Raw genomic sequence first — 48,791 nt, forward strand, 5'->3', positions numbered from 1 at the left:
ATATCAGGTGTCTACCAAACAGGGGTCAGGTCCCTCATCCCGGGCAACACGGTCCTCCCGTTCGGCGACCTGGCCACCATCGGCTTCTTCGTCGCCATGGCAGTCGGCGTCCACAAGGGCAACATGTTCCGCACCCTCATCTCCGGCACGTTCATCATGGTCATCACGATCTGGATTTCCAACCAGATGGTTGGGCTGCAGACCCAGCTCGCATCCGACACGGGCCTGCTGGGCGGCGCAAGCCAGGTCGGTTCCCTGGACCAGGGCGGCTCTCCGCTCACGTACCTGCTGGCCAAGGGCCTGTCCGGCGAGTTCGGCATCGGCCTGCTGGTCATCCTCGTGCTGTACGTCGGCGCCTTCGCCTACACCTACGTCAAGTACCGCAAGGGCACCATCTACCGCACCGACGAAGAGATCGCCGCGGCGGACGAGTCCGCCCAGCCGGCCGAAGGCACCAACGCTGCCTAGCCGGCAGCTACCCCTATCCGCCCCTCATCTCAACGCGGGTGCCGCCTCTGAGCGCGCCTGCGCACCACACCGAAACACCACGTTTCAACCTTTGGGAGTTCAATCATGTCCACCTCCACCACCATGTCCACCATCGCCGTCACCGGTGTCAAGGAATTCACCGAAATCACTAAGGCCGTCCCCACCCCCGGCACCGGCGAGGTCCTCATCCGCGTCGGCTACTGCGGCATCTGCGGCTCCGACATTCCGCGCTACTTCGACGGCGGCGTCCACTCCTTCCCGCAGGTCCTGGGGCACGAATTCTCCGGCACCGTCGCGGCCATCGGCCCGAACACCGAGCTCGACGTGGCCGAGAGCGACAAGGTCATCGTCGCCCCGCTCGTCCCGTGCCACGAGTGCGAATACTGCCAGGCCGGCAACTATTCGCTGTGTCCCAACTACTCCTTCATCGGCTCGCGCCAGCAGGGCGCCTTCGCGGACTACGTCCTGGTCCCCGCCGTCAACGTCCAGTCCGCGGGCGACCTGCCGCTCGACATCGCTGCCCTCGTGGAGCCGCTCACCGTTGCTCTCCACGCGCTGGACCAGGCCGGCCCGGAGGCCATGGCTGACACGAACAAGCCGACCCTCATCCTTGGCAGCGGCGTCATCGGCCTCATGGCGCTCATCGCCCTGCGCTCCCGCGGCTTCGAGGACGTCACCGTCGTGGACATCAACGACTGGGTCCTGGGCAAGGCCACCGAGTTCGGGGCGAAGGCCACCGTCAACTCGCTGCAGCAGGATCCGCAGGAGTTCTTAGCGGACCGCGCCCAGCCGGCTCTGGTTATCGAGACCGCCTGCGCCCCCATCACGCGCACCCAGGCCCTGGCCTGCGCGGGCAAGAAGGCCAAGGTCGTCTTCGTTGGCACCCCCACCAAGGACTGGACTCTTCCGCCCAAAGAGTTCGAGTACATCCTGCGCAAGGAACTCGCACTCTTCGGCTCCTGGATGTCCTACTCCGCCCCTTACCCGGGCCACGAGTGGTCCGAGGCCGTGGAGATCCTCTCCGGCCTAGGCGAGTCCGCCCGCGGCTTCATCTCCCACGTCTTCGACTTCACCAACGCCGCCGAGGGCTTCGAGGTCATCCGCGACCCGCAGCAGGACCGCCTCAAGATCATGTTCCGCGTGAGCGACAAGTCCGGCTCCGCCTCCTCTGCCACGGCCTAGGGGATCGCCATGACTATCCACTGCATCACCCCGAATCCGGCCATTGACGTGACCTACACCGTGGACACGGTGGTCCTGCAGAAGGTCAACCGCGTCCGCGAGGTCGCCCACCGCCCCGGCGGCAAGGGTGTCAACGTTGCCCGGCTTGCCGATGCCCACGGCTCCGCGCCCGTTGCCACTTACGGCTTCCTCGGCGGCACGGAAGGCGTCCTCTTCAAGGAGCTGCTCGACCAGCTCGCGCCCGGAATCGACCAGCGCTGGACCGAGGCCGAGGCGCAGACACGCCGGACCATCGCGGTGGTCGACAGCGCGGACACGACGATGCTCAACGAGTCGGGCGCCCCGGTCCCCCAGTCGCTCTGGGAGCAGCTCATCGCTAATCTCACCGCACACCTGGCATCCAAAGACTGGGTCACCATCTCTGGCTCCCTGCCACCGCAGACGGATCCCACGATCTTCGCCGATATCGTCGCCGCGATCCACGACGCGGGCGCCCGCGTCCTCATCGACACGTCCGGCCCGGCCCTGTTGGCCGCAGCCCGCGCCGGCGCCGACATCCTCAAGCCGAACCGCGACGAGCTGCTGGAGGCCACCGGCGCGGCCGACGTCCACGCCGGGATGGCAGCCCTCCAGCAGCTGGGTGTCCCCGTCATCATCACCTCCATGGGCGAGGACGGCGCGCTGCTCTCTGGCCCCGACGGCGAGGTCACCGCGCGCCTCGACTCAATTCTGGAGGGCAACCCCACCGGTGCCGGCGATGCTCTCGTCGCGGGCGTCGTCTCCGCCCTTGCCGCGGGCGAGGAGCTCTCCACCGCGCTGCGCGACGGCATCGCCTGGTCCGCGTCCGCCGTGCTTGCCCCCGTCGCCGGCGAGATCGATGCCGCCGACGTCGCCCGCCTGCGCGAACACATCACCGCCTAAACCCACCCCATCCACCACACACCTCGAACTTTCCAACGAAGGAGTTCACATGCTAGCCAACCTGCACAGCCTCGCCGCCGACGCACGCGCCGCCGGAGTCGGCCTCGGCGCCTTCAACGTCATCCACCTGGAGAACGCTGCCAGCCTGGTGCGCGCCGCCGAGCTCGCCGATGTCCCCGTCGTTCTCCAGATTTCCCAGAACGCCGTGAAGTACCACGGCGGTCAGCTGGCCCCCATCGCGCTGGCCACGCTGGCCATTGCCAAGGCGTCCTCCGCCCGCGTCTGCGTCCACCTGGATCACGCCGATGATCTGGAACTAATCCGGGAGGCCCTCGACCTGGGCTTTACCTCCATCATGTACGACGGCTCCCGCCTGCCCGATGACGACAACCGCGCCACCACCTGCAAGGTGGCCCAGTGGTGCCACGACCGCGGCGTGAGCATCGAGGCGGAGCTCGGCGAGGTGGGCGGCAAGGACGGCGTCCACGCCCCCGGCGTGCGCACCGACCCGGAGGACGCCCGCCAGTTCGTGGCCGACACCGGCGTCGATCTCCTGGCCGTGGCTGTGGGCTCCTCGCACGCGATGATCACCCGCGATGCCGCCCTAGATCTGGACCGCATCCGCGAGCTGCGCACCACCGTCCCCGTGCCGCTGGTGCTCCACGGGTCCTCCGGCGTCTCCGACGAAAACATGGTCGCGGCCATCGCCGCTGGAATGACCAAGATCAACGTGTCCACCCACCTCAACAAGGTGTTCACCTCCACGGTGCGCCGCCTTCTCGCGGAGAACAAAACCCTCGTGGACTCCCGCAAGTGGCAGGGCCCGGCGCATCAGGCCATGCAGGATGAGACTCGGCGCCTCCTGGAGCTCTACGCCGAGGGCCCTGCGGCGCTGCGGGAGCTGGCGTCATCGGCAAGCTAGCTGCGCCCGAACCCACCCCTTAGCCCCCTCACCTGCTACGGTGAGGGGATCTAATCCCCTACTTCAAGGAGTTCCCTCGATGCGCCCCGCGTCCTCGCCGGCCTCACCGCCTTCGCCCTTGCTCTGACCGTCGCCCCCGCCGCACAGGCCGGCCCGCACAAGACCTGCAGAAGCTGTCCTCCGCCGCCCAGCAGGGCGCACAGCTTGGTGGCACCATGGCCTCCTCCCTGGCCGGCGGCACCACCAACGGCCCTGACGGCCAGCCGCAGGTCAAGCCGGCCGGCGCCATGACCCTCATGTCCTCCGCACCGACCTGGGCACTGCTCACCGTCCCCTTCTCCGTACTGTCCTCCGTGGGCGGCGCGGCGGGTGAGCTGCTCAAGCGTTAAACAGTACTGACGACTTGGCGGGCGTATTCACCTACATGGAGATCGATTGCTCCAAGGGTGAGCAGGCCTACGACGGTGGAGTTAATAGCGTCAGCAGGCAGGGCTTCATGTGCTCCTTGGGCTTCGAGGTGGCTTCGGACGGTTGCGGCGTCGCAGGGGCGGGATTGGGAAAGCAGGTCGGCCATTGCGGTGAAGATGTGGGCGAAGATTGGGCTTTCGAAGTCGTCGGCGTCCAGTGTAGTGGCAATTGCTTGAAGGCGTTCGGTGTCGCGGTTGTGCATCATCGCGCCTAAAAGGCAGGCTTCTGAGCTGGAGATCGTTACCTCGATGTTGAGGTTGATATCGGTAACCAGGACGCTTCAGGGTTTAGGCCCGGCTAAACGATCTACAGCCCGCTTTTGCGCCACGAGGGCATCGTAGCCAGGCTCAGTCATCCCACGGGCGATTTCTCTACTAATCGTCGACTGATTCCGGCCAAGCTGGGCTGCAATCTCACGGTGAGTATGGCCCTGCTTCAGCAGATAGGCTATCGCTATTCGGCCATGGCGGATAAGACGCTTTCCGCGTCCTACCTTCGATTCGGATTCAGTGGGATGATCATTGAGTACCAAACGCCCAGACATGCGATTATGGTGCCACGTTCTCACCGTGTCAGCGCAGCGATCAACTACCTGGCCGACTTCCTTATAGCTTTTTGCCAGCATCAACAAGTTTTAAAGCTTTAGCAATGCGATCCCGCTCAATTTGTATGGCTCCACCGCGACTGTTGTTGGCGAGTTCAATACCGTCTTGCGCAAGGTATCGGTAAGCCGTCTGTGGGAAACCTGTCTCTTTCAGTGCGCTATGCGCAGACTGGCCGCTTTCTACAAGAGCAACGACCTTTTGGTATTGATTTTTGTATTTATCCTCATTCAGGCTCCGATGGCGCTTGCCGCGGCTAAGTCCCTCAGCCTGACGCCACACCCTCGCCTGAGCCATCGAGACCCCCAACTCCTTGAGGGTCACCGACATCGGACACGCATCATGCAGATACGCCTGCACATACCGCTCACGTAGCTTCTCATCACCTGACATCTACACAACCTCCCAGCTGTATAGATGCATTCACCACCTGAACTCGCCTGAATCTCGGCGGGGATCTTTGGAAACTCGGGCAGTTTTGTTAGAGCAGGTGCGCTATCTCCCGCAGTAACTCAACGATGGAAGCGCTAGTTCTTCTTCACCGCGTAATACACCGGCAGGGACTTCCAGTTGAACGTCACGTCCTGGACGTTCTCGGACCAGCCGCCAACAACGTTCGGGTAGAACAGCGGGATTGAAGGAAGGTCACGCAGCAGCAGCTCTTGCGCCTGGTTGTAGAGCTTCGCGGCTTCCTCCTCATTCGCGGCGCCGTTGGCCTTCACAATCAGCTCATCGAATTCCGGGTTGGAGTACTTAGAGTCATTAGAGGCCACACCCGTGGTGAAGTTCGGCCCAAGGAAGTTACCCATCGAGGGATAGTCGGCGAACCAGGCGGTGCGGTATGCGCCGTCCATACGCTCGGTGCGGTAGGCATCGCGGAAGGACTTGAAGTCCGGGTAAGGGTTGCCCACGGCCTGGATTCCCAGCGTGTTACTGATGCTATTAGCCACCGCATCGGCCCAGTCCTTGTTGTCACCATCGGTGTTGTAGTTGATCGGGAACGCGCCTTCAAAGGCGCCGTACTTCTTATCGGCCTCCGCCCACAGCTTCTTCGCCTCCTCCGGGTTATAGTTCAGGTTCTCCGAACCCGGCAGGCTGTCGTTGTATCCGTTCAGCACCGGTGAGGTGAACTCCCGGGCTGGGGTGCGGGTGCCGTGGAAGATAGTTTCCGCGATTTCCTCGCGGTTGATAGCCATCGAGATTGCCTTGCGGCGCAGCGTGCCCTCTTCCCCACTGAAATGTGGCGTCTCCATGTGGATGGACATTTCCAGGTAGGTAGCAGCCGGCTTGGTTTCCTGGCGGCCGGCTAGGTCCTGCTCATAACTGCCGAAGGCGGACGACGGGATCGCTTCGAGGACATCGAGGTTATTCGCCAACAGGTCCATGTAGGCTGCGCTGGAATCGGCGTAGAAGGCGAACTCGATGCCCTCGTTCTGTGCTGCACGGTCCCCCTTGTACTCCGGGTTCGGCTCGATGATCAGGTTCTGGTTGTGGTTCCATTCCTTGATCTTGTAAGGGCCGTTCGACACCGGGGATTCGCCAAAGCCCTGCGGGTCCTCCAGCGCGGCCGCCGGAACCGGGAAGTAAGCGTTGTAGCCTAAACGGCTCGGAAAGTCGCTTTCTGGCTGGGTGAGCTCGATGGTGAAGGTGCGTTCATCGATAACCTTGAGGCCCTCCATTTCCTTGACGCCTTCCCCGTAGCCCTTGATGGAGGAGAAGAAGCTCTCATTGAGCTGTTCGTTGGCCACCGCGTAATTCCACGTATCGACGAAGGAATCGGCCGTCACGGCTGAGCCATCAGAGAACTTCAGGTCAGGCTTGAGCGTGACCTTGTAGGTCTTGTCCCCTTCCTTGTCGATGGACTCCGCCATCTCGTTGTGCACGTTGCCGTCGGCGTCGTAGTACACCAATCCGGAAAACAGCATATCGACGATACGTCCGCCACCGTTCTCATTCGTCATCGCGGGAATGAGCCCCTGCTGCGGTTCGGTGCCCAGAACGCGAACATAGTTGGCACCGCCGGCGCTATCGGAGCTATCGCTTCCGCAGGCAGCAAGGGTAAAAGCAAGAGAGGCGGCGCCGACGACGCCGAGGAGCTTGCGCATGAGAGTCCTCCTGAAAGAGCAAAAACAAATTGTGCGTGATAACACTAGAAAGAATTTAGCATGAGGTACCTCACACCGCGGTGTAGTTCAAACACAAAAAGGCCCTCAGGAGAGGACTCAACTGAGCCATCCTGAGGGTCCAGCCCGCGACAGTCCGGGAAGGTCGCTCTCGGGCCCGGCACAACTTGGGCCCTTTTACTACGCCGTCTTTAGTACAACGCGCTGGCCAGCTTCGTGCGCGCGGCCAGCACGCGCGGGTCGCCGGAATCAAAGAGCCCGAAGAGCTCCAAGAGGCGGGTCTTGAGCTGCTCCTTGTCACCCCCGGCGGTACGCTTCATCGCCTCAATGAGGCGCTCGAAGGCGCGGTCGGGAGCACCGGCGACGACCTCCGCGTCGGCAGCGTCGAGCTGCTTTGCCACGTCTTCTGGGGCAGCATCCGCAGCGACGATGGGATCCTCGCTGCGGTTCGCTGGGTCCAAGCGCTTAAGCAGCAGCGTGGTATCACGAGCCTGCTTGATTTCCACGTTGTCTGGCTCAGCAGCCAGGATCTCCTCGTAGGTGGCGATGGCAGCGTCGAAATCGCCGCGGTTGAGCGCGTCCTCAGCAAGGCTCAGGCGCGGATCCGCGGCTTCTTCCTCGGGGTTCTCCCCCGCCACATCTTGGTCAGGCAAGCCCTTGAGCTGGGGGCCGAGCTTATCGACGATCGCCGCTACCCACTGCTCCAGGTTCTCGCGCGGCTGCCCGCCCTCAAAGTTGGTGACGGGCTGGCCGGCGGCGATGGCAACGGTGGTCGGCAGATTCTGTACGCCAAAGACCTGCGCCACCTGGGGCACGACATCGGCGTTGATATAGCCGACGATGAACTTCAGCCCACCTGCGGCCGCCATCTCCTCGAAGTCCTTCTTGAGCTGCTCGGAGGCCGGGGAGCGCGGCGAGCCAATCAAGGCGATGACGGGTACTTCCGCAGAGCGGCGCACCAAGTCATTCTCGAAGTTCTGCTCGGTGACCTCGAAGAAAGGGGCAATTCCTCCGCCGGAGCCGGCGGCTCCGGCATGTGCGGGTTGGGATTGTGCTTGCGCCCGCGCCTCCGCCTGCTGCTTGATGGCGCCTAGGTCGAGGGCTCCTCCTACGTACGGTCCGGTCACTTATTCTCCTCCAGGTAACGGTTAACGGAATCTACTTTTTGGGTTATCTGCTCGGTCACGCCTTCGCGGATATCGGCCTTAATCACCAGGCTCGTGCGCGGCGAGACAGCACGCACGGCATCGGTGGCCTCCTTGATGACTGCGAAGACTTCATCCCACTCACCCTCGATGATGGTGAACATGGCATTGGTCTCGTTTGGCAGGCCGGAGGCCCGGACGACGCGCACTGCTTCAGCAACGGCATCGGACATCTCAGCGCGTTCATCACCCACGACACTGGGGGCTACGGAAAAGGCAACAATCATGCCCGCTATCCTACCGCCGCTCCCAGCAGTGCCGGTGCCAGTGTCGGCGATCATCTGCGCGCCCACCGGTGTCCCGCGGCCACGCCACGATGTGCGCCACCCCGGGAGGGATGTTCTGATTGCACCCCGGGCACACGTAATACTTCTGCGCGGCGGCACTGCCAACGTGCCTCATGACGAAGAGCTCCCCATTAGTCCAGCGCGGCCCAGGTACAGTCTGTGATCCGAGGAAAGCACTTCCATCGCGGGGCAATGAACGCGGCTCTTCGCGGATTCTACGATTGCGGCGTGGCACTAGAACAACCGCAGCTCGTTGGATTCGATGCCGCGCAGCTCCTGGTAATCCAGGACGACGCAACGGATGCCGCGGTCCTCCGCCAAGGTCCGTGCTTGGGGCTTGATTTCCTGCGCGGCGAAGACGCCATGCACGGGTGCTAGCAGGTCATCGCGATTCAGCAACTCGAGGTAGCGCGAAAGCTGCTCGACTCCATCAATGCCCCCGCGGCGCTTGACCTCAACGGCGACAAACTCGTTCTTGGCATTCTTGGCCATGATGTCCACCGGCCCGATAGCCGTGGGGTACTCGCGACGCACTAGCGAGTACTTCTCTCCCAACGTTTCAATATGCTCGGCCAAGAGCTCCTGCAGGTGCGCTTCCACGCCATCCTTGACTAGGCCGGGATCTTCCCCCAGCTCCATAGTGATGTCCTGGTGGATCTCAGCAATGGTGATGCGTAGCTGCTCACCCTTCGGGTTCTCCACCAGCCACAGCTTTTCTCCTGTGTCTTCGCCATCGATATCCTCAATCGCCGACTCTTCAAAGGTGCATGGTGGTGTCATCCAGTTCAAAGGCTTGTAGGCGCGGTCATCCGCATGGATGGACACCGAACCATCGGCCTTGATAAGGATGAGCCGATCCGCCATCGGAAGGTGGGCGTCGAGGCGGCCGACGTAGTCTACGGAGCATTGGGCGATGACAAGACGCATGTCCTCTACCCTATCGTTGAGCGCTACTTCTTAGGTAAACGGGTAGCTCGCTGGCGCATCTGGTGATAGTCCAACTTTTCTTGGCGCTTCGAAGGGGCTGATTCGACCCACGCATTCAGGGCCATGATGCCCTGCGCATCCGAGGCAATCTCATAGTCCCTACCATCGATGCGAAGCTGGATGATTTGGTGATCCGAGGGCATAAAAGAAGCCTCGTCACCATCCATCGGGCGAGTCTTGCCCAATTCGATGTCGAGGCGATTGAAGCGCTTGTTGGCGCGCGGCATGACGGAGCGGAGCTTGAAGTAGTCCATATACTCGCCGTCATAGCGCACGAGACCATGACGCCAAGAATGAGAGTCCTTCGACGGTAGTTGGCGCAAAAGGATGCTCGTGCCGCGGGAGCGCACGGTGAAAAAGCGCACCGCCGCTAGGATGAGGAAAACCAGAACGACCAGTGCACACAGACCTAAAAGAATTGTTAGCCCCTGAAGCACCTGAGAATTCATGGAATGATGTCCTTCACAGCGAGTACGAAACGATGGATTGATTGTACCGCCGTTGACGGAAGCAACGCTAGTCCTTACCCAAGAACACGAAAGAACCCCACCCCCTCTTATCGAGGTTGTGGGGTTCCTAAGTGAGAGTGGGAAGGGCGGTCATTGCTGCCCGTCGTTTCCCTCTCCGCTCATCCGTTAGCTGTTGAGGCGGCGGGCGGCGCGCAACGCGGCGTCGCCACGAGACCTCGTCAGCTCGCGCTCAGACTTCAGGTCTTCCTGTGCCTGTGCTTCATCGACCTCAGAGGCCCAGATGGACCAATCAGCGAGGACGGTGATCTTGTTCTCGGACACGGAGAGGAAGCCACCCTGGACGGCAGCGACGAGACGATCGCCGTCCACCGGGTGGATGGTCACAACACCATTGTCGATCAACTGACCAACCATGGGCTCATGTCCAGGAAGCACGCCGATCTCACCCTCGGTGGTCTCAGCCGTCACCATGGTGGCCTTTCCGGTCCACAGCAGGCGCTCAACCGAAACCAATTCGGCGGTGATGTCAGCCATGTGCCTCTCCCTACTTCTTCTCGGTCAGCTTCTTGTACGCAGCCTCGACGTCGTCCAAGCCACCCAGGCCGTTGAAAGCCTGCTCCGGGTAGTGGTCGAATTCGCCGTTGCAGATGCGCTCGAAAGCGTCGATGGTATCGGCCAGCGGCACGTAGGAACCCGGCAGGCCGGTGAACTTCTCTGCGACGAAGAAGTTCTGGCCCAGGAAGCGCTCGATACGACGAGCACGCTGAACGGTGATCTTGTCTTCCTCAGACAGCTCGTCCATACCAAGGATGGCGATGATGTCCTGGAGCTCCTTGTTCTTCTGCAGAATACCGATGACACGCTGTGCCACCTCGTAGTGGCGCTCTCCCACGATGGACGGCTCCAGAATACGAGAGGTAGAGGTCAGCGGGTTCACTGCCGGGTAAATACCCTTCGAAGCAATACCACGGTCCAACTCGGTAGTGGCATCGAGGTGGGCGAAGGTGGTCGCCGGAGCCGGGTCGGTGTAGTCATCGGCCGGCACGTACACGGCCTGCAGGGAGGTAATGGACTTACCCTTGGTAGAGGTAATACGCTCCTGCAGCACACCCATCTCATCAGCCAGAGTCGGCTGGTAACCCACGGCGGAAGGCATGCGGCCCAGCAGGGTCGAGACCTCAGAACCGGCCTGGGTGAAACGGAAGATGTTGTCGATGAACAGCAGCACGTCCTGGTTCTGCACATCGCGGAAGTACTCCGCCATGGTCAGGCCGGACAGAGCCACGCGCATACGGACTCCTGGCGGCTCGTCCATCTGGCCGAAGACAAGCGCGGTGTCCTGGAGAACGCCCATCTCTTCCATCTCGAGGAAGAGGTCGGTGCCCTCACGGGTGCGCTCGCCGACGCCGGCGAAGACGGAGGTACCGGAGAACTCGCGTGCGATACGAGTAATCATCTCCTGGATAAGAACGGTCTTACCCACACCTGCACCACCGAACAGGCCGATCTTGCCGCCCTTGACGTACGGGGTCAGCAGGTCGATGACCTTAATGCCGGTCTCCAGGATCTCGGTCTTACCTTCCAGCTGGTCGAATGCCGGCGGCTCGCGGTGGATACCCCACTGCTCGCCGTCGCGGCCCAGACCCGGCTGGTCAAGGCAGTCACCGAGGGCGTTGAAGACGTGGCCCTTGACCACATCGCCCACCGGGACGGAAATCGGCTTGCCGGTGTCGGTCACTGCGGCACCGCGGACAAGGCCGTCGGTCGGAGCCATGGACACGGCACGGACGAGGTTGTCACCGAGGTGCTGAGCGACCTCAAGGGTGACGGTCTTTGCAACAGCCTCGAGGGTCACCTCGACGGTCAGTGCGTTGTACAGTGCCGGCAGCCCGCCACGCGGAAACTCCACGTCGACGACCGGACCGATGACACGCACCACACGGCCGGCGGTAGCCGACGACTGTGTGTTCTGCTCTTGCAGAGCTGTAGTCATAATCTAGTCACTTTCTGCGCTTTCGGCGAGCGCCCCAGCGCCACCGACGATCTCTGTGATTTCTTGGGTAATCTGCGCCTGACGGGCCTGGTTGGCCACGCGCGAGAGGTCCTTGACCAGCTCGGTAGCGTTGTCGGTTGCAGACTTCATTGCGGTACGGCGTGCGGCGGACTCGGAGGCCGAGGACTCCAAGAACATCGCAAACAGGAGGCGAGAAACGTACTGCGGAAGCAACGCTTCCATCAGGGTGTCCGCATCCGGCTCGAAGTCGTAATCAGGAGTGATCTGATTATTCGGCTCGGCGTCGGAAAGCGCGGACTCACCCAGATTGTAGTCCTCTTCCTCGATAACCGGTACCACCGGCAGCAGCTGCTGCACACGCGCGGTCTGGGTCAGCATGGACTCGAACTCGGTGTACACAACGTGTACTTGGTCGAAACCGCGAACGGTCTCGCCCTCCACGTGAATACCCTCGCGGGTCTTGGCCTGGCCATTCGAACCGGCAACGAAGCCGTCGATAATGTGGCGGCGCACATCGTGCGTCTTTTCCCAGGTCGGATCCTGCGAGAATCCAGTCCAGCTGCCAGCGACCTCGGCCTCACGGAACTTGTAGAAGCCAACGCCCTTATTACCGGTGACGTAGCGGACGGTCTCGAAACCCTCGCTCTTCAGCAGGGCTTCCAGCTCGGCCGCCTTCTTGAAGATGTTGTTGTTGTAGCCACCGCACATACCGCGGTCAGAAGAGACCACGAGAATGGCGGCTACCTTGGCATCTTCGCGTTCCCGGAGCATCGGGTGATCCAGGGACGTGTGCGCCGCCAGCTTGTTGAGCACGCTGGACAGTTCACGTGCATAAGGCTGTGCCGCTTCTACCCTGGCCTGAGCCTTGGTAATGCGCGAGGTAGCAATGAGCTCCTGTGCCTTGGTGATCTTCTTGGTGGAATTGACGGACCGGATACGGTCACGCAGTTCACGAAGATTAGCCATGGTGTTCGCTCCTCCCTTCTTTTTCTAGACGGTTAATTCTTAGAGCGTGCGAAACTCTATTTGGCCGTCTTGCGGGAGACGTTGAGCTCGGTCTTGTTCACGTCATCCGCGGCGAGCGGGTCAACCGGCGCCTCGGTGCCGAGGTTGTGGCCCTCGGTGGTGCGGAAGGACGGAGTGAAGTCCTTAGCTGCTGCAACAAGTGCATCCTTGGACTCGTCGGTCAGAGCGGTGCCGCCCTGGATCTGCTCGAACACCTGTGGGGTTGCAGAGTTGAGGTGATCGTGCAGCTCCTTCTCGAAGCGGCGTACGTCCTCGACGGGAACGACGTCGAAGATGCCCTGGTCTGCGAGGAAGATGGATACCATCTGGTACTCGACAGGCTGCGGGGAGGACTCGGCCTGCTTGAGCAGCTCGACGAGGCGCTCACCGCGCTCCAGCTGAGCCTTGGAGGCCGGATCCAGGTCGGATGCGAAGGCCGCGAAGGCCTGCAGGTCACGGTAGGCAGCCAGCTCAAGACGCAGGTTACCGGCAACCTTCTTCATACCCTTGGTCTGTGCAGCACCACCAACACGGGAGACGGACACACCGACGTTAATTGCCGGACGGACGCCCTGGTTGAACAGGTCGGACTCCAGGAAGACCTGGCCGTCGGTAATAGAAATAACGTTGGTCGGAATGAAGGCGGAGACGTCGTTCGCCTTGGTCTCAATGATCGGCAGTGCGGTCATGGAACCTGCACCCATATCGTCGGAGAGCTTTGCAGCACGCTCCAGCAGACGGGAGTGGAGGTAGAAGACGTCGCCCGGGTAAGCCTCGCGGCCCGGCGGACGGCGCAGCAGAAGGGAAATCGCACGGTAGGCCTCAGCCTGCTTGGTCAGATCATCGTAAATGATCAGGACGTGGTTGCCCTGGTACATCCAGTGCTGACCCAGAGCTGCACCGGAGAACGGTGCCAGCCACTTGAAGCCGGCGGCGTCGGATGCCGGAGCAGCCACGATGGTGGTGTACTCCAGAGCGCCGTGCTGCTCCAGGGTGTGGCGCACACCAGCGATGGTGGAGCCCTTCTGGCCGATGGCGACGTAGATGCAGCGAACCTGCTTGTTCTTGTCGCCAGATTCCCAGTTAGCCTTCTGGTTCAGGATGGTGTCGATACAGACAGCCGTCTTACCCGTCTTACGGTCACCAATGATCAACTGACGCTGACCGCGACCAATCGGGGTCATCGCGTCAATAGCCTTGATGCCGGTCTGCATCGGCTCTTCCACCGGCTGACGCTGCAGCACGGACGGTGCCTGCAGCTCGAGGACGCGGTCCTCTTCAGCGGTGATCGGGCCCATGCCGTCAATCGGCTGGCCCAGGGGGTTAATTACGCGGCCGAGGAATTCCTCGCCCACAGGGATGGAGAGAACCTCGCCGGTCCTCTTGACCTCGTCGCCTTCTTTCAGCGACTCGAAGTTGCCCAGGACCACGACACCGATGGAGTTGGTGTCAAGGTTCTGTGCGACGCCAATCACGCCGCCCGGGAACTCGAGCAGCTCATTCGCCATGACGGACGGCAGGCCCGAAACCTGCGCAATACCGTCAGCTGCCGAAATGACCACGCCGACCTCCTCACGGGAGGCCTCCGCGGAGTAGCTCGAGGTGTAGTTCGCAATCGCGCTACGGATCTCGTCGGAGGAGATCGTCAGCTCCGCCATGTTCTTCCTGCTCTCGGTAGTATCTTCCAGCAATTACTTAATCGTTTCTGTCGTTTCGGCTTATGCCATCTGCGCGCGAAGGCGGGCGATCTTGCCTGCCGTCGAGCCATCGATGACTTCATCGCCGACGCGGATGGTCATACCACCGAGGAGGCTGGTGTCAACCTCAGAGTGGATGGACATCGCACGACCATAAATTTTGCCCAGCTTTTCAGCGAGTGCTGCCCGCTGGCTATCGTTCAGCTCACCCGCAGTGGTCACGCGCGCGATGGTACGGCCCTGCAGCTTGGCTGCGGTGTCCGCCAAACCGGCGAGATCATCAATCGGGTTCTGCTCCGGGCGGCCAATGGCCTGCAGCGCGAGCGCCTCAGTAACCATCGTGACCTTGCCGTAGAGCACGCTTGCCAGCAGCCCGACCTTACGATCGGACGTAGCAGTACGGTCTGAAAGCAGCTGGGTCAGTTCGCCTTCTCGGTCAAGCACGCGCGACAGGGAGAAGAGCTCGTCTTCTACCTGGCCCAGCTTGCCCTCAAACTCAGCGCCACGCAGCAGTGCGCGGCGGCCGAGGATGATGAGGCCACGGGCGATATCACGCGGGCTCGACCACTGTGCGGCGGCGGCCTCCTGCAGCACCTGGAGTGCTACCGGGGTGACCTTCCCGCCGAAAAGGGTCTGGACCAGGGACTTGCGCTCCTCTGCGGTGGCGGCGTCGTCGGTCAGAGCGACGCGCAGTTCGCGGTCGCCGTCGAGGACGCGGACTACCTCGAAGAGGTCCTGGCCTGCCTGGGTAGCAGTCGCTACCGAGCGGTCGCTGGAGAGGAACTCATCCAGCTTGGACTCAGTGGTAGCGAGTGCTTCGCGGCTAGCTGCCTTCATCGTTGCCTACTTTCCGGCCGGTGCCACAGTGTCGAGCTCGGACAGGAAGTTATCAATCGTGGAGGACTGCTTGGTGGCGTCCGAAAGTTCGCCGCCGAGCAGCTTCTCTGCCAGGTTGATGGAGTTCTGCCCGATGTCGGAACGCAGCTCAGACACGACCTGTGCACGGGAAGCTTCAAGCTGCTTCTCGCCGGCGGTCAGGATGCGACGAGACTCTTCCTCTGCAGCTTCCTTAGCCTCTGCCTCGATCAGCTTGCCGCGCTCACGCGCCTGCTCACGAATCTCCGCAGCCTCTGCTCGAGCGTCAGCGAGCTGAGCATTGTACTTTTCCAGGGCGGCCTTTGCTTCGGCCTGCTGAGCCTCCGCACGCTTAAGGCCACCTTCGATCCGGTCTTCACGCTCCTGCAGCATCTTGTTGTATGCCGGAAGAACGAGCTTCCAGAACACAAGCAGGATGATGGCGAACGGAATGAGGGACCAGACCAAGTCGTACATCTTGGGCAGAAGGATGGAGTTACCGCTCTCCAGCGGCAGGTGCTCACTTCCCTCTGCTGCAAGGTAGTAAATGACGTTGTTCATGGGGCTCCGTTCTTAAAGTTCGATTTACTTTGTGTAAAGCGCTCTTTAGAACAGGAAGCCTGCAACGAGGCCAATCAGGGCGAGGGCCTCAACGAAGGCGATACCCAGGAACATGGTGGTACGCAGCTGACCAGCCATCTCCGGCTGGCGAGCCATGCCCTCGACGGTCTTGCCGACGAGGATACCGATGCCCAGACCCGGGCCGATGGTTGCGATGCCGTAGCCGATAGCACCGAGACCCTTGAGGGTGGACTCGTCAGCGGCCTGAGCAAGAATGATTTCGTTCATGATGAAAGTCGTTCCCTTTCAATGTTTTCCCACGGACTTGTCCGCGGGGGATGTGGTGGTTTTGGGGTATTTAGTTAACCGCGAGGTTCGCGTTGTTGTTAGTGCGAATCTGCATGCAGCGATAGTTCGATGTATACCGCCGTCAGCAGGGCAAAGATATATGCCTGCAGGAAAATGACGATAATTTCGTAAATCGTGAACAGAACCGCTGCGACCAGCGTCAGGCCACTCATGGCAGTCCAGCCGTTGAACTGGAAGAAGAAGAAGTTCGTTGCCGAGTACAACAGGACCAAAATGAGGTGGCCAGCCAGGAAGTTCGCCATCAGACGAAGAGCCAGCGTGACTGGACGCATGACAAACGTAGAGAAAGCCTCAATCGGCACAACAAGCACGTGCAGCAACGGCGGCAGGTTAGGAATAACCACCGAAGACTTGATGAACTTGCCGAAGCCAAAGCGCTTAGCACCGGCGTAGATCATGGCGATGTACGCGACGGCTGCCAGCACGATTGGCATACCAATACGAGCGTTCGGAGAGATGTTTAGAGCTGGAACAATAGTTGCTACGTTCCAGAACAAAACACCGAAGAAGATCGTGGCCAAGATCGGAAGGAATCGACGTCCTTCCTTGCGGCCCAAGATGTCTTCTGCGATGTGAATTCGTACGAAGTCAATCGCATGCTCCGCTACGTTTTGCAATCCTTTAGGAACCAGCTTCGGGTTCCTAAAGGCGACAACAAAAAGGAGCACCAGAATGGCCGCCATGAACAGGCGAACCAGCATGATGCGATCCAAAGCGAACCAACCGTTGGCGAAATCGGCGAACAAGAGATCGACGACTTCACCATCATCGGTTACGTGCCCCGGGAAAAATTCTGGATCCAGTTCGGGTGCGTGAAACTCACCCTTCATGGCCAATGTCGTAACGCTCAGCGTTCTCTCCCGTGTTCGGGCCACACAGCTTGTCGAAGGCTATGTGGTGCGATGGACGTCTCAAGCTCTTTGCCCTGTCCACGGACTCCGTCGCACATCAGCGTAAACAGGGCAAGGATAAACCGTACTTTTTCGGGATAGCATGACGCTAACCCGCGGTAACCCGAAGAGAATGCTATCAGTTCGCCCTCAAGTTTTCGCACGTGGGGGCACCGTTGCGGACCTAAAGCCACAGCCCAGCACCAGAAAGCCTCATAAAAGGCCCGCATTCTGCCAAAACCCTGCTGAGTGTATTTGGTCACATACCCACGTTTTCCCACCTTGACGGGGGTAATGAGTAGGTTGAAAGACGTGTCTTACTACACAAAAAGCCACCCTCCCGGGGTCACCGGACGCAGTGGCTTGTGATGAAGATCGAGGCACGCTAGGACACGTAGGTCACGTTGGAAGTAATCACACCCCAGACCTCGGTTCCCAGCGTCACCGCCAGCGCTAGCAACACAGTCACAAACAGCGCCATCGTGTCATAGAACTCCAAGTCCTTAATCAACAACAGCACCATGATGAGGATGACCACCTTGAGCAACCAGCCGCCGAGCACCACAGCCATCGTGGTCGAGGGAGTAGTCCGCGCGGTAAGGAGCACCGAAGCTGCGGTAAAGAGCACGAAGCCGCCTCCAATAGCAGCGCCGACGAGCACTCCCCAGATGCCGGGCAACCCACGAACGCCACCCCAGAGGGCCAGGGATGCGATGGTCACTACGACGAGGCCAATGGCTCCGAGGCGCAGGGCGCGCTTGAGGGGACGACGATGATCGTCATAGGGCGATAGCTCTTCGGAAGTCGTTGAATCAGTCACAGCCCCATACCCTACCTCAGGAGGGATCCGTTTCCAGCACCACGCTAGTCGAGCGCGGCCGGCGTCCAATCTTGCCCTGGCGCAGCGGAATCAAGGTCACGCCAAAGGCTACGAGGAGCGCAAAAACAGCGAGCACCACCGCGACAGGGGCTGGAACGATGGAGAAGGAAACCGCCCCGAAAGCCACCGCGGAGACCCACAGATAGAGCACCAGCACGGTGCGGCGGTGCGTATGCCCCAGAGACAGCAGCCGGTGGTGGATATGCGCCTTATCGGCAGCGAAGGGCGAGCGCCCCTGCGAAACACGCCGAATGACCGCCCAGACAAGGTCCAGGACTGGAATAAAGACCGCGGCAACGACGACGATGACGGGTGACATCAGCGCCACGATGTCCACGGTGCCGTAGAGGGACATGTTGATCTTGCCGGAGGCTGAGGTCGACGCCGCGGCGAGCAACAAACCAATCAGCATCGCTCCGCTATCCCCCATGAAAATGCGGGAGGGCTCAAAATTATGCGGAAGGAATCCGGCACACACACCAACAAGTGCCGCCGCGATAATCGCCGGCGGATAGGCCGATACGGTACCGCCTTGGTCATGCAGAACAGTCAAGGAGAAGACCAGGATGGCCCCGCCGGCAATCATGCCCAGCCCAGCCGCCAAGCCGTCGAGGCCGTCGACGAAGTTGATGGCATTAATGAGCAGTACGGTAAAGAATGTGGTCAAGAGTGTTCCCTGGACCTGGTCCAGAATGACCGTGGTTCCATCACCAAAAGGCAGAAAGAGAAGCGTCCAGGTCAAGCCCAATCCGCTCATAATGGCTGCGGCAACGAGCTGCCCGATGAGTTTGACCAAAGCACTCAGTTCCAACAGGTCATCCACCACACCGACAACCACGATGGCGGCAGCGGACCAGAGCACAGCGTTCATCTCTGGCGTGACGGGCATAAACCCGCGAGTCAAGGCTGGAAGCTGGCCGGCGAGGTACACGGCGGCGGCAAACCCCGTAAACATCGCCACTCCGCCAAGCTGCGGGGTGGGCTGGGAGTGACTATCGCGCAGGCGGATCTCCGCCACCTGGCCACTGCGCACCAGAAAGGTGCGCACCAGTCCGGTGGTGAGGTAGGTAAACGCCGCGGCGACGAAGATCACCAACGCCAGCTCACGCAGCGGCACTCCGGTTCCAGCCACTGATGTCTCCTTAAGAGGATTGGGAGCCCGGGCGTGTACGCAGGGACTCTGCAGACACTCCGATGACCTCGCCGATCTGCTCGGCGCTCAAAGCACCTTCGCGCAGCAGATACGGGTGTGAGCCGGACAGATCAATGATGGTGGAGGGCTTGCCCACCTCAGCTTCTCCCCCGTCGAGGTAGACCGTGACGGCCTTACCCAGCTGCTGCTTGGCAGCAATCGCAGTGGTCGGCGGAGTCTGTCCAGAGATATTCGCTGAGGACACCGCCATCGGGCCGACCTCGCGGAGGAGCTCGATTGCAATGGGGTGCAGGGGCATGCGCAGCATCACCGTGCCGCGGGTATCGCCCAGGTTCCACGGAAGCGAAGGCGCTTGCGGGACCACGATGGACAAACCACCCGGCCAGAAGGCCTCGATAAGCGTTTGTGCGGTGTCATCCAAAGTGGCGACAAGGCCTTTTACGGTGTCCCAGGATCCCACGAGCACCGGCACCGGCATGTCGGGGCCGCGGTGCTTGGTGGCCAGCAGGCTCGCAACGGCGTCATTATCGAAGGCGTCGCAGCCCAACCCGTAGAGCGTATCGGTGGGCATGACGACGAGCCGCCCTGACTTGGCTGCCTTGACGGCAAGGGCCATTCCTTCTTCGCGTTCTGCCGCGTCCGCACAGTTATAAATCTGTCCCTGCATTGGTCTCTCCTTTAATTCCGTTCCTATCGGCTTGTCGACCAATCTTCGACCAATCTACTGTACTCCCCGTTCGGCCGTGACAAAGCGGGCGGTGCCAGTCAGATCCTTAAGTACCTCGATGTGCGTGAACCCGCCATCCGCACGCAGGGCTTCTTGCACCTGTTCACACGTGTCATCATCGTGTTCAATGCCCACCTTTCCGCCGGGGCGAAGCAGTGCGGCGATGGTCGGAATCATCGCTGTGATGGTCTCCATGCCGTCTGCTCCCCCAAACACCGCCTCGTGGGGGTCTTGGTAGACCTCCGGATCCAGGTCCGGGGTCTCGGGGACATAGGGCGGGTTGGTCAGCACGAGGTCGACGGTGCCGTGCAGCTCCGAAAGCACATATGGATCCGTCACGTCGCCCTGGATCAGCTGCACATCACGGTCATGACGTGCAACGTTGCGGCGGGTGTAGGCCAAGGCGGCGTCGGCAAGCTCCACTGCCCACACCTCGGCCTGCGGCACGTAGTGGGCGACGTACAACGCCAGTGCACCGGATCCGGCGCACAAATCCACGACGCGGGGAGGGTGCGCGTTAGTCTTCGTCTCCCACGAGTTAAGTTTCTTCGTCTCCCACGAGTTAAGTTTCTTCAGAAACTTAACTCCCCAGTCGGCGAGCACCTCCGTCTCTGGGCGCGGGATGAACACACCGGGGCCGACCTCGAGTTCGAGGGGGCCAAACCACGCCGCTCCTAGGATGTGCTGGAGGGGCTCGCGCGCTTCACGACGCCCCACCAACGCCCCATATGCCACGTCAAAGCCGGGGATCGGAGCCTCGTTTAGCGGGATATCCATGTGGCCACAGTGAATGAGGTGGGCAGCCAACAGGCGCGCATCCCACTCGGGTGAGGGTACCCCGGCAGCGCGAAGGCGCTCCGTGGCATCACGAAGCGCCTCCTTATAGGTGTGAAAAGTCACCGTATCTAACCGTGCCGTAGCCTTCTAGCCTTCGGCCTCAAGGCGCTCCGCGCGCTCCTGGGCTTGCAGAGCTTCGATGAGATCCTGCATATCGCCGTCGAGCACGGAGTCAAGGTTATTGGCCTTGTAACCAATGCGGTGATCGGTGATGCGGTTCTCCGGCCAGTTATAGGTGCGGATGCGCTCCGAGCGGTCCATGGTGCGCACCTGGGAGGCGCGCTGCTCGCCGGCCTCGGCCTCGCGGGCCTCGCGCTCCATCTGGTCCAGGCGAGCCTGCAGCACCTGCAGGGCACGCGCCTTGTTCTGAATCTGCGAGCGCTCCTTCTGACAGGTCACCACCAGGCCAGTGGGCAGGTGGGTAATACGCACAGCGGAGTCAGTGGTGTTCACGCCCTGACCACCCTTACCGGAGGAACGGTAAACGTCGACACGGATGTCCTTGTCATCGATATTGACGGAGTCGATCTCCTCCGGCTCCGGGTAGACCAGCACACCAGCAGCAGAGGTCTGGATGCGGCCCTGGGACTCGGTCACCGGCACGCGCTGTACACGGTGGACGCCGCCTTCAAACTTGAACACGCTCCACGCGCCATCGCGCGAGGGGGTCTTGGACTTGAAGGAGATGGACATATCCTTCACTCCGCCAAGGTCAGACTCGTTGAGGCCCAGGACCTCCCACTGGAAGCCTGCCTTGTCGGCGAAGCGCTCGTACATGCGGGCCAAGTCACCGGCGAAGAGCGCTGCCTCTTCGCCACCAGCACCGGCCTTGATCTCCATGATGATGTCCTCGGAGTCATGCTCATCGCGCGGGGCTAGGAGGTCCGCAAGTTGCTCCTCCAGCTGCACGACGAGCGGCTCGAGGCGGTCAACCTCAGACTGGAACTCGTGATCCTCGTAGGCCATCTCCTTGGCGTCGGCCAAATCCTGGCGGGCCTGCACCAGCTCTTCGTTGACGGCGACGATGGGGCGCAGCTCAGCGTAGCGCTTGGACAGCTTGCGGAATTGCGACTGATCCCCGGCTACGTCTGGGTCAGCCATCTGCATTTCGATGCCTTGGTACTCGGAGATGATGTCATCAACGAGGGAAACCTGGTTAGACATTACTTGTAGTCCTCCTCGTCCGTGTCTGCCGCCATGGGCGCGGACGAAGCGACCTGCATGAGGAACTCGCCGTTGGAGCGGGTCTTCTTGAGCTGCTTGATGAGCAGGTCAATGGCGGCGAAGGAGTCCAAGCCGGAGAGGATGCGGCGCAGTTTGGTCATGATGCGTGCCTCCTCCGGAACGAGCAGGAGCTCGTCCTTGCGGGTACCGGAGGGGTTGACGTCCACGGCCGGGAAGATGCGGCGCTCGGAGATAGCGCGGTCGAGCTTGAGCTCGGCGTTGCCGGTGCCCTTGAACTCCTCGAAGATGACAGTGTCACCGGTGGAGCCCGTCTCCACCATCGCGGTGGCGATGATGGTCAGCGAGCCGCCATTTTCGATGTTGCGGGCAGCGCCCAAGAAGCGCTTCGGCGGGTACAGGGCGTTGGAGTCCACACCACCGGACAGGATGCGGCCCGACGCCGGGGAGGAGTTGTTGTACGCACGGCCTAGGCGGGTGATGGAGTCGAGCAGAACGACGACGTCCTTGCCCTGCTCCACCAAGCGCTTGGCGCGCTCGATAGCCAGCTCCGCCACCGAGGTGTGCTCTGACGGAGGGCGGTCGAAGGTGGAGGCAATGACCTCACCGTTGACGCTGCGCTGCATGTCCGTGACCTCTTCGGGGCGCTCATCCACGAGGACCACCATGAGGTAGCACTCCGGGTTATTCGTGGCAATGGCGTTGGCGATGTTCTGCAGGATCGTCGTCTTACCGGCCTTCGGCGGGGAGACGATGAGCGCGCGCTGGCCCTTACCAATCGGCATGATCAGGTCGATGACGCGAGTGGTGAGGATCTTCGGGTCCGTCTCCAGGCGCAGGCGCTGGTTCGGGTACAGCGGGGTGAGCTTGGCGAAGTCCGGGCGCTCCTTCGCGGTGGACGGATCCAAGCCGTTGACGGTGTCGACCTCCACCAGCTGGTTGTACTTGCGGCGGTTGCGGCCGTTGCCGTGGGTGTGGGTCGGGCCGGAAACTTTGACCTTGCCGGTCAGGGCGTCGCCTGAGCGCAGGCCAAGGCGGCGCACGAGGTTGTTGTTGACAAAGACATCGGAGCTCGCCGCGCGGTAGCCGGTGGTGCGCAGGAAGGCCACGTTGTTGTCGACGACCTCGAGGATGCCGCCGACTACCTGCACTTCATCGCCCTCGCGGATCTGCAGGTCATTGCCACCGTTGCCGCCGCCATCGCGGTCACGCCCGCGGCGGTTGCGACGGTTACGGCGGTTGCGGCGGCCTCCGCCGCCGTTGTTGTCATCATCGTTGCGGTGGTTATCGCGGCGGTTGTTGTTCTGGCCACCGCCGTTATTGCCGCCGTTATGACCGTTGCCACCGTTGCCGTGGTCACCGTTGTCGGAGTTCTTTCCGCCACGGGACTGGTTGTCCTCGGACTTGCCGTTGTTGTCCTCGGCGCCATTGTCATTCCCGTTGCCCTTGGACTCTCCGCGGGCCTCGCGCTCCTGACGGCGCGCACGGTTGCGGCGAGCACGGCGGGCCTGGGAGCGGGACTCGTAGCGCTGCTCGTCGTGGCCGTCCTTGTGCTCGGACTCCTGAGCACCGTCCTCACCCTTCTGGGCGTTCTCGGATTCCTGCTGTGGCTGGTCCTGTTTCTTCTTGTCCTGCTCCGGCTGCTCGGAGGCCTGGTCAGCAGCACCGGCGGGGCGCGAGGCCTTGCGGGCCGCGCGACGCGGCTGTGCGTCCTTAGCCTCGCCCTCGGCAGCAGCCTTTGCGCCGCGTGCCGGAACCTGGCCGGTGGTCAGTGCAGTGATGAGGTCCCCCTTGCGCAGTCCAGAAACGCCGCGAAGTCCGCGCTCCGCAGCCAGCTTGCGCAATTCCGGCAGCTTCAGGGATGCGAGATCCTGTGCTGCGGTCTTGTCCGTATCGCTCACGGATATCCTTTCGTCGCTTCACCAACGCGCGCTGTCTTATCTGCCGCACCTGCACTGTGTGTGGTGCTGTTCCAAGCGGGCGTTGGAAGCCAGTGTGTAATTGAGATGGTCCACCGCCACCAGCGAGTTCACGCGACCGCGATCCCCGTGGGCGGTGGTTTTCTTTGGCTCTCCCCCCTCTCCGGCCCTGCGGTACGGAACATGAAGAACTCCTTGCAGAACTCCTGAAAAGTTCTCGAGGAAGCGGCCGCGGGTCAATCGCGGGGAGATATTTTAAGAAGGCGACTGCGAGCGTGTCTCTCCCCTCTCACCGTCGCGCACACCGTTGGACTGCCATGAGTTTTCACCACAGGTGTGTGCGCCGTAGAGGGAGCTCGGAGGTGCGGGGAAGGCCTTCCCCGCCAGTCGCCGACAACTATACCGCATCCTTCCACCGCGCTCACACTGACACGGCTAAAGTAGTGCGCATGCTCTCCACAATGCAGGATATCCCGCTGTCCCTCACTCGCATCCTGGAGTACGGTTCCACTGTCCACGGCCAAACCCAGGTGGTTACGTGGCACAGCGCCAATCCCGGCAATGAACGCGAAGAAACCACCTTCGCCGATATCGGCGCGCGCGCCGCTGCCTTCGCCCACGCCCTGCATGACACGCTCGGCATCACTGGCGATGAACGTGTGGGCTCCCTAATGTGGAACTGCGCCGAACACCTCGAAGTGCTTTTTGGCACCGCTTGCAAGGGGGCAGTATTCACCCCGCTCAACAAGCAGCTCATGAATGATCAGATCCGGCACATCATCAACCACGCTGAGGTCCGCGTCATCGTCGCGGATTGTCGCCTCGCCGAGCAACTGGCCCAGGTTCTAGAAGGCGTGGACTGTGTGCGTGCGGTGGTATTCACGGGTGTCGACAAGCCCAGCACCGCTCTGCCGGGCAACGTCGAGATTTATAGCTATGAGCAACTGCTGGATGGGCGCTCCACCGTGTATGACTGGCCGGTTCTGGATGAGCACACCGCCGCCGCACTGTGCTACTCCACCGGCACCACCGGTGCGCCCAAGGGCGTGCTCTACTCCCACCGCGCCCTGTACTTGGAAGGTATGCAGCTGCGCTCCTCCGATTCCTTGTGCGTGACCCACGGGGAGACATTTTTGTGCTGCATCCCCATCTACCACGTGCTGAGCTGGGGAGTTCCCTTCGCGGCGTGGATGACGGGCACGCCGCTGGTGCTTCCCGACGCCGACGTCTCCCCCGCCACCCTGGCCAAGGTCATCGCCGCCACCTCCCCGCGCGTGGCGCACGGTGTGCCCACCATTTGGATTCAGCTCTTCGTGCACTACCTCAAGAACCCACCGGAGCGCATGACCCTGACGGAGATCTTCGCTGGCGGCTCTCCTGTGCCGCCGCAGCTCATCAAGAGCTGGGAAGAGCGCTACGGCGTGGACGTGGTCCACGTGTGGGGCATGGCGGAAACCACCACGGTGGGCACCGTGGCTCGCCCGCCTTCAGGCGCCTCGGGTGAGGCCCGCTGGGCCTACCGTATTTCCCAAGGGCGCTTCCCTGCCGCCCTGGAATACCGCGTGGTTAACGACGGCCACGTGGTCAACACGACGGACCGCAACGCCGGTGAGATTCAGGTCCGCGGCAACCTGGTTACTGGCGCCTACTACCACTCGCCCGCCTCGGAGGATGGCGGCGCTGCTCACGAGTTCCGCGGGAAAGACGTCGAGGACGCGGCTTCCAAGTTCACGGCGGACGGCTGGCTACGCACCGGCGACGTCGGCTTCGTCACCGAGGATGGCTTCCTTACCGTGGAAGACCGAGCACGCGATGTCATTCGCTCCGGTGGTGAGTGGATTTATTCCGTGCAGTTGGAGAACCTCATCATGGCCAACCCGGTGGTACTCGAATGCGCCGTCATTGGCTACCCCGACAAACAGTGGGTCGAGCGCCCGCTGGCTGTCACCGTGCTCGCCGCAGATATCAGCCCCACGATTGAGACCGCCGAGCGCCTGCGCAATGGAATGCGCTCTGAGCTGCCCTCCTGGATGCTGCCGGAGTACTGGACCTTCGTGAAATCCATCGATAAAACCTCGGTGGGCAAGTTCGATAAGAAGGACCTGCGCGCCCACCTTGCGGAGGGCGAATACAACATCATCCGTCTCAAGGGCCCGGGTGAGGCGCAGCGCCTCGATGCCGAAGAAGGCGACGGGGAAGCTTAGTCCCCTCCTATTCATTTGGCGCGCTTCGATCTAGACTTGCCAGCAATGTCCGCCCAGCCATCCCAGCCTTCGCCACGCACCTCCGTCCCGCTGACTCTGCCATTGCCGCGTGTACGGGGAGCGGGGACGCTGCCCACGGACCTGCCAGCGGCAGGGCCAGACGGCCGCCGTGCACTCGTGGATCGCTACGGCCGCCAGGCCCGCGACCTGCGCGTTTCTCTGACGGATCGCTGCAACCTGCGCTGCACCTACTGCATGCCCGCCGAAGGTTATGAGTGGCTGCCCACCGAACACACGCTCAGCGATGAAGAGACCATCCGGCTGATCCGCCTCGCAGTGGACAAGCTCGGCATCCAGCAGGTGCGCTTCACCGGTGGCGAGCCCCTTCTTCGCGGCTCCTTAGAGAAAATCATCGCCGCCACAAAAGCGCTCACTACCGATGAGGGCCGCTCTCCTACTGTTGCTCTCACCACCAACGGGCTGGGCTTGGATAAACGCCTGCCGGGGCTGCAGCGCGCCGGGCTGGACCGCGTCAATATCTCCCTGGACACGCTCGATCCGGAGCTCTATGCCCAGCTCACCCGACGCGACCGCCTGGCAGATGTGCTCACATCCATCGATGCCGCGCTGGCCGCCGACATGGATCCGGTCAAGGTCAATGCTGTCATCATGCCAGGCGTCAACGAATCCGCCATCCTGCCGTTGGCCCGTTTTTGTTTAGAGCGCGGCGCGCAGCTTCGTTTCATTGAGCAGATGCCGCTGGGCCCACGGGAGAAGTGGACGCGTTCCCAGATGGTCACCGCGGAGGACATCTTGGCACGCTTGGCCGAAGACTTCGAGCTCACCCCGGCTAAGAAACCCCGCGGCTCCGCGCCGGCTGCACTGTGGTCCGCGGTCTCGCGCGATGGCTCCCTCCCCACAGGACACATCGGGGTGATCGCCTCCGTGACGCGGCCCTTCTGCGGGGATTGCGACCGCACGCGCCTGACCGCAGACGGCGCGGTGCGCAATTGCCTCTTCGGCAACTCGGAAACCTCCTTGCGCGACCTCATGCGGGCCGGTGCCAGCGATGCGGAGCTCGCCACCGCGTGGGCGGGTGAAATGTGGAGGAAATTACCGGGCCATGGGGTCGATGATGAAGGTTTCCTCCAACCAGATCGCCCGATGTCCGCCATCGGCGGCTAGATTGGGTGCAATGACAAGCACTGGGACTGACTTAAGTATCGAGGAGTATTTCGACCGCCTCCACGCGCTGGTCCGCGCCCTGCCTGCGGAGCATGTCCCACTCTCGCAGGGTCACGTATTGGCTGAGCCCCTCGTCGCCCGCCTGCCCCTGCCAGCGCAAGATAATTCCGCGATGGATGGTTTCCTCATTCCTCAGTCCTCCTCACCCGACAGCCTCACCGTTCCTTTCACTCTGCCCGTCGTGGGTGATGTGCCTGCCGGCGCGTCTGCCCAGGCCCCGCAGCCCGGCACTGCGCTGCGCATCATGACCGGTGGTGCAGTACCCGCGGGCTTTGATGGTCTGGTCATCCCTGTGGAGGACACCGATATTCCGCCAGGCCCCGGGCCGCTGCCCGAGACCGTTACGGTGCACCGACTTCCCGAGCGCAACCACATCCGGCGGCGCGGCTCCCACATCGAGGCCGGGCACCAACTAGCCGGTGCCGCCACGCTGGTCGACGCCTCCCTCATCGCCGCCGCCACTTCTGCCGGGGTCAGCACCGCCGTGGTCCACCGCATCCCGCGAGTGAGCATTATCGCCACGGGAGAGGAGCTGCGCAACGGCCAGCTCCCGGATTCCAATGGGCCGATGCTCGAAGCACTCATGAGTGCCACCGGGCCCGTTGACATCACTCGCACGGTATGTGGCGATTCACCCGTTGAGCTGCGCCGCCGCTTCGACGCGGCTGCTGCTGATTCCGATCTCATCGTCACCACCGGCGGGGTATCCGCAGGAGCCTTTGACGTGGTTCGCGCGGTCATTGAGGATGTCGTGGAACGCGGCTCTTATTGGTTCGGGCACGTCAACCAACGCCCCGGCGCGCCACAGGGCCACGCGCTGTGGAACGCCGTTCCCGTGGTGTGTTTGCCGGGCAACCCGGTGGCGGCGTTCGTCTCCGCACACCTTTACCTCACCCCGCTTCTGTGTTCCTTGCGCGGCCTTCCCCGCCCCACCGGAGTTTTAGACCGGCCGCATCTGACGGCCGTCGCCGGGGCCGACTTCCCGGATCCGCACCGCCCGCTGATCCAGCCGTGCTCAATTGCTCTGGGAGGAAGCATTACCGCCTCTCCGCCGCCTGGTCCACGCATGCGCAGCCACCACGTTGCAGCACTGCCGGGCACGCAAGGTTTCGCGCTGCTGACGAGCTCCGTCACCGCAGGGGAGCAACTTACCGTCTACCCCTACTAGATTCAGGGTCTCCCCTTCTACAGCCCCACCCCTCCGTTGCTGCCAAAGATCGCGCCTCAGAAACGCGAATCGGCCCACTCTTCGTCAGATAGGCTGGGTCTACCCAAGGAAAGGACCCGCTGCAACAATGAAGTTCACTCATCTTAATGAGGCCGGCTCCGCCTACATGGTGGACGTCACCGAAAAACAGCCCACTGTGCGCACCGCCACCGCCCAAGGCGAGGTGGCGTGTTCACCAGAGGTCCTCACCGCACTGCGGGAGGGAGCCGTGCCGAAGGGCGACGTGCTTGCGGTTGCTCGAGTGGCCGGTATTGCGGCGGCGAAGAAGGTCCCGGATCTCCTGCCGCTGGCCCACACCATTGGTGTGCATGGCTGCGCAGTGGACATAGACCTGCGCGAAGACCACGTCTTCATCGAAGCCACCGTGCGCACCGCCGACCGCACCGGCGTAGAAATGGAGGCGCTGACCGCGGTGAACGTTGCTGCGCTAGCTCTCATTGACATGGTCAAAGGTGTGGATCGCTCCGCTTATATCCGGCGCTGCGGCATTACTGCGAAGTCCGGCGGCCGCTCGGGTGATTGGTCCCGTGAGCTGCCCGGCGCGGAAGGATAGAAAACAATGCCAAGTGTCATTATTTTGGCGGGCGGACGCGGCACACGCATGGGTGGTGTGGACAAGGCAAGTATCACTCTCGCCGGTGAGCGCCTTATCGACCGTCTCCTGCGCCAATTGCCCTATGATGCGCCGGTGGCGGTTGTCTCGCCCTACCACTTAGGCATGCCCCAGGTATGTGAAAAGCCCCTCTTCGGCGGGCCAGCCGCGGGAATCGCCGCGGGCCACGCCGCGCTGGTTGGTGCCGCAGAGTCTACGACCGCCATCTTTGCCGTCGATGCCCCGGATTCCCCACAGATGCTCCCCGCACTCGAGGTGGCTTTGGCAAGCTCCGGCGCTGATGTCGCGGTGGCCACGCTCGATGGGCTGCCGCAGCCGCTGTGCGCGCTGTGGCGCACCGAGTCTCTCGCCCGCGCTCTGCACGAGCTCGGCAATCCCCGCAATAGGTCAGTCATGCGCTTATTGGGACTCGCGAAGAACATCACCGAGATCGAAGGCACCGCCGCAGTGCACGATATAGATACCCTGGACGAGCTTCGCGAACGGCGCGAGCGCCGAACTACTCAACGATGATCTGACCGTGCTGGCCCTTCTCTGCGTTCGTCATGAGGTGGTTCACAAAGGAATAGGTGCCCGGCTCGTTGAAGGTCATCTCCACGAATCCGCCCTGGGCGGGCAAGAGGTCCAGCGCCTGGGATCCGGAATCCTTCGCGCCCTTAAGCAGATAGGCGCCTTCCTTGTACACGGTGTCGAATTGCTCGCCCACGACGTGGAAGCTCAATGGCAAATCCGGGCCGAGGTTAACCAGCCAGATACGCACGGTATCGCCCACCTTGGCGCGCAGCGGTGCTAAGCCCTCGTCGTATTGATTGGGATAGTAGTTGAAGGCGGTGAGGTCATAGTCGCCATTGCTGACTCGCTGCGCATCCGCACCTTCAGCTTCCCTGCCCGCGGTGGCGAGGAAAACCTCGCTTGCCGTCATGACGTACTCCGCGTCAACGTCCCCCAGTGCATCCTCACCACGCGGATCGATAATGACTGCTCCTGCCATGCCGTTGGCAATGTGTAGACTCATCGGCATCGTTGAGCAGTGATACATCCAGATGCCTGCCCGGTGCGCGACAAATTCGTATGTCAGCGACTCGCCCGGCTGAATCGTCTTCATGTTCTTATCTGGGTTGACTTCACCAGCGTGAAAATCCACCGAGTGCCCCATCGAGCCCTCGTTCTTGATGGTGATACGAAATCGGTCCCCGACCTTGCCGCGCAGGGTTGGTCCGGGTGCCTGCCCGTTGAAGAGCCACCGGGTTTGGCGCACTCCTGGGGCGACCTCAGCCTCCTCTTCTGTCATCACCCAGGTCTCCTCGTGAAGGTCGCCTTCCGCGGGAGCAAGGGAGGCATCGACGGCGTCGAAGCCCTCGCGTGCCGCCATGCGCTCGGCTGCTGAGGGCACCGTCGCCGGGGCACCAGCAGAGCCCGTGCTTGGCGACGCCCCCGCATGCTCATGGTCCCCAGATGCTGGCTCGTCGACGTTGACCATAAACGTCATCCCCTGCATTTTGTGCCCGGCGATCGTGCAATAGCCTTCCACGGATTCATCGATGATCCCAGCATCCAGCTGCACGGTCTCACCTGGTTCTACCCTTCCGGTTTCCTCACGTCCGATCTTCAAGTCATGGACCTGGTCGCCCGTGTTATGAAAATTCACCACCAGGTGGCTGCCCACAGCCACGTTAATAGAGGACGGAACAAAGGCCATGCCGTCGACAGAGACATCCACAGTGACGGCATCGGCGGAAGCTACCAGCGCCGGATCTTGTTTCCCCATCCGCGAATTGGTCACTGCCAGTGCAATGACCGCCACCAAGGCAACAATGATGATGAGCCAGGATGCCCACTGCTTCTCAGAATGCTCCTTTTTAACGGGCACGCTTGACATGAACTTCTCCTTGAGATGACGAGACGGCCCACACTAGGGCCGCACAATTGGCGATGAGGCCTAGCCCCATCATGGTAAGCCCGGCGAAGGACACGCTAGTAATGCCAGTGAGGCTCAGCACGCCGCCAAGGTTGATGAGCGCTACGCGCACGAACCCTGGAAGGTGGCCTCGCGCGGGATGAGCAGCCCCGGCCAGGATGGGCAGCATGTGGTGGAGTACCCCGGTCACGAGCTGCAGGAGGCCGGCGCCGACGAATGTGGGCATCAGGAGTAACGTCACCGCGCGCGGGTAGGCCCCGGCGAGAGTGGCCGCCGCGTCACCGGCACACAGTGCCAGCATCCATACCAGTCCCGCCATCGCGGACACGCTTGCCGTGGTCTTCACGCCACCAAGCGCACCGGCAAGTACTGGCTGAATGATGAACACAGCGGCAAGGACGGTGAGTAGCTGCGCCATGCCGGCGGCGCGGGTGAGCCCGGAGGCGTCGGCAAGCATGGCCACCCCCAGCCCCACGCAATGCACGGTCAATGCTCGACCACACCGGGCCCGGGCGGCTGATGAAATTGGCGTTCGGGTCAAGGTGGGAAGCAGCGTGACGACGGTGCCCACGATGGTCAGCAGTGCAAACCCCCACACCATGCCGCGTGAATGCGCCGCCACCAACAGCGAGTAATTACCCACCCCGTGCGCAGCCAGGATAACCAACAGCACAGAGACCACCATGAAGCAGGCCGCGGCCAGATAAAAGGGCACGGTGACTGCGAAAGAGCCAGAAAGAGAGCCTCGAAGCTTGGTCCATAACGTCCACAGGTGCCACGTGACCGCGACGATGACGAGTGAGGAGCCAATATCCGCGAGCATTCCCCAGTCGTAGCCTGCGCGGTCGACGAGCAACAGGACCAGACCTACCTGCACTAGGCCCACCCGTGTGCCCACCCCGCGGAACCCGACGGCTGGGGTGCGGGTCAGCGCCTCCGTGAAGTGGGTGCTGAATACGAGGATCGCGGTGGTCAGCGCTCCGAGGGTAAACGGATGGATGCGATCCCACCACACGACGGGTGCTCCCAGATAACTCGCCACGGTGATTCCCACGCCCACCGCGATCCACAAGGCCACGAGGCTAAAGGCAATGGTGTGCCAACGCCGGCGCGACGTCAACGAGACATCCCGCACAGATATACCTGACTTAGTTATTTGCACGGATATAATCGTAGTAAATTAAAGACGCGGGCAGCAACGCCAGCTCCCCCTAGAAAATCGAAACGGAAAAGATCAATGAACTTGCCGCTTATCGACGCCTCCAAGGGCCACGACATCCCCACCCTCAACGCCTCCGAAATCCCTCACGCGGTGCGCCACGGCGCCATCCATGGGGCACTCGGCACCCTCAACGTGGGCGAAGCCATGATCCTCATAGCTCCGCACGACCCCCTTCCGCTGCTCAAAGAGGTGGACCAGCGGGAGGAGATTTTCACTCACGAGTTTCTTAAGAAAGAACCACAAGACGTCCACATCAAATTCACGCGCACCGAGTAATGCTGCCGTACCCTAACGAAGCATGCGCCTTCTTAGAATTGCTGCCCCCGTCATCGCCGCCGCGCTGACTGTTGCCGGTTGCGCCTCTGATTCCACAGAGCCCTTGCAGGTGTTTGCTGCATCCTCGACAAGAGTGTTGAATGACGAGCTTGCTAGCGCCTCCGGGACTCCCCTGGCCTTCAACAACGGCGGCTCTTCTGCTTTGGTGCAGCAAGTCGATGAGGGAGCGCCCGCAGACCTTCTCCTCACTGCTTCTCGGGAGACCATGGAGAATGCACTCGCTCAGGGCAGCGTGGAGACGCCCGTGGCCTTAGCCAGCAACGTCATGGTTATGGTCGTGCCGAAAGGTAATCCTCAAGGTCTTCGCTCTGCAGCAGACCTGGAGCCCTCGGCACGCCTAGTTCTCTGTGACCCGAGCGTGCCTTGCGGAGCCATTTCCACGCGCATTATAGAGGCCAATGGCTGGCATCTGTACGCATCATCTTTGGAGAGCCAAGTCGCTGATGTCCTGGGAAAGGTTGCCTCCGGTGAAGCGGACGCCGGGTGGGTCTATTCCACCGACGCCGCCGCGAGCGAAGATGTCGAGGCCATCCCGCTCGCCCACGCGGAAGACTTCCGCAATGAGATCATGGGTGCTGTGGTGGCTTCTTCATCCCGGCATGAAGAAGCGCGCGCTGTCCTCTCGCTTCTTGAGTCGGATTTTGACAGCACTTGGGAACACTTCGGCTTCACTCCGGTGAACTAGGTGTCGCGCATGATTCTGCGCGAACAGCGCCCACGAGCCCCTTGGCCGGTCATCGCCGCCGGCGCACTGGCAGCTATCTACATTCTCGCCCCAGTCCTCGCCTTGGGAGTGCGGGTGCCCTGGAGGCAACTCTCGGACACGCTAAGCTCGCCGATGACCCAGGATCTTCTCCGCGTTAGCCTGTTCGCGGCGGCGTGGTCTACAGTGTTGTCCACGTTGCTGGGCACCTGCTTGGCGCTGTGGCTGCAGCAGCTACGCCACGCCTCCCACCTGGTGAGACTGGTGGTCTACCTCCCCTTGGCCATGCCTCCCGTCGTGGGCGGCTTGGCTCTTACTGCCCTGCTGGGGCGCCGCGGACTGCTTGGTCCTGTTCTGGAGCAGGCTGGATTGCACGTGTCTTTCGCCTTCCCGGGTGTCGTGGCAGCCCATGTCTTCGTCACGCTTCCCTTCGCGGTGGTGGCGGTGGACTCCGCGCTGCGGCAACTCGATCCTGAGGTCATCGCCAGCGCGCGCGGCATCGGCTTAGGAGCGGGAACCATCCTTCGGCGCATCATTCTCCCAGCCATCCGCCCCGCTGTGTTCACCGGTGGTGCGCTGGCTTTCGCCCGCTCACTGGGTGAATTCGGAACAACTATCACCTTCGCCGGTTCCCTGCCCGGCTCGACCCGAACCATGCCGAGCGGAATCTACCTAGAGCGCGAGGTCAGCGCGGACAATGCCTATGCCCTTTCCGCCGTGCTTATTGGAATAGCCATCCTTGCGCTCACCGCCGCCGGACTGCCCCTGTTGCTGCGGCGTCGCCGCGAGCCGAAGGTGCGCATGCTCAAGCCGATGGATCCTGCGGCACTTCGCACTGCCACCACCCCTGTGGACTCAGCCCACGATCTTTCCGTAACTATCGGCAACGCCACCACCACGTTCCGGGGCGGGCGCATGACCGCGGTGGTCGGGCCCAACGGTGCCGGAAAGACCACGCTTCTGCGTTTCATTAGCGGGCGACTCCAAGGGGCACACACCAACGCCGAACGCGTGATCATGCTTTCTCAAAACCCTGGGCTGCCGCCCACTGCCACCGTGGCTCAAGCGTTGACGATGGTGACCAAAGACCCGCAAAGGACCAAAGAGTTGATCAACGCCGCCGGACTGCAAGAGCTGGGCCATGTATCCGAGCTTTCCGGTGGTCAAGCCGCACAGGTTGCCCTCCTCCGCGCGCTGGCGGCGCGCCCGGCGGTATTGGTTGCGGATGAGCCCTTTGCCGCCATGGACGTAGAATCCGCCGCGCGTTGGCGCCACTTATTGCGCCTTTCAGCCGCTGACCGTACCACGGTCATCGTCACCCACAGCCGCGTGGACCTCGACACGCTGGCGGACGACATCCTGGTGATGGAAGCCGGCAACATCATCTCTCAAGGCTCCGCGGAGCGCCTACTGGAACGGCCCCCGTCCCGTTTTATGGCAGAGCTGGCGGGCGTCAATGTGCTTCGCGGCTACCACCAGAATGATGCATTTCAGCCAGCTCGCAACGGCGAGCACTGGGCGGCCTTTCCCCAGTCTGCGCTGCGCTTCGACCCCGCTGGCGCACTGAGCGCGACCATTGTGGCCGATCTGGGCAAAACCACCCTTATTGACATTGACGGCCAACGGCTCACAGTGGGCGAGCCAGCAGGCAACAATGCTCCCAGCGACGAGGTCTCCGTGGCCCTCGACGCCACCGCCCTCACGGTCTACACCCGTACTTAATCCATGGGATTTTACCCACGTCGTCACGCAGGTCGTGGTGCCTCTGAGCACCGCAGTGGAAGAAAATCAGGACCTCGGATGTAGAATCCTTCTAGAGTTTTTCAAGGAGTCACAGTTCATGTCCGCATTTGCTACGCCTAGCCCCCGCTCCTCCAGCGAGCTGTTTCCTGACACGATGAAGCTCTCCCCCAAGCAGCGCGACGTCCTCTCGGCCTTACAGAAATTCCCGCAAGGAGCACGGGCTGCAGAGATTGCGAAGAAGATGGGCATGCATGTCAACACCGCGCGCGGCCACCTAGATGAGCTCGTTCGCGCTGGCGCGGTGCGAGTAGTTACTGCTCCGGCGAAGGGGCGCGGACGCCCCTCACTGATCTTCCAAGTGCGGGTGCCGGACAACCGTTCAGTGGCGGAGGAATACGTCACGCTGATCAGCGTGCTCATCACAGCGCTGGCGGAAAAAGACCAGCTCAACGATTATTCCTCGGAGCAGGCGCGGGAGCTTGGCCGCGAATGGGCCAAAACTGCGGCCACCAGCCATGGTGCTGAGGCACTCGGCTCGCTTTATCTGATGATGCGCGATATGGGCTTTGACCCGGTAACCTCGTCCGATCACTTCGACGAGGAGGGCCGCACTGATGTGGAGCTACACGCTTGCCCATTTGTCAGCGCCGGTGTGGAGCCCTCCCCCTTCGTCTGCGCCATCCACGATGGCTACTTGGAGCAGGCGGCTGCCGATTCCGGTGGGAGGTTAAGCCTGAAGCTGATCCCGAAGTCCGGAAACGGCGTGTGCCGGATCAGCGTGGAAAAGGAGGCTAGCTAGCCAGCTAGCCTATCCACGCTCGACGGAAACCGGCCCGGCGACCTCCAGCTCCAGCACGCGCAAGTTCTGTCCGCGGGCATCCTCGAGGATTGCCTCCTCGATGGGCTCGGTGTGCAAGACCATGATGGTGGGGCCAGCACCGGACAGGTAGGCGGCATAGCCGCGGTTGCGCAGGCGGTTGACCCACTCCGCGGTCACCGGCAGGACATCAGCGCGATACGGCTGGTGCAGGCGGTCGCGGGTGCCCTCCCACAGCAGGTCCGGATAGGCGGTCAACGCCGCCACGTTCACCGCAGTACGGGAGACGTTGAAGGCGGCATCGGCGTGAGTGACGTGCGAGGGAAGCACGCGGCGCACCGCCTGGGTTGATGCATGGAAGTCCGGGACCAAGGCCGTGGCCTTGATAGTCGGGTGCACGTCTAAGGTGGCGGCGCGGTACTCCGGGAGCGAGCGGCCGTCGACAGGCACGGTGGTCCAAGAGACCACGGCGTTTCCTAGCACGGAGGCCGCGGCGTTATCCGGGTGGCCTTCGAAGGCTGAAGACAGCTGAACGACTTGCTCCTCGGAGAGCGGGAAACCAGCCAGGCCATTGCCCGCGGCCACACCGGCTACCGCAGCGGAGGCCGAGGAACCCAAACCGCGGGACTGCGGGATGTTGTTCGTGCATACCACGCGCAGGCCAGATACTTCTACGTCGGCAGCCTTCAGCGCGGAGCGGATGGCCTTGACTACCAAGTGGGAGCCATCGCGAGGAAGCTCATCGGCGCCCTCGCCGAAGATCTCCACTTCCAAACCGGAGCGCGTGACTTCTACCTCTACGGTGTCGTAGAGGCTCAGCGCGATGCCAAGGGTGTCGTAGCCCGGGCCTAAGTTGGCCGAGGAGGCCGGGACCTGGACGGTGACCTTGGTGCCTACTTCGATATCGATACTCATTGTTGTACCTAAGCCCCTTAAACGCCCAGGCGGATGACGGAGTGAACGGCCTTGACCTCATCGAGCTCGCCGAGGGCAGCAACGATATCCTCGAGCACCGCTTCCTTCGCCGCGTGGGTGACCACGATGAGGCGGGCGGTGGCATCGCCGTCTTCCTGGCGCACGGTGCGCAGGGAGACACCGTGGCGGGCAAAGACACCGGAGATGGCGGAGAGCACGCCGGTGCGGTCTTCAACTTCCATGTCGACGTGATAACGAGTTTCCACTTCTCCGAACTCCGCAATAGGTAGGTTGGCATAGGTGTTCTCCCCCGGCGCACGGCCGCCGTGGACGATGTTGCGTGCCGCACCGATGACATCACCCAGCACAGCAGATGCCGTCGGGTTACCGCCGGCACCGTTGCCGTAGAACATCAGGGAACCAGCGGCCTCCGCCTCAACGAAGATGGCGTTATAGGACTGGCTGACCGAAGCCAACGGGTGCTCCTTCGGAACCAACGTCGGGTGCACGCGGGCGTTGACGGATTCCGCACCGGTCTCCTCATCCACGAGGCGCTCACAGATGGCCAGCAACTTGATGGAGTAGCCGGCCTGGTTGGCAGCCGTGATGTCATCGGCGGTGATCTTGGAAATACCCTCGCAGTAGACATCGTCGAAGGTCAGGCGGGTATAGAAGCCCAGGGATGCCAGGATGGCAGCCTTGGAGGCAGCGTCGTGGCCCTCCACGTCAGCGGTGGGATCGGCCTCGGCGTAGCCCAGGCGAGTGGCCTCAGCCAGCGCATCCTCATAGGAGGCACCGGTGGACTCCATGGCGTCCAGGATGAAGTTGGTGGTGCCGTTGACGATTCCGGAGATGCGCTGGATCTTGTCACCGGCCAGGGAGCGGCGCAGCATGCCGACGACCGGGATGGCGGCGGCTACAGCGGCCTCGAAGTAAAGGTCAACGTCGGCGCGGTCGGCAGCTTCAGCGAGCTCATCCGCGTGCGCGGCCACGAGAGCCTTGTTGGCGGTGACCACGGATTTACCGGCGTTGAGGGCGGCGAGGACAAGCTCGCGCGGGAAATCAATGCCGCCGATGACCTCGACGACAAGGTCGATATCATCGCGCAGGACAAGTGCCTTGGCGTCGTCGGTCAGCAGCTCCGCCGGAACGCCCGGGCGCAGCTTGTTCTTGTTGTGCACGGCAACGCCGCGGATCTCCACGGGGCCGCCGATGCGGTGTGCAAAAGCGTCAGCGTTCTCCTGCACGAGGCGGAAAACCTCAGCGCCCACAGTACCAAATCCAAGCAGCGCGATTCCTACGGGTTCGCCTTCGGGCTTCTTGCTACGGTTCGTCGTCATGGTGTCCCCTTGTTGAAATTGCGAAAGATTCTTACGTGCTAGCCCATCACTATACAGAACGAGCTGTCTATTTCTATACGACATGGCCGGCACAACGCGCGACCGGCCATGTCTTTGTGAATAAAATGCGGTGAGCTGTGGCAACGCCGCGCTAGTCGACGTCCAACGCCAGCAAGTCCTCCACCGTTTCCCGGCGCAGCATGAGCGAGGCTTTGCCGTCACGCACGGAAACTACTGCTGGGCGCAGAGCGCCGTTATAGCGCGAGGCCATCATGTACTGATAGGCGCCGGTGGTAGCGAAAGCGAGGAGATCCCCGGTAGTGATATCCGAGGGGAAACGGCGCTCGTTGACCAGAATGTCACCGGACTCACAGTGGAAGCCCACGATGCGCGAGTCCACCGGCTCGCCCTGGGTGCGGCGATTGACCACGCGCACGTCATACTCAGAGCCATAGAGCGCCGGCCGGATGTTATCGGACATGCCACCGTCCACGGAGAGGTAACGGCGCATCGGCAGATCCGCCTTGCCGGTCTCCACGTCCTTGACCGTGCCCACGCGGTATACGGTGACCGCGGAGGCACCCACCAGCGAGCGGCCGGGCTCCACCAGCACGAAGGGCGGCTTGATACCGAGCTCAGTGGCGGTGCGCTCCACGGCGTCGAGCAGGTCCTTAGCCAGCGTGGCGACGTCGAGGGCTTCCTCGTATTCCATGTAGGGAATGCCGAAGCCGCCGCCCAAGTCCAGCTCCTCAAGGGCAACACCGAGCTCGGAGTGAATGCGCTTATATAGGCTCAGCACGCGCTCGGCAGCCAGCTTGAAGCCATCGGCATTAAACACCGAGGAGCCCACGTGGCAGTGCAAGCCCACGAGCTTTAGGTTCGCGGATTCCAGCACCGTGCGAGCGACATCGAAGGCGGCGCCGGTGGACAGGGAAATGCCGAACTTTTGATCCTCATGAGCCGTGGCGATGAATTCGTGCGTGTGGGCATCCACGCCGGGCTTGACGCGGATCATCACCGGCTGCACACGGCCAGCGGCCGCAGCAATGCTGTTAAGCCGCGAGAGCTCCTCCGCGTTATCCAAGACCACATGGCCAATCCCCTCGTTTACGCACAGCTCAAGGTACTCATCTTCCTTGTTATTGCCGTGCGCGGTCATGCGCTCCGGCGGGAAGTCCGCGGCTAGCGCCAGCTTGGCCTCATTGAGGGAGGCCACGTCAAGGCACAGGCCCTCCTCATCCACCCAGCGCACGATGCGCTTGGTAATGAAAGCTTTAGAGGCATAGTGCACGTGGTCGGGGCCGCCGAAGGCCTGGGCCATGTCCCGGCAGCGTGAGCGGAAATCTTGCTCATCGAAAACATAGAGCGGGGTGCCGTATTCTTCAGCCAGCTCGGTCAGGGAAACGCCACCAATCGAGACCACGCCATCGGAGTCACGAGCAGCGTTGCGCGGCCACACGTGGGCCGGAAGGGAATTGAAATCAGTCATCGATACCTTGTCTTACATCTTCTCCGGTGCGCTGACCCCCACCATGGTCAAGGCATTGGCCATGACCTGGCGGGTGGCGCTGGCCAGGGCAAGGCGTGCGGAGTGAATCGACTCGGTCTCTTCACCAGCCTTCGGCAACACCTGGCACTGGTCATAGAAGCGGTGGAACACGGCGGCAAGCTCCTCGGCATAGCGCGCGATGCGGTGCGGTTCGCGCAACGTGGCAGCGGTGGCCACAACTTCCGGGAACTCGCCCAGGGTGCGGATGAGGTCGCCCTCCTTATCGTGGGTGAGGAGGTCGAGAGGGGCGTCGGCAAGCTCGGCGGTGTCGAAGCCCAGCTCTGCTGCCTTGCGCAGGATGGAACAAATGCGGGCGTGGCCGTACTGCACGTAGTAGACCGGGTTATCCGCCGACTGCGAAGCCCACAGACCCAGGTCAATGTCCAGGCTGGAATCCACGGAGGAACGCACCAGGGAGTAGCGCGCGCCGTCGACGCCGATGGCCTCGACGAGGTCATCAAGAGTGATGACGGTGCCGGCACGCTTGGACATCTTGACCGCCTGGCCATCGCGGACCAGGTTGACCATCTGGCCGATGAGGACCTCGACGGCCTCCGGGTCATAGCCCAAAGCCTGAGCGGAAGCGCGCAGGCGGGCAATGTAGCCGTGGTGGTCTGCGCCCAACATGTAGATGGCCAGGTCGTGGCCCCGGTCAAACTTATCAGCCACGTAGGCGATATCGCCGGCGATGTAGGCGGCGTTGCCATCGGACTTGATGACCACGCGGTCCTTATCATCGCCGTACTCGGTGGACTTCAGCCACCATGCGCCCTCAGCTTCGTAGAGCTTGCCGTTGTCCTTGAGCTTTTGGATGGCCTTCTCCACGGCACCGGACTCGAAGAGGGAGTTCTCGTGGAAGTAGACATCGAAGTCCACGCCGAACTCGTGGAGGGACTCCTTAATCTGGGCGAACATCATCTCCACGCCCGCGGAGCGGAAGGCTTCCTGGACCTCGGCATCGCTGCCGTCGAGGGCGTCCGGGTTCTGCTCCAGCACACCCTGAGCGATCTCCTTGATGTAATCGCCGCCGTAACCGTCCTCCGGGGTCGGCTCGCCCTTGGCGGCAGCCACGAGGGAACGAGCGAAGCGGTCGATCTGGCCGCCGTGATCGTTGAAGTAGTACTCGCGGGTCACCTCCGCGCCGGAGGCTTCGAGCACGCGGCCCAGCGAATCACCCACGGCAGCCCAGCGGGTTCCGCCCAGGTGGATCGGGCCAGTCGGGTTCGCGGAGACGAACTCCAGGTTAATCTTCTTGCCCTGGTAGGTGGTGTTGCTGCCGAAGTCTGCACCGGCATTGAGCACCTGGGCCACGATGGCGCCCTGCGCTGCGGCAGCGAGGCGAATGTTAAGGAATCCCGGGCCCGCGATGGAGGCCTCATCGATGGCGTCGTTGCCGGCGAGGGCCTCCGCCAACCACTGCGCCAGCTCGCGGGGCTGGGCACCAGCCTTCTTGGCTACCTGGAGTGCCAGGTTGGTGGCATAGTCACCGTGCTCCGGGTTGCGCGGGCGCTCCACGGTGACAGTCTCTGGCAGGACGGAGGCGTCCAGTTCATGCTCGGTGAGCACGGCAGCGGCAGTGTTCTTGATCAGGACGGAAAGATCTTCAGGATTCATAGGGCCAAAGTCTATCGTCTCCGCCGCTGGGAGGCGCTATCAGGTCGCAGAGGTTAGCAAGGTCACTCACCCCCATCAGGTGAACAATGCGGCACAGCGAAGCACCAAGTTCTACCCTAAAGGCGTTATCTGAATCGATCCAACCTTCCGCCTTCTCGCTTGGCCGACACATGCGGTGCCGCATCCTGGGGACCTCCACAAAGACGCCAGCGGGAGCCAACTGGAATTGAGTTTTATGTCAACCTTCAACATCACCACCGACGCCATCGCTGGCAACATCGGGCTCACCGCGCTGGTGTCCACGTTGCCGCTCATCGCGTTCTTCATCATGCTCCTAGGGCTCAAGGCCCGCGCTCACACCTCGGGTGCGGTAGCGCTTCTCGTCGCGGTTCTCATCGCCATTTTTGGCATGGGCATGCCCACCGGCATGGCTTTGTCCTCCGCGGTGCGCGGCGGGCTCTTCGGCCTCTTCCCCATCGTCTGGGTGATCATTACTGCCATCTGGTTCTACGAGGTCACCGTGGCCTCTGGCCGCTTCAATGACCTGCGCAAGACCTTTGACCTCTTGGGCGATGGCGATATTCGCATCCAGGCCATTCTCATCGCTTTCTGCTTCGGTGGCCTCTTGGAGGCGCTCGCCGGCTTCGGCGCTCCGGTAGCAATTACGGCCACCATGATCCTGGCGCTGGGCGTCAAACCCCTCAAGGCAGCCACCACCGTGCTCATCGCCAACACCGCACCCGTGGCCTTCGGCGCGGTAGGCATCCCGGTGACCACCGCAGGCTCCGTGGGCGGCCGTACCGCCGAACAGACCGCTGATATCGCCGGACTGATTTCGCTGCAGGTCCTGCTCATCGCCGCCGTCGTGCCTTTCTTTATCCTCTTCATCCTTGACGGCATGCGCGGTGTTAAAGAAGCAGGTCCCGCCGCCGCTGTCATCGGCATCTCCTTCGCCATTGCTCAGTGGGCCGCGGCCACCTTCTTTGCCTACCAGCTCACCAACGTCGTGGCTTGCATTGTCTCCCTCGGCGCTGGCTTCCTCTTCCTGCGTGTGTGGAAGCCCAAGGGTGTGGACAGCCTGCGTGAGCGCATGGAGTTGCCCGCCCAAGAGGAGGTCACGGACCTCAACGGCAGCCGCATCTGGATGGCACTGCTGCCCTATGCCGTGGTCACCGCTGTCTTCGCCATCGCCACCGCGTGGCCGTCCATCTTCGGCTTCCTGCAGCTCAACGTTGCCTGGCCGCTTCTCGAAGGCACCGTCTTCGACGCCGAAGGCCACGCCATGGATACCGCGTTTAAGTTCAACGTGTTGGGCAACCCGGGCACCCTGCTGTTGATTTCCGGCATCATCGTGGCTGTTATCTACATGTCCTTCAACGAGAACGGCCGCTACACGCTGGAGGCATCGGCACCGCTAGCTAAGTTTGGCGAGGTTATCTCCCGCATGAAGTTCTCTGCGCTGACCATCATCCTGGTTCTGGCGCTGGCCTACACCATGAACTACTCCGGCCAAACCATCTCCATCGGCCAGTTCGTGGCCTCCGTCGGCGGCATCTTCGCGCTTTTCTCCCCCGTTCTGGGTTGGATCGGCACCGCTGTTACCGGTTCGGATACCTCCGCTAACGCCCTTTTTGCCAACCTCCAGGTCACCGCTGCTGAGCGCATCGGCGTTAACCCGGACCTCATGCTGGCTGCCAATACCTCGGGTGGCGTTGTGGGCAAGATGATCTCCCCGCAGTCGCTGGCCATTGCAGCCACTGCGGTTCAAATGGAGGGCGAGGAATCCCGCATCTTCAAGGCCGTTGTGGGCTACTCCGTGGCCTTCCTTGCCGTCGTGTGCATCATCGTTTTTCTCATGACCAACGTGCTGGGCTTCCTGGTTCCTTAAGTTCTCAGTCCTCAGCACCAACTACCCCCAGAATAGGGCACTTCACTCGCCACATCTGGGGGTTTTCGCTTGCCCGCTTTTTGTGACCGCTTCATCTCTGCACGTAAGGAATTTCACAACATTAATGTTGCGATAAAACGCCAGGTAGGAGGGCTAATTCCGCCTCGATAATGTGAGTTTTGGGCGGTAGGCTCATAGATACAAACTCGAAAAATGCCCACTGCGGCTGTCCTGGTAGCGCGCATCCGAGTACACCATCGCTGTGCCAAGCACAGGACAAGCTACAGAGAGGCAGACTAAGGAGCACACGCGAATGCGAATAGCATTGTTTTCCACCTGCATCGGTGATTCACTCTTCCCCGATGCTCATAAGGCCACGGCCCTCATTCTCTCTCGCTTGGGCTATGACGTCGTCTTCCCAGAGGAGCAGACCTGCTGCGGCCAGATGCACATCAACACCGGCTACCAGGAGCAGACCCTGGGCATGATCCGCACTTATGCGGACGCCTTTGCGGATCCCTCCATCGACTACGTGGTCTCCGCCTCCGGCTCCTGCGTGGGCGCCGTGCGTGAGCAGCACGAGATGATCGCTGATCGTTTCGGCACTTCCGCCGATGTGGACGGCGCCAAGAAGGCAGCCGGCAAGACCCTGGATCTGCCGGAGTTTCTGGTCGACGTCGCCGGGGTCACCAACGTCGGCGCTTTCTTCCCGCACCGCGTGACCTACCACCCTTCCTGCCACGGCCTGCGCTTCCTCAAGTTGGGTGACCGCCCCTACCAACTGCTGAAGGAGGTCGAGGGAATCGACCTCGCCCCGCTGCCTAATGCAGAAGAATGCTGCGGTTTCGGCGGCACCTTCGCCCTCAAGAACGCGGAGGTCTCCGCAGCGATGGTCGGTGATAAGACCCGCCACATCCGCGAAACCGAGGCCGAGTACGTCACCGGCGGTGACTCCTCCTGCCTGATGAATATCGGTGGTGCTCTGGCTCGCCAGCGCTCCGGTGTTCGCGCTATCCACTTGGCGGAAATCCTCGCCTCCACCAAGGAACACCCGTGGACTCCTACCTCTGCGGCCTACTCCAAGGAGAAGATGCTCTAATGACTTCCTTCCTCGACACCACTCCTCCGCGTGCTCCTGAAGGCTACGGCAACCTGCGCGGCTCGAAGGCCTTCGTGCCGCTGGCTCACGTGGGTCTTAACAACGCCACCCAGCGCCGCAACCTGCACCACGCCACCACCACGATTCGTGATAAGCGCCAGCACGCCGTTGACGAGACCCCGGACTGGGAGCAGCTTCGCGACGCCGGCTCCGCGCTCAAGGATGACGTCGCCGTACGCATGAGCGAATTGCTGCTCCAATTCGAAGAGCAGGTGACCAAGCGCGGAGGCATCGTCCACTGGGCACGCGACGCCAAGGAAGCCAACGAGATTATCGAGGGCCTTATCCGCGAAACCGGTGAGACCGACGTGGTCAAGATCAAGTCCATGGCCACCCAAGAAATCGCACTCAACGAACACCTGGAAGAAGCCGGCATCCACGCCCAAGAGACTGACCTGGCGGAGCTCATCGTCCAGCTGGGTGAGGACAAGCCTTCCCACATTCTGGTCCCGGCTATCCACCGCAACCGCGCGGAGATTCGCGATATCTTCGTCAACAAGATGCCAAATACCGATGACTCGCTCAAGGCCGAGCCGGCGGAATTGGCTGAAGCATCCCGTCAGTTCCTGCGCGAGCAGTTCATGAAGGCCAAGGTCGCCATCTCCGGCGCTAACTTCGGTGTGGCAGAAACCGGCACCATCAACATCGTGGAGTCTGAGGGCAATGGCCGCATGTGCCTGACTCTGCCAGAGACCCTCATTACCGTGATGGGTATTGAGAAGCTGGTCCCGACTTTCCAGGACCTCGAGGTCTTCCTCCAGCTTCTGCCGCGCTCCTCCACTGCAGAGCGCATGAACCCATACACCTCCATGTGGTCTGGCGTGACCGAAGGTGACGGCCCGCAGAACTTCCACATCGTGCTGCTGGACAACGGCCGCACCGCTGCTCTGTCCTCCCCCAAGGGCCACGAGGCGCTCAAGTGCATCCGCTGCTCTGCCTGCCTGAACGTCTGCCCGGTCTACGAGCGCGCCGGCGGCCACGCCTATGGCTCCGTCTACCCGGGCCCGATTGGTATCTCCCTGACGCCACAGCTGACTGGCATGAAGGACCACAACGATCCGTCGGCAAGCTTGCCCTATGCCTGCTCCCTGTGCGGCCGTTGCGACGAGGTATGCCCGGTGCGCATCCCGCTCTCCCAGGTCATTCTGGAAAACCGCTACCAGAAGGTCACCCACGCCACCCCGCCGGTCGAAGAGAAGCTCTTCCAGGTAGTTGAGCTGGTGTGGAAGAACCCGAAGATCTGGAACCAGATCACCCACATGGTGGCGCTCGGCCGTGTCCTCGGTGGTTTCAACGGGGTCATCGACAAGCTACCGCTGTTTATGTCTGGTTGGTCCGAGGTACGCGATACCGCCGTTCCGCCGAAGAAGTCCTTCCGCCAATGGTTCGACACTGACGAAGCTCAAGAACTCCTCGCCCAAGCCAAGAAGGAGGGCATCAAGTGACCACCGCCAAAGAGGAAATCCTCAACCGCATTTCCGCCGCCCAGAAGCAGGCCGGCCTGCCGGACCACGTAGACATTCCGCGCGAGTACCAGAAGGAAGGCACGCTCAACGAGGATGAGCTGCGTGAGATGCTGGTGGACCGCCTCGAAGACTACAAGGCTGACGTGCACGTCACCGATGAGTCTGGGTTGAATTCCACCCTCGTGGGCATCCTGAAGGAGCGCGGCTGCTCGAACGTCGTCTACGCACCCGGCATGGACGCTGGGCTTCTGGACGGCTTCGAGGGAACCATCACTCCTGATGACAACGCCAAGGACCCGCGCGAGCTCGACGCTGTCGATGCCGTGGTGACCGAATCTCACGTCACCTCCGCGCAGACCGGCACCATCGTGCTCGAGTCCAATGAGACGTGCGGCCGCCGCGCGCTGACTTTGGTTCCGGACCGTCACGTGTGCATCGTTCGCAAGGAGCAGATCGTGTACGGCATCCCGGAGGTTGTCTCCCGTATGAACCCGGAGCGCCCAGCGACGTGGATCTCTGGCCCGTCTGCTACCTCGGATATTGAGCTCTCCCGCGTGGAGGGCGTCCACGGCCCGCGCGATCTCATTGTGGTGATTGTTAAGTAATGTGACGATCGGGTGCACCCACCCTTTTTGAGCACTCGGCTCACATCGCCCCCGGCGCATAGGATAAGGCCCGTACCAACTAACGATTTGAGGAGCCTTATTCTATGCGTCTTTCTCGTGTTTTAGGCTCGGTGCTGGGGCCCGTGGCTATCGCTGCTGGTCTGGTTGCCGCGCCCGCTGTCGCTCACGCAGACCAACCCACCATCAATTGGGGCCCGTGCCCGGAGGGGGTCACCGAAGAGCGCGCCGAGTGCGGTCACGTTACGGTTCCGACCTATCACGATGCGCCGGAAAAGGGCACCATCGATGTCGGCCTCATCCGCCTCAAGGCCACGGGCAACCGCCAGGGCGCCCTATTCACCAACCCTGGCGGTCCGGGCGGTGACGCATACAGCTGGGCTAACTTTGCGGCGTGGCCTGAGGAAATCAAGCAGGGCTACGACATCATTGGCGTCCAGCCCCGCGGTTTGCGCGAATCCGGAGAAGTGAACTGCTCGTCCAGCGAAGTACGCGGAAACCCGCTAGCGCAGCTGACGCAGATCGGCGCGATTACCCGCGATGACTGTGAGAAGAACACCCCGGGCTACACCGACTCCCTAACCACGGAGAACACCGCTAAGGACTGGGAGGTTGTTCGCCAGGCGCTCGGTGAGGAGAGAATCAACATCGCCGGTCTTTCCTACGGCACTTTCCTAGGCTCCACCTACGCCACGCTTTACCCGCAGCACACCGACAAGGTCGTGCTGGACTCCGGCATGAATCCGAAGATGGCATGGAACCAGATCTTCGCCTCCCAACAGGCAGGCTATGAGAATGCCCTCCATGACTTCTTTGCGTACGTGGCCAAGAATGACGCCACCTACCAAGCCGGTACCACGCCGCTGAAGGCTTATGAGCGCTGGTCCCAGATCGTGGCCAAGGAAGCAGGCGTGCGCCCGACTGTGCTTCCCCCGAACGCCCAGATTGGTGACCTCCCGCCAGGACTGGAGTTTGCTGGCCAGCCCGGCGCCAACGTCATGACCGCCACGGGAGAGCTGCGCGTACAGGTAGAGCACCTTGCAGGCAAGGTACGCAACCCGCAGGCTGTTCAAGCTTCTTCGCAGACGCTGAGCGCGACCCGTGAGCTCCTCCCCCGCCCCGAGATGTGGGACGCACTGGCCAAGCACATCGGAGGTGTTGAGCCTATGAACTTTGAGGAGCAGGCGGCACAACAGCCTCAACAGGATCCAGAAAAAGCCCAGCAGCAGCTCGTCAATGCAATGAGCATGCAAAACATCATTATGTGCAATGAGAATACCGCGCCGACGGATCCGACTCTCATTCCGGCGTTCCTGTGGTCGAACTACGTGACGATTGACCCGTTCACTCTGTTTAATTCGATGTACGCCTCTGGCGCGGGTTGCGGCGGTCGCGCGCCGGTCAGCACCCCGATTGCCGTCTCCGGTGAGAAGCTGCAGACCAAGCCGCTGCAGCTGCAGGCTACCGGTGACCCGCAGACCCCGTACGCCTTCTACCGCGGCCTTTCCGATCCGATGCAGTCCCGCGTGGTGACTGTGCACGGCCCAGGCCACGGCCACTTCGCCATGGGCAACAAGGCCGTCGACCAGATTGTGGTTGATTACCTGCGCACCGGTGAGGTCCACACTGCGGATGCGCCGGGCTTCTTTGACCAGCCCGAGGCTCAGTAACAGCCCGCCTAGCCAGAAAGGCTGCGGGAACAATGAAGGCGCGGCTTACCTAGCCGCGCCTTTCCTCCCACCACACCCCCATCGGCGTGAGGCCAATTACTGCGCTTCAGTCTTTATAGGCTAGAATCGCATCGTTGGCATTTCGCCAGCAATGCCCTTGTAGCTCAGCGGATTAGAGCATCGGTTTCCGGTACCGAAGGTCGCAGGTTCGATCCCTGTCAGGGGCACTTTGTGTCAGGGGCACTTTTTCATGCCCACAACCCTCTCCCATCGGGCCGCAACCCGGCCCTCATTTTCAACGATGCCACGAGTGCGGGAAAGCCTTTCGCTCTCGGCATTCCCCCAGACCTGAAACCCGCAACCTGCAGGTGGGCGTCGCCCAGCGCTTCGCGGCACCGAGCCACTCACTTGGAGGTTGCGGGTTCTAGGTCTGGGGATATAGAACTAGCGCAAGCGCACCTCGATATCCGCGACCACTTCCTCCGGATTCTTAGCCGAGGCGATAAGAGAGCTTCTGCCCTGCTCGATACGCACGGTCGGCCCAGAAACGATGTAGGCCGGTGCTCCGTCGACAACACGCGGTCCCGCACCTTCCTTGAGCCCAGTCTCGGGACCGATGCTTGCCCCGGTGATATCACTGAGTGGAATCCTCTTCGTGAATATATCCAGGATGGAAACCGCTACGTCGTCGTCACTCACGACGATCTTCACCCGCATCATGTTGCAAGCCACGGTTGCAACGATCACCAAGGCACCGAAAAGGGGCTCTTCCGGTTTCGGGGTGCGTAGCGGG

49 protein-coding genes and 1 tRNA gene are annotated in these 48,791 nt (G+C 62.0%); 20 read left to right on the forward strand and 30 right to left on the reverse strand.

The genetic code is table 11. The features are described from left to right. The 5 genes from HMPREF2781_RS10915 to HMPREF2781_RS12595 all read left to right on the forward strand — a co-directional run. On the forward strand, nt 1–468 hold a 468-nt coding region (locus HMPREF2781_RS10915), incomplete at its 5' end, for a PTS transporter subunit IIC (protein ID WP_305764405.1). A gap of 105 nt (nt 469–573) precedes the next feature. Next, nucleotides 574–1,671, forward strand: a complete 1,098-nt coding sequence (locus HMPREF2781_RS10920) for a galactitol-1-phosphate 5-dehydrogenase (RefSeq protein WP_049156276.1) — start codon at nt 574–576, stop codon at nt 1,669–1,671. 9 nt (nt 1,672–1,680) lie between these two features. After that, a complete protein-coding gene (locus tag HMPREF2781_RS10925; RefSeq protein ID WP_049156279.1) occupies nt 1,681–2,592 on the forward strand; it encodes a 1-phosphofructokinase family hexose kinase in 912 nt (303 codons plus the stop codon). Nucleotides 2,593–2,641: 49 nt separating this feature from the next. Continuing rightward, complete coding sequence (locus HMPREF2781_RS10930) at nt 2,642–3,514, forward strand: class II fructose-bisphosphate aldolase (protein WP_049156282.1); 873 nt, start codon at nt 2,642–2,644, stop codon at nt 3,512–3,514. A 215-nt stretch (nt 3,515–3,729) separates the two neighbouring features. Next, entirely contained in the window at nt 3,730–3,903 is a 174-nt protein-coding gene (locus tag HMPREF2781_RS12595) for a hypothetical protein (RefSeq protein WP_161799814.1), read from the forward strand. On the opposite strand, the gene HMPREF2781_RS10935 is transcribed toward HMPREF2781_RS12595, so the two are convergent. The 23 genes from HMPREF2781_RS10935 to rho form a co-directional block, all read right to left on the reverse strand. Next, nucleotides 3,900–4,256: a DnaB-like helicase N-terminal domain-containing protein gene (locus HMPREF2781_RS10935; RefSeq protein ID WP_141759852.1), complete on the reverse strand. Its 357-nt coding sequence runs from the start codon at nt 4,254–4,256 to the stop codon at nt 3,900–3,902. The two genes, HMPREF2781_RS12595 and HMPREF2781_RS10935, sit on opposite strands and share 4 nt — an antisense overlap. A gap of 6 nt (nt 4,257–4,262) precedes the next feature. Next, nucleotides 4,263–4,607 (reverse strand): helix-turn-helix domain-containing protein, encoded by a 345-nt coding sequence (locus HMPREF2781_RS12820; protein WP_083299017.1) that lies wholly within the window; start codon nt 4,605–4,607, stop codon nt 4,263–4,265. After that, a complete protein-coding gene (locus tag HMPREF2781_RS10940) occupies nt 4,588–4,977 on the reverse strand; it encodes a hypothetical protein (protein WP_049155054.1) in 390 nt (129 codons plus the stop codon). Before HMPREF2781_RS10940 ends, HMPREF2781_RS12820 begins: the two co-directional genes overlap by 20 nt. 134 nt (nt 4,978–5,111) lie before the next feature. Further along, the gene (locus HMPREF2781_RS10945) at nt 5,112–6,689 is read right to left on the reverse strand and encodes a peptide ABC transporter substrate-binding protein (RefSeq protein ID WP_070528728.1); all 1,578 of its coding nucleotides are present in this window, start codon (nt 6,687–6,689) and stop codon (nt 5,112–5,114) included. A 209-nt stretch (nt 6,690–6,898) separates the two neighbouring features. After that, nucleotides 6,899–7,834, reverse strand: coding sequence for a tetratricopeptide repeat protein (locus HMPREF2781_RS10950; RefSeq protein ID WP_070645969.1), 936 nt, complete (start codon nt 7,832–7,834; stop codon nt 6,899–6,901). Beyond that, nucleotides 7,831–8,139 (reverse strand): thiamine-binding protein, encoded by a 309-nt coding sequence (locus HMPREF2781_RS10955; protein ID WP_070645971.1) that lies wholly within the window; start codon nt 8,137–8,139, stop codon nt 7,831–7,833. The genes HMPREF2781_RS10950 and HMPREF2781_RS10955 overlap by 4 nt, the downstream gene beginning before the upstream one ends. 10 nt (nt 8,140–8,149) lie before the next feature. Then, nucleotides 8,150–8,434, reverse strand: coding sequence for a hypothetical protein (locus HMPREF2781_RS12740; protein ID WP_083308569.1), 285 nt, complete (start codon nt 8,432–8,434; stop codon nt 8,150–8,152). Beyond that, on the reverse strand, nt 8,434–9,126 hold the full coding sequence (gene nucS, locus HMPREF2781_RS10960) for an endonuclease NucS (protein ID WP_070443823.1): 693 nt from the start codon (nt 9,124–9,126) through the stop codon (nt 8,434–8,436). The genes HMPREF2781_RS12740 and nucS overlap by 1 nt, the downstream gene beginning before the upstream one ends. A 23-nt stretch (nt 9,127–9,149) precedes the next feature. Then, nucleotides 9,150–9,635: a DUF2550 domain-containing protein gene (locus HMPREF2781_RS10965; protein ID WP_070645973.1), complete on the reverse strand. Its 486-nt coding sequence runs from the start codon at nt 9,633–9,635 to the stop codon at nt 9,150–9,152. A 186-nt stretch (nt 9,636–9,821) separates the two neighbouring features. Next, nucleotides 9,822–10,190: a F0F1 ATP synthase subunit epsilon gene (locus HMPREF2781_RS10970; RefSeq protein WP_070443818.1), complete on the reverse strand. Its 369-nt coding sequence runs from the start codon at nt 10,188–10,190 to the stop codon at nt 9,822–9,824. A gap of 10 nt (nt 10,191–10,200) precedes the next feature. Further along, nucleotides 10,201–11,649: a F0F1 ATP synthase subunit beta gene (gene atpD / locus HMPREF2781_RS10975; RefSeq protein WP_010187062.1), complete on the reverse strand. Its 1,449-nt coding sequence runs from the start codon at nt 11,647–11,649 to the stop codon at nt 10,201–10,203. 3 nt (nt 11,650–11,652) lie between these two features. Beyond that, a complete protein-coding gene (locus HMPREF2781_RS10980; protein WP_070443815.1) occupies nt 11,653–12,636 on the reverse strand; it encodes a F0F1 ATP synthase subunit gamma in 984 nt (327 codons plus the stop codon). A 56-nt stretch (nt 12,637–12,692) separates the two neighbouring features. Next, complete coding sequence (gene atpA / locus HMPREF2781_RS10985; RefSeq protein ID WP_070443812.1) at nt 12,693–14,333, reverse strand: F0F1 ATP synthase subunit alpha; 1,641 nt, start codon at nt 14,331–14,333, stop codon at nt 12,693–12,695. A gap of 60 nt (nt 14,334–14,393) precedes the next feature. Continuing rightward, complete coding sequence (locus tag HMPREF2781_RS10990) at nt 14,394–15,209, reverse strand: F0F1 ATP synthase subunit delta (protein ID WP_070443809.1); 816 nt, start codon at nt 15,207–15,209, stop codon at nt 14,394–14,396. Between the two features lie 6 nt (nt 15,210–15,215). Next, the gene (locus HMPREF2781_RS10995) at nt 15,216–15,788 is read right to left on the reverse strand and encodes a F0F1 ATP synthase subunit B (protein ID WP_070645975.1); all 573 of its coding nucleotides are present in this window, start codon (nt 15,786–15,788) and stop codon (nt 15,216–15,218) included. 45 nt (nt 15,789–15,833) lie between these two features. Further along, entirely contained in the window at nt 15,834–16,076 is a 243-nt protein-coding gene (locus HMPREF2781_RS11000) for an ATP synthase F0 subunit C (RefSeq protein WP_010187073.1), read from the reverse strand. A 98-nt stretch (nt 16,077–16,174) separates the two neighbouring features. Then, nucleotides 16,175–16,987: a F0F1 ATP synthase subunit A gene (gene atpB, locus HMPREF2781_RS11005; protein ID WP_070645977.1), complete on the reverse strand. Its 813-nt coding sequence runs from the start codon at nt 16,985–16,987 to the stop codon at nt 16,175–16,177. 445 nt (nt 16,988–17,432) lie between these two features. Continuing rightward, a complete protein-coding gene (locus tag HMPREF2781_RS11010) occupies nt 17,433–17,867 on the reverse strand; it encodes a Cg1360 family ATP-synthase-associated protein (RefSeq protein ID WP_070645979.1) in 435 nt (144 codons plus the stop codon). Between the two features lie 16 nt (nt 17,868–17,883). Next, the gene (locus HMPREF2781_RS11015) at nt 17,884–19,059 is read right to left on the reverse strand and encodes an MraY family glycosyltransferase (protein WP_070443800.1); all 1,176 of its coding nucleotides are present in this window, start codon (nt 19,057–19,059) and stop codon (nt 17,884–17,886) included. Nucleotides 19,060–19,069: 10 nt separating this feature from the next. Further along, nucleotides 19,070–19,747 (reverse strand): L-threonylcarbamoyladenylate synthase, encoded by a 678-nt coding sequence (locus HMPREF2781_RS11020; RefSeq protein WP_070443797.1) that lies wholly within the window; start codon nt 19,745–19,747, stop codon nt 19,070–19,072. Nucleotides 19,748–19,801: 54 nt separating this feature from the next. Continuing rightward, on the reverse strand, nt 19,802–20,707 hold the full coding sequence (gene prmC / locus HMPREF2781_RS11025; RefSeq protein ID WP_070645981.1) for a peptide chain release factor N(5)-glutamine methyltransferase: 906 nt from the start codon (nt 20,705–20,707) through the stop codon (nt 19,802–19,804). 24 nt (nt 20,708–20,731) lie between these two features. Next, entirely contained in the window at nt 20,732–21,808 is a 1,077-nt protein-coding gene (prfA, locus tag HMPREF2781_RS11030) for a peptide chain release factor 1 (RefSeq protein WP_070443792.1), read from the reverse strand. Continuing rightward, the gene (rho, locus tag HMPREF2781_RS11035; RefSeq protein ID WP_070443789.1) at nt 21,808–23,727 is read right to left on the reverse strand and encodes a transcription termination factor Rho; all 1,920 of its coding nucleotides are present in this window, start codon (nt 23,725–23,727) and stop codon (nt 21,808–21,810) included. The genes prfA and rho overlap by 1 nt, the downstream gene beginning before the upstream one ends. 467 nt (nt 23,728–24,194) lie before the next feature. Here rho and HMPREF2781_RS11040 point away from each other — a divergent pair, with 467 nt between their 5' ends. The 5 genes from HMPREF2781_RS11040 (at nt 24,195) to HMPREF2781_RS11060 (ending at nt 29,548) form a co-directional block, all read left to right on the forward strand. Next, nucleotides 24,195–25,949, forward strand: a complete 1,755-nt coding sequence (locus HMPREF2781_RS11040; protein ID WP_070645983.1) for a long-chain fatty-acid--CoA ligase — start codon at nt 24,195–24,197, stop codon at nt 25,947–25,949. Nucleotides 25,950–25,994: 45 nt separating this feature from the next. Further along, the gene (moaA, locus tag HMPREF2781_RS11045; RefSeq protein WP_070646036.1) at nt 25,995–27,134 is read left to right on the forward strand and encodes a GTP 3',8-cyclase MoaA; all 1,140 of its coding nucleotides are present in this window, start codon (nt 25,995–25,997) and stop codon (nt 27,132–27,134) included. 10 nt (nt 27,135–27,144) lie between these two features. Then, a complete protein-coding gene (locus tag HMPREF2781_RS11050) occupies nt 27,145–28,362 on the forward strand; it encodes a molybdopterin molybdotransferase MoeA (protein ID WP_070645985.1) in 1,218 nt (405 codons plus the stop codon). Between the two features lie 127 nt (nt 28,363–28,489). Further along, the gene (gene moaC / locus HMPREF2781_RS11055) at nt 28,490–28,975 is read left to right on the forward strand and encodes a cyclic pyranopterin monophosphate synthase MoaC (RefSeq protein WP_070443780.1); all 486 of its coding nucleotides are present in this window, start codon (nt 28,490–28,492) and stop codon (nt 28,973–28,975) included. Between the two features lie 6 nt (nt 28,976–28,981). Beyond that, complete coding sequence (locus HMPREF2781_RS11060; RefSeq protein ID WP_070645987.1) at nt 28,982–29,548, forward strand: molybdenum cofactor guanylyltransferase; 567 nt, start codon at nt 28,982–28,984, stop codon at nt 29,546–29,548. Here the strand turns inward: HMPREF2781_RS11060 and HMPREF2781_RS11065 are convergent. Continuing rightward, nucleotides 29,535–30,914: a multicopper oxidase domain-containing protein gene (locus tag HMPREF2781_RS11065; RefSeq protein WP_070645990.1), complete on the reverse strand. Its 1,380-nt coding sequence runs from the start codon at nt 30,912–30,914 to the stop codon at nt 29,535–29,537. The genes HMPREF2781_RS11060 and HMPREF2781_RS11065 overlap by 14 nt on opposite strands. Then, nucleotides 30,895–32,094 (reverse strand): beta-carotene 15,15'-monooxygenase, encoded by a 1,200-nt coding sequence (locus HMPREF2781_RS11070; RefSeq protein ID WP_070646039.1) that lies wholly within the window; start codon nt 32,092–32,094, stop codon nt 30,895–30,897. Before HMPREF2781_RS11070 ends, HMPREF2781_RS11065 begins: the two co-directional genes overlap by 20 nt. 96 nt (nt 32,095–32,190) lie before the next feature. Here HMPREF2781_RS11070 and HMPREF2781_RS11075 point away from each other — a divergent pair, with 96 nt between their 5' ends. From HMPREF2781_RS11075 to HMPREF2781_RS11090, 4 genes are all read left to right on the forward strand, one after another. Then, nucleotides 32,191–32,451 (forward strand): DUF2249 domain-containing protein, encoded by a 261-nt coding sequence (locus HMPREF2781_RS11075; RefSeq protein WP_070645993.1) that lies wholly within the window; start codon nt 32,191–32,193, stop codon nt 32,449–32,451. Nucleotides 32,452–32,473: 22 nt separating this feature from the next. Beyond that, nucleotides 32,474–33,196, forward strand: coding sequence for a molybdate ABC transporter substrate-binding protein (gene modA, locus HMPREF2781_RS11080; RefSeq protein ID WP_070645997.1), 723 nt, complete (start codon nt 32,474–32,476; stop codon nt 33,194–33,196). Between the two features lie 9 nt (nt 33,197–33,205). Beyond that, nucleotides 33,206–34,936, forward strand: coding sequence for an ATP-binding cassette domain-containing protein (locus HMPREF2781_RS11085; RefSeq protein WP_246821854.1), 1,731 nt, complete (start codon nt 33,206–33,208; stop codon nt 34,934–34,936). A 118-nt stretch (nt 34,937–35,054) separates the two neighbouring features. Further along, complete coding sequence (locus tag HMPREF2781_RS11090) at nt 35,055–35,756, forward strand: helix-turn-helix transcriptional regulator (protein WP_070646003.1); 702 nt, start codon at nt 35,055–35,057, stop codon at nt 35,754–35,756. 9 nt (nt 35,757–35,765) lie between these two features. Here HMPREF2781_RS11090 and thrB read toward each other — a convergent pair whose 3' ends face one another. The 4 genes from thrB to argS form a co-directional block, all read right to left on the reverse strand. Further along, nucleotides 35,766–36,689, reverse strand: coding sequence for a homoserine kinase (gene thrB / locus HMPREF2781_RS11095; protein WP_070646006.1), 924 nt, complete (start codon nt 36,687–36,689; stop codon nt 35,766–35,768). Between the two features lie 17 nt (nt 36,690–36,706). Next, nucleotides 36,707–38,029 (reverse strand): homoserine dehydrogenase, encoded by a 1,323-nt coding sequence (locus HMPREF2781_RS11100; protein ID WP_070646010.1) that lies wholly within the window; start codon nt 38,027–38,029, stop codon nt 36,707–36,709. Between the two features lie 151 nt (nt 38,030–38,180). Beyond that, the gene (lysA, locus tag HMPREF2781_RS11105) at nt 38,181–39,518 is read right to left on the reverse strand and encodes a diaminopimelate decarboxylase (protein WP_070646014.1); all 1,338 of its coding nucleotides are present in this window, start codon (nt 39,516–39,518) and stop codon (nt 38,181–38,183) included. 12 nt (nt 39,519–39,530) lie between these two features. Then, the gene (gene argS / locus HMPREF2781_RS11110; protein WP_070646017.1) at nt 39,531–41,192 is read right to left on the reverse strand and encodes an arginine--tRNA ligase; all 1,662 of its coding nucleotides are present in this window, start codon (nt 41,190–41,192) and stop codon (nt 39,531–39,533) included. Between the two features lie 235 nt (nt 41,193–41,427). On the opposite strand from argS, the gene HMPREF2781_RS11115 reads away from it, so the two are divergent. From HMPREF2781_RS11115 to HMPREF2781_RS11140, 6 genes are all read left to right on the forward strand, one after another. Then, entirely contained in the window at nt 41,428–43,080 is a 1,653-nt protein-coding gene (locus HMPREF2781_RS11115; RefSeq protein WP_070646020.1) for an L-lactate permease, read from the forward strand. A gap of 313 nt (nt 43,081–43,393) precedes the next feature. Next, nucleotides 43,394–44,179, forward strand: a complete 786-nt coding sequence (locus HMPREF2781_RS11120) for a (Fe-S)-binding protein (RefSeq protein WP_010187137.1) — start codon at nt 43,394–43,396, stop codon at nt 44,177–44,179. After that, the gene (locus tag HMPREF2781_RS11125; protein ID WP_070646023.1) at nt 44,179–45,684 is read left to right on the forward strand and encodes a LutB/LldF family L-lactate oxidation iron-sulfur protein; all 1,506 of its coding nucleotides are present in this window, start codon (nt 44,179–44,181) and stop codon (nt 45,682–45,684) included. Before HMPREF2781_RS11120 ends, HMPREF2781_RS11125 begins: the two co-directional genes overlap by 1 nt. After that, a complete protein-coding gene (locus tag HMPREF2781_RS11130; RefSeq protein ID WP_070646026.1) occupies nt 45,681–46,310 on the forward strand; it encodes a LutC/YkgG family protein in 630 nt (209 codons plus the stop codon). Before HMPREF2781_RS11125 ends, HMPREF2781_RS11130 begins: the two co-directional genes overlap by 4 nt. Before the next feature lie 104 nt (nt 46,311–46,414). Further along, nucleotides 46,415–47,998 carry an alpha/beta fold hydrolase gene (locus tag HMPREF2781_RS11135; RefSeq protein ID WP_070646029.1) on the forward strand — a complete coding sequence of 528 codons (1,584 nt, stop codon included), beginning with the start codon at nt 46,415–46,417 and terminating at the stop codon, nt 47,996–47,998. A gap of 153 nt (nt 47,999–48,151) precedes the next feature. Further along, nucleotides 48,152–48,225 (forward strand) — tRNA-Arg (locus tag HMPREF2781_RS11140). A 217-nt stretch (nt 48,226–48,442) separates the two neighbouring features. Here the strand turns inward: HMPREF2781_RS11140 and HMPREF2781_RS11145 are convergent. Beyond that, nucleotides 48,443–48,791 (reverse strand): hypothetical protein (locus tag HMPREF2781_RS11145; protein WP_070646033.1); only part of this gene is annotated, 349 nt, incomplete at its 5' end.

The sequence above is a fragment of the Corynebacterium sp. HMSC062A03 genome, from assembly GCF_001811145.1.
Lineage (GTDB): Bacteria > Actinomycetota > Actinomycetes > Mycobacteriales > Mycobacteriaceae > Corynebacterium > Corynebacterium aurimucosum.

Excerpts from the sequence above, each read along its gene's own strand:
- atpB (WP_070645977.1), bottom strand. The coding sequence starts at position 16,987 with ATGAAGGGTGAGTTTCACGCACCCGAACTGGATCCAGAATTTTTCCCG.
- HMPREF2781_RS10920 (WP_049156276.1), top strand. The coding sequence starts at position 574 with ATGTCCACCTCCACCACCATGTCCACCATCGCCGTCACCGGTGTCAAG.
- atpD (WP_010187062.1), bottom strand. The coding sequence starts at position 11,649 with ATGACTACAGCTCTGCAAGAGCAGAACACACAGTCGTCGGCTACCGCC.
- HMPREF2781_RS10980 (WP_070443815.1), bottom strand. The coding sequence starts at position 12,636 with ATGGCTAATCTTCGTGAACTGCGTGACCGTATCCGGTCCGTCAATTCC.
- HMPREF2781_RS11040 (WP_070645983.1), top strand. The coding sequence starts at position 24,195 with ATGCTCTCCACAATGCAGGATATCCCGCTGTCCCTCACTCGCATCCTG.
- HMPREF2781_RS10940 (WP_049155054.1), bottom strand. The coding sequence starts at position 4,977 with ATGTCAGGTGATGAGAAGCTACGTGAGCGGTATGTGCAGGCGTATCTG.
- HMPREF2781_RS11060 (WP_070645987.1), top strand. The coding sequence starts at position 28,982 with ATGCCAAGTGTCATTATTTTGGCGGGCGGACGCGGCACACGCATGGGT.
- nucS (WP_070443823.1), bottom strand. The coding sequence starts at position 9,126 with ATGCGTCTTGTCATCGCCCAATGCTCCGTAGACTACGTCGGCCGCCTC.
- HMPREF2781_RS11100 (WP_070646010.1), bottom strand. The coding sequence starts at position 38,029 with ATGACGACGAACCGTAGCAAGAAGCCCGAAGGCGAACCCGTAGGAATC.
- moaA (WP_070646036.1), top strand. The coding sequence starts at position 25,995 with ATGTCCGCCCAGCCATCCCAGCCTTCGCCACGCACCTCCGTCCCGCTG.
- HMPREF2781_RS10925 (WP_049156279.1), top strand. The coding sequence starts at position 1,681 with ATGACTATCCACTGCATCACCCCGAATCCGGCCATTGACGTGACCTAC.
- HMPREF2781_RS10945 (WP_070528728.1), bottom strand. The coding sequence starts at position 6,689 with ATGCGCAAGCTCCTCGGCGTCGTCGGCGCCGCCTCTCTTGCTTTTACC.
- HMPREF2781_RS10970 (WP_070443818.1), bottom strand. The coding sequence starts at position 10,190 with ATGGCTGACATCACCGCCGAATTGGTTTCGGTTGAGCGCCTGCTGTGG.
- thrB (WP_070646006.1), bottom strand. The coding sequence starts at position 36,689 with ATGAGTATCGATATCGAAGTAGGCACCAAGGTCACCGTCCAGGTCCCG.
- HMPREF2781_RS11050 (WP_070645985.1), top strand. The coding sequence starts at position 27,145 with ATGACAAGCACTGGGACTGACTTAAGTATCGAGGAGTATTTCGACCGC.
- HMPREF2781_RS11000 (WP_010187073.1), bottom strand. The coding sequence starts at position 16,076 with ATGAACGAAATCATTCTTGCTCAGGCCGCTGACGAGTCCACCCTCAAG.
- HMPREF2781_RS10930 (WP_049156282.1), top strand. The coding sequence starts at position 2,642 with ATGCTAGCCAACCTGCACAGCCTCGCCGCCGACGCACGCGCCGCCGGA.
- HMPREF2781_RS10990 (WP_070443809.1), bottom strand. The coding sequence starts at position 15,209 with ATGAAGGCAGCTAGCCGCGAAGCACTCGCTACCACTGAGTCCAAGCTG.
- HMPREF2781_RS11090 (WP_070646003.1), top strand. The coding sequence starts at position 35,055 with ATGTCCGCATTTGCTACGCCTAGCCCCCGCTCCTCCAGCGAGCTGTTT.
- argS (WP_070646017.1), bottom strand. The coding sequence starts at position 41,192 with ATGAATCCTGAAGATCTTTCCGTCCTGATCAAGAACACTGCCGCTGCC.
- prfA (WP_070443792.1), bottom strand. The coding sequence starts at position 21,808 with ATGTCTAACCAGGTTTCCCTCGTTGATGACATCATCTCCGAGTACCAA.
- HMPREF2781_RS11120 (WP_010187137.1), top strand. The coding sequence starts at position 43,394 with ATGCGAATAGCATTGTTTTCCACCTGCATCGGTGATTCACTCTTCCCC.
- HMPREF2781_RS10965 (WP_070645973.1), bottom strand. The coding sequence starts at position 9,635 with ATGAATTCTCAGGTGCTTCAGGGGCTAACAATTCTTTTAGGTCTGTGT.
- HMPREF2781_RS12595 (WP_161799814.1), top strand. The coding sequence starts at position 3,730 with ATGGCCTCCTCCCTGGCCGGCGGCACCACCAACGGCCCTGACGGCCAG.
- HMPREF2781_RS10995 (WP_070645975.1), bottom strand. The coding sequence starts at position 15,788 with ATGAACAACGTCATTTACTACCTTGCAGCAGAGGGAAGTGAGCACCTG.
- HMPREF2781_RS11085 (WP_246821854.1), top strand. The coding sequence starts at position 33,206 with ATGATTCTGCGCGAACAGCGCCCACGAGCCCCTTGGCCGGTCATCGCC.
- atpA (WP_070443812.1), bottom strand. The coding sequence starts at position 14,333 with ATGGCGGAGCTGACGATCTCCTCCGACGAGATCCGTAGCGCGATTGCG.
- HMPREF2781_RS10955 (WP_070645971.1), bottom strand. The coding sequence starts at position 8,139 with ATGATTGTTGCCTTTTCCGTAGCCCCCAGTGTCGTGGGTGATGAACGC.
- HMPREF2781_RS11125 (WP_070646023.1), top strand. The coding sequence starts at position 44,179 with ATGACTTCCTTCCTCGACACCACTCCTCCGCGTGCTCCTGAAGGCTAC.
- HMPREF2781_RS11065 (WP_070645990.1), bottom strand. The coding sequence starts at position 30,914 with ATGTCAAGCGTGCCCGTTAAAAAGGAGCATTCTGAGAAGCAGTGGGCA.
- HMPREF2781_RS11075 (WP_070645993.1), top strand. The coding sequence starts at position 32,191 with ATGAACTTGCCGCTTATCGACGCCTCCAAGGGCCACGACATCCCCACC.
- HMPREF2781_RS11135 (WP_070646029.1), top strand. The coding sequence starts at position 46,415 with ATGCGTCTTTCTCGTGTTTTAGGCTCGGTGCTGGGGCCCGTGGCTATC.
- modA (WP_070645997.1), top strand. The coding sequence starts at position 32,474 with ATGCGCCTTCTTAGAATTGCTGCCCCCGTCATCGCCGCCGCGCTGACT.
- HMPREF2781_RS12820 (WP_083299017.1), bottom strand. The coding sequence starts at position 4,607 with ATGCTGGCAAAAAGCTATAAGGAAGTCGGCCAGGTAGTTGATCGCTGC.
- moaC (WP_070443780.1), top strand. The coding sequence starts at position 28,490 with ATGAAGTTCACTCATCTTAATGAGGCCGGCTCCGCCTACATGGTGGAC.
- HMPREF2781_RS11020 (WP_070443797.1), bottom strand. The coding sequence starts at position 19,747 with ATGCAGGGACAGATTTATAACTGTGCGGACGCGGCAGAACGCGAAGAA.
- lysA (WP_070646014.1), bottom strand. The coding sequence starts at position 39,518 with ATGACTGATTTCAATTCCCTTCCGGCCCACGTGTGGCCGCGCAACGCT.
- HMPREF2781_RS11115 (WP_070646020.1), top strand. The coding sequence starts at position 41,428 with ATGTCAACCTTCAACATCACCACCGACGCCATCGCTGGCAACATCGGG.